Origin of the sequence: Pseudofulvimonas gallinarii (genome assembly GCF_004343305.1) — a bacterium.
GTDB lineage: Bacteria > Pseudomonadota > Gammaproteobacteria > Xanthomonadales > UBA2363 > Pseudofulvimonas > Pseudofulvimonas gallinarii.
This window is the reverse complement of sequence record NZ_SMAF01000008.1, coordinates 1-57,671: the sequence shown is the minus strand read 5'-3', so window position 1 is coordinate 57,671 and position 57,671 is coordinate 1. Positions and strand designations below refer to the sequence as shown.

Annotated in this window: 44 protein-coding genes and 1 riboswitch (1 of these 45 running past the window's edge); of the genes, 23 read left to right on the top strand and 21 right to left on the bottom strand. The window is 67.9% G+C overall.

The window, feature by feature from the left end:
- The 3 genes from EDC25_RS07270 to EDC25_RS07260 form a co-directional block, all read left to right on the top strand.
- On the top strand, positions 1 to 1,522 hold the 3' portion of the coding sequence (locus EDC25_RS07270) for an AAA family ATPase (protein WP_132577376.1). Its footprint begins 590 nt before the window's first position; the window shows 1,522 of its 2,112 coding nt (coding positions 591–2,112); its start codon lies beyond the left edge, outside the window; it ends in the stop codon at positions 1,520 to 1,522.
- Between the two features lie 104 nt (positions 1,523 to 1,626).
- Positions 1,627 to 3,570 carry a glycosyl hydrolase family 18 protein gene (locus EDC25_RS07265; RefSeq protein WP_164483834.1) on the top strand — a complete coding sequence of 648 codons (1,944 nt, stop codon included), beginning with the start codon at positions 1,627 to 1,629 and terminating at the stop codon, positions 3,568 to 3,570.
- A gap of 338 nt (positions 3,571 to 3,908) precedes the next feature.
- Positions 3,909 to 4,712 (top strand): ABC transporter substrate-binding protein, encoded by an 804-nt coding sequence (locus tag EDC25_RS07260; RefSeq protein WP_123520588.1) that lies wholly within the window; start codon positions 3,909 to 3,911, stop codon positions 4,710 to 4,712.
- 4 nt (positions 4,713 to 4,716) lie between these two features.
- On the opposite strand, the gene EDC25_RS07255 is transcribed toward EDC25_RS07260, so the two are convergent.
- Genes EDC25_RS07255 through proC form a run of 4 tightly spaced genes read right to left on the bottom strand, consistent with a single transcriptional unit; the run spans position 4,717 to position 7,408 of the window.
- Complete coding sequence (locus tag EDC25_RS07255) at positions 4,717 to 5,496, bottom strand: class I SAM-dependent methyltransferase (protein WP_123520587.1); 780 nt, start codon at positions 5,494 to 5,496, stop codon at positions 4,717 to 4,719.
- Positions 5,493 to 5,951: a DUF4426 domain-containing protein gene (locus EDC25_RS07250; RefSeq protein WP_123520586.1), complete on the bottom strand. Its 459-nt coding sequence runs from the start codon at positions 5,949 to 5,951 to the stop codon at positions 5,493 to 5,495. The genes EDC25_RS07255 and EDC25_RS07250 overlap by 4 nt, the downstream gene beginning before the upstream one ends.
- 30 nt (positions 5,952 to 5,981) lie before the next feature.
- On the bottom strand, positions 5,982 to 6,560 hold the full coding sequence (locus tag EDC25_RS07245) for a YggT family protein (protein ID WP_123520585.1): 579 nt from the start codon (positions 6,558 to 6,560) through the stop codon (positions 5,982 to 5,984).
- The gene (gene proC / locus EDC25_RS07240) at positions 6,557 to 7,408 is read right to left on the bottom strand and encodes a pyrroline-5-carboxylate reductase (protein WP_123520584.1); all 852 of its coding nucleotides are present in this window, start codon (positions 7,406 to 7,408) and stop codon (positions 6,557 to 6,559) included. The genes EDC25_RS07245 and proC overlap by 4 nt, the downstream gene beginning before the upstream one ends.
- Positions 7,409 to 7,603: 195 nt before the next feature.
- On the opposite strand from proC, the gene EDC25_RS07235 reads away from it, so the two are divergent.
- Positions 7,604 to 9,100, top strand: coding sequence for a S10 family peptidase (locus EDC25_RS07235; protein ID WP_123520583.1), 1,497 nt, complete (start codon positions 7,604 to 7,606; stop codon positions 9,098 to 9,100).
- Positions 9,101 to 9,194: 94 nt separating this feature from the next.
- A complete protein-coding gene (locus tag EDC25_RS07230) occupies positions 9,195 to 10,628 on the top strand; it encodes a hypothetical protein (RefSeq protein ID WP_132577375.1) in 1,434 nt (477 codons plus the stop codon).
- A 57-nt stretch (positions 10,629 to 10,685) separates the two neighbouring features.
- Here EDC25_RS07230 and EDC25_RS07225 read toward each other — a convergent pair whose 3' ends face one another.
- Together EDC25_RS07225 and EDC25_RS07220 are read right to left on the bottom strand one after the other, a co-directional pair.
- Positions 10,686 to 12,440: a phosphoenolpyruvate carboxykinase (GTP) gene (locus tag EDC25_RS07225; RefSeq protein ID WP_123520581.1), complete on the bottom strand. Its 1,755-nt coding sequence runs from the start codon at positions 12,438 to 12,440 to the stop codon at positions 10,686 to 10,688.
- A 156-nt stretch (positions 12,441 to 12,596) separates the two neighbouring features.
- Entirely contained in the window at positions 12,597 to 13,193 is a 597-nt protein-coding gene (locus EDC25_RS07220) for a TetR/AcrR family transcriptional regulator (protein ID WP_123520580.1), read from the bottom strand.
- A 56-nt stretch (positions 13,194 to 13,249) separates the two neighbouring features.
- Here EDC25_RS07220 and EDC25_RS07215 point away from each other — a divergent pair, with 56 nt between their 5' ends.
- From EDC25_RS07215 to EDC25_RS07205, 3 genes are all read left to right on the top strand, one after another.
- A complete protein-coding gene (locus EDC25_RS07215) occupies positions 13,250 to 14,155 on the top strand; it encodes an alpha/beta fold hydrolase (protein WP_132577374.1) in 906 nt (301 codons plus the stop codon).
- Positions 14,156 to 14,237: 82 nt separating this feature from the next.
- A complete protein-coding gene (locus tag EDC25_RS07210; RefSeq protein ID WP_123522489.1) occupies positions 14,238 to 16,709 on the top strand; it encodes an acyl-CoA dehydrogenase in 2,472 nt (823 codons plus the stop codon).
- Entirely contained in the window at positions 16,636 to 17,475 is an 840-nt protein-coding gene (locus EDC25_RS07205) for a hypothetical protein (RefSeq protein ID WP_123522484.1), read from the top strand. The genes EDC25_RS07210 and EDC25_RS07205 overlap by 74 nt, the downstream gene beginning before the upstream one ends.
- A gap of 335 nt (positions 17,476 to 17,810) precedes the next feature.
- Here EDC25_RS07205 and EDC25_RS07200 read toward each other — a convergent pair whose 3' ends face one another.
- The 5 genes from EDC25_RS07200 to EDC25_RS07180 form a co-directional block, all read right to left on the bottom strand.
- Entirely contained in the window at positions 17,811 to 18,269 is a 459-nt protein-coding gene (locus EDC25_RS07200; RefSeq protein ID WP_123522483.1) for a bacteriohemerythrin, read from the bottom strand.
- A gap of 187 nt (positions 18,270 to 18,456) precedes the next feature.
- Positions 18,457 to 19,857, bottom strand: coding sequence for a TolC family outer membrane protein (locus EDC25_RS07195; RefSeq protein WP_123522482.1), 1,401 nt, complete (start codon positions 19,855 to 19,857; stop codon positions 18,457 to 18,459).
- A gap of 58 nt (positions 19,858 to 19,915) precedes the next feature.
- Positions 19,916 to 20,572 carry a protein-L-isoaspartate O-methyltransferase family protein gene (locus EDC25_RS07190; protein ID WP_132577373.1) on the bottom strand — a complete coding sequence of 219 codons (657 nt, stop codon included), beginning with the start codon at positions 20,570 to 20,572 and terminating at the stop codon, positions 19,916 to 19,918.
- Positions 20,573 to 20,702: 130 nt separating this feature from the next.
- Entirely contained in the window at positions 20,703 to 23,789 is a 3,087-nt protein-coding gene (locus EDC25_RS07185; RefSeq protein ID WP_123522481.1) for an efflux RND transporter permease subunit, read from the bottom strand.
- Positions 23,790 to 23,810: 21 nt separating this feature from the next.
- Positions 23,811 to 24,926, bottom strand: a complete 1,116-nt coding sequence (locus tag EDC25_RS07180; RefSeq protein ID WP_123522480.1) for an efflux RND transporter periplasmic adaptor subunit — start codon at positions 24,924 to 24,926, stop codon at positions 23,811 to 23,813.
- A 90-nt stretch (positions 24,927 to 25,016) separates the two neighbouring features.
- On the opposite strand from EDC25_RS07180, the gene EDC25_RS07175 reads away from it, so the two are divergent.
- The 3 genes from EDC25_RS07175 to thiC all read left to right on the top strand — a co-directional run bounded on the left by EDC25_RS07175 (position 25,017) and on the right by thiC (position 30,402).
- On the top strand, positions 25,017 to 25,670 hold the full coding sequence (locus tag EDC25_RS07175) for a TetR/AcrR family transcriptional regulator (RefSeq protein WP_123522479.1): 654 nt from the start codon (positions 25,017 to 25,019) through the stop codon (positions 25,668 to 25,670).
- A gap of 285 nt (positions 25,671 to 25,955) precedes the next feature.
- Positions 25,956 to 27,566, top strand: coding sequence for a Na/Pi cotransporter family protein (locus tag EDC25_RS07170; RefSeq protein ID WP_123522478.1), 1,611 nt, complete (start codon positions 25,956 to 25,958; stop codon positions 27,564 to 27,566).
- Positions 27,567 to 28,303: 737 nt separating this feature from the next.
- Positions 28,304 to 28,402: riboswitch (TPP riboswitch) on the top strand.
- 110 nt (positions 28,403 to 28,512) lie between these two features.
- A complete protein-coding gene (gene thiC, locus EDC25_RS07165) occupies positions 28,513 to 30,402 on the top strand; it encodes a phosphomethylpyrimidine synthase ThiC (protein WP_132577372.1) in 1,890 nt (629 codons plus the stop codon).
- Positions 30,403 to 30,459: 57 nt separating this feature from the next.
- On the opposite strand, the gene EDC25_RS07160 is transcribed toward thiC, so the two are convergent.
- The 3 genes from EDC25_RS07160 to EDC25_RS07150 form a co-directional block, all read right to left on the bottom strand.
- The gene (locus EDC25_RS07160) at positions 30,460 to 33,153 is read right to left on the bottom strand and encodes a serine/threonine-protein kinase (RefSeq protein WP_123522477.1); all 2,694 of its coding nucleotides are present in this window, start codon (positions 33,151 to 33,153) and stop codon (positions 30,460 to 30,462) included.
- Positions 33,140 to 33,697 (bottom strand): ECF-type sigma factor, encoded by a 558-nt coding sequence (locus tag EDC25_RS07155; protein WP_164484090.1) that lies wholly within the window; start codon positions 33,695 to 33,697, stop codon positions 33,140 to 33,142. The genes EDC25_RS07160 and EDC25_RS07155 overlap by 14 nt, the downstream gene beginning before the upstream one ends.
- 66 nt (positions 33,698 to 33,763) lie before the next feature.
- Complete coding sequence (locus tag EDC25_RS07150) at positions 33,764 to 34,714, bottom strand: peptidoglycan DD-metalloendopeptidase family protein (protein ID WP_164484089.1); 951 nt, start codon at positions 34,712 to 34,714, stop codon at positions 33,764 to 33,766.
- 72 nt (positions 34,715 to 34,786) lie between these two features.
- Here EDC25_RS07150 and EDC25_RS07145 point away from each other — a divergent pair, with 72 nt between their 5' ends.
- The 5 genes from EDC25_RS07145 to EDC25_RS07125 are packed head-to-tail and all read left to right on the top strand — an operon-like array spanning position 34,787 to position 39,341.
- A complete protein-coding gene (locus EDC25_RS07145; RefSeq protein ID WP_164484088.1) occupies positions 34,787 to 36,274 on the top strand; it encodes a GTPase in 1,488 nt (495 codons plus the stop codon).
- The gene (locus EDC25_RS07140; protein WP_123522474.1) at positions 36,271 to 36,888 is read left to right on the top strand and encodes a YceI family protein; all 618 of its coding nucleotides are present in this window, start codon (positions 36,271 to 36,273) and stop codon (positions 36,886 to 36,888) included. Before EDC25_RS07145 ends, EDC25_RS07140 begins: the two co-directional genes overlap by 4 nt.
- Positions 36,885 to 37,448, top strand: a complete 564-nt coding sequence (locus EDC25_RS07135; RefSeq protein WP_132577369.1) for a cytochrome b — start codon at positions 36,885 to 36,887, stop codon at positions 37,446 to 37,448. Before EDC25_RS07140 ends, EDC25_RS07135 begins: the two co-directional genes overlap by 4 nt.
- Positions 37,445 to 37,990 carry a YceI family protein gene (locus EDC25_RS07130; protein ID WP_123522472.1) on the top strand — a complete coding sequence of 182 codons (546 nt, stop codon included), beginning with the start codon at positions 37,445 to 37,447 and terminating at the stop codon, positions 37,988 to 37,990. The genes EDC25_RS07135 and EDC25_RS07130 overlap by 4 nt, the downstream gene beginning before the upstream one ends.
- A gap of 16 nt (positions 37,991 to 38,006) precedes the next feature.
- Positions 38,007 to 39,341 (top strand): GTP-binding protein, encoded by a 1,335-nt coding sequence (locus EDC25_RS07125; protein ID WP_338108957.1) that lies wholly within the window; start codon positions 38,007 to 38,009, stop codon positions 39,339 to 39,341.
- A gap of 48 nt (positions 39,342 to 39,389) precedes the next feature.
- On the opposite strand, the gene EDC25_RS07120 is transcribed toward EDC25_RS07125, so the two are convergent.
- Entirely contained in the window at positions 39,390 to 39,998 is a 609-nt protein-coding gene (locus EDC25_RS07120) for an SPOR domain-containing protein (protein ID WP_123522470.1), read from the bottom strand.
- 13 nt (positions 39,999 to 40,011) lie between these two features.
- The gene (argS, locus tag EDC25_RS07115; RefSeq protein WP_123522488.1) at positions 40,012 to 41,769 is read right to left on the bottom strand and encodes an arginine--tRNA ligase; all 1,758 of its coding nucleotides are present in this window, start codon (positions 41,767 to 41,769) and stop codon (positions 40,012 to 40,014) included.
- Between the two features lie 253 nt (positions 41,770 to 42,022).
- Between argS and EDC25_RS07110 the strand changes: the two genes are divergently transcribed.
- Together EDC25_RS07110 and EDC25_RS07105 are read left to right on the top strand one after the other, a co-directional pair.
- Entirely contained in the window at positions 42,023 to 44,917 is a 2,895-nt protein-coding gene (locus tag EDC25_RS07110) for a TonB-dependent receptor (RefSeq protein ID WP_164484086.1), read from the top strand.
- Between the two features lie 203 nt (positions 44,918 to 45,120).
- On the top strand, positions 45,121 to 46,785 hold the full coding sequence (locus tag EDC25_RS07105; protein ID WP_123522468.1) for a hypothetical protein: 1,665 nt from the start codon (positions 45,121 to 45,123) through the stop codon (positions 46,783 to 46,785).
- Positions 46,786 to 47,008: 223 nt separating this feature from the next.
- Here the strand turns inward: EDC25_RS07105 and radC are convergent, their stop codons facing one another.
- Positions 47,009 to 47,683, bottom strand: coding sequence for a RadC family protein (radC, locus tag EDC25_RS07100; RefSeq protein WP_123522487.1), 675 nt, complete (start codon positions 47,681 to 47,683; stop codon positions 47,009 to 47,011).
- A 96-nt stretch (positions 47,684 to 47,779) separates the two neighbouring features.
- Here radC and coaBC point away from each other — a divergent pair, with 96 nt between their 5' ends.
- The 3 genes from coaBC to EDC25_RS07085 are packed head-to-tail and all read left to right on the top strand — an operon-like array spanning position 47,780 to position 50,852.
- Positions 47,780 to 48,988, top strand: coding sequence for a bifunctional phosphopantothenoylcysteine decarboxylase/phosphopantothenate--cysteine ligase CoaBC (gene coaBC / locus EDC25_RS07095; RefSeq protein ID WP_123522467.1), 1,209 nt, complete (start codon positions 47,780 to 47,782; stop codon positions 48,986 to 48,988).
- Positions 48,985 to 49,440 carry a dUTP diphosphatase gene (gene dut / locus EDC25_RS07090; protein ID WP_123522466.1) on the top strand — a complete coding sequence of 152 codons (456 nt, stop codon included), beginning with the start codon at positions 48,985 to 48,987 and terminating at the stop codon, positions 49,438 to 49,440. Before coaBC ends, dut begins: the two co-directional genes overlap by 4 nt.
- A 38-nt stretch (positions 49,441 to 49,478) precedes the next feature.
- Positions 49,479 to 50,852 carry a phosphomannomutase/phosphoglucomutase gene (locus EDC25_RS07085; protein WP_123522465.1) on the top strand — a complete coding sequence of 458 codons (1,374 nt, stop codon included), beginning with the start codon at positions 49,479 to 49,481 and terminating at the stop codon, positions 50,850 to 50,852.
- A gap of 329 nt (positions 50,853 to 51,181) precedes the next feature.
- Here EDC25_RS07085 and EDC25_RS07080 read toward each other — a convergent pair whose 3' ends face one another.
- Positions 51,182 to 51,766 (bottom strand): DUF4124 domain-containing protein, encoded by a 585-nt coding sequence (locus tag EDC25_RS07080; protein WP_164484085.1) that lies wholly within the window; start codon positions 51,764 to 51,766, stop codon positions 51,182 to 51,184.
- A 63-nt stretch (positions 51,767 to 51,829) separates the two neighbouring features.
- Positions 51,830 to 52,471 carry an orotate phosphoribosyltransferase gene (pyrE, locus tag EDC25_RS07075; protein ID WP_123522463.1) on the bottom strand — a complete coding sequence of 214 codons (642 nt, stop codon included), beginning with the start codon at positions 52,469 to 52,471 and terminating at the stop codon, positions 51,830 to 51,832.
- Between the two features lie 133 nt (positions 52,472 to 52,604).
- Here pyrE and EDC25_RS07070 point away from each other — a divergent pair, with 133 nt between their 5' ends.
- Together EDC25_RS07070 and EDC25_RS07065 are read left to right on the top strand one after the other, a co-directional pair.
- On the top strand, positions 52,605 to 53,402 hold the full coding sequence (locus EDC25_RS07070; RefSeq protein WP_123522462.1) for an exodeoxyribonuclease III: 798 nt from the start codon (positions 52,605 to 52,607) through the stop codon (positions 53,400 to 53,402).
- Positions 53,399 to 54,727 (top strand): AmpG family muropeptide MFS transporter, encoded by a 1,329-nt coding sequence (locus EDC25_RS07065; protein WP_240639671.1) that lies wholly within the window; start codon positions 53,399 to 53,401, stop codon positions 54,725 to 54,727. The genes EDC25_RS07070 and EDC25_RS07065 overlap by 4 nt, the downstream gene beginning before the upstream one ends.
- Here EDC25_RS07065 and EDC25_RS07060 read toward each other — a convergent pair.
- On the bottom strand, positions 54,715 to 55,830 hold the full coding sequence (locus EDC25_RS07060; RefSeq protein ID WP_123522461.1) for an anhydro-N-acetylmuramic acid kinase: 1,116 nt from the start codon (positions 55,828 to 55,830) through the stop codon (positions 54,715 to 54,717). The genes EDC25_RS07065 and EDC25_RS07060 overlap by 13 nt on opposite strands.
- A gap of 82 nt (positions 55,831 to 55,912) precedes the next feature.
- Positions 55,913 to 57,244, bottom strand: coding sequence for a M23 family metallopeptidase (locus EDC25_RS07055; protein WP_164484084.1), 1,332 nt, complete (start codon positions 57,242 to 57,244; stop codon positions 55,913 to 55,915).
- Positions 57,245 to 57,671 lie beyond the last annotated feature (427 nt).

Genomic DNA, 57,671 nt, shown 5'->3' with positions numbered 1-57,671 from the left:
CAACTTCGAGCCCATGCGGCTGGTCGCGCACAAGGTGCGGCAGGCCAGTGCCGGCAATCTGGCGCTCGAGGATTTCAGCCACCTGTCAGACCTGGACCGGTTGATGCGGCATGTCCGCATCAGTGTCGAACGCGGCGCCGCCGGTGTGAACGTACTGGTGTATGGACCACCCGGGACCGGCAAGACCCAGCTGGTGAAAAGCATCGCGGCCGAACTGGGATGCCAGCTGTGGGAGGTGCCCTCCGCCGACGAGGACGGTGACGTGCGCGACGGCAACGGCCGCGCCAACACCTATGCGCTGGTGCAGCGCCTGTTGCAGCGTGATGGCCGCAGCCTGGTGATGTTCGACGAGGTCGAGGACGTGTTCGGCCGCGGCCACGGCCTGCTCGACCTCTTTGGCGGGCACCGCTCCGCTCGCAACAGCAAGGGCTGGATCAACGAGCAGCTGGAAGGAAATCCCGTGCCCACCTTCTGGCTCTGCAATGACATCGGCGCCATGGATCCCGCCCATATCCGCCGGTTCGACGAGGTGCTCGAGTTGCGCGCGCCCAATCGCGCCGTCCGTGCACGCATCGTCGCCCGCCACCTGCCCGGCGACCTGGTGTCCGAGGACTGCCGCCGTCGCATCACCGCGATCGAGAACCTGCCTCCCGCACAGGTCGAGCGCGCCGGGCGCGTCGTCGCCGCGCTTGCCGACGCCAGCCAGGCCGAGCGGGACCAGGCCGTGCTGCGGGTGCTGGAGAATTCCCTGCGTGCCATGGGGATGATGGCGCGGCTGCCTCCACCCGTACTGCCCGGCCACTACGATCCCGGTGTGCTCAATGCGGATGCCGACCTGGAGGAAATCGTGCAACTGCTGTCCAGCGGCGAAGGTGCACGGCTGCTGCTGTATGGTCCTTCCGGGACCGGAAAGACCGCATTCGCGCACTACCTGGGCGAACGGCTGGACCGGCCCGTGCTGGTTCGCCGCCTGTCCGATCTGCTCGACATGTTCGTCGGCGGTACCGAACGCAATATCGCCGAAGCCTTCGCCAGCGCACGCAACGAAGGCGCCATCCTGCTGATCGACGAGGCCGACGGACTGCTGCGCGAGCGCGAGGGAGCACGGGCCAGCTGGGAGGTCACCCAGGTCAACGAGATGCTCACCCAGATGGAGAGTTTCGACGGGGTATTCATCGCCTCCACCAACCTGGTCGGCCAGCTCGATGCGGCCAGCCTGCGCCGCTTCGACTTCAAGCTGCGCTTTGACGGACTGCGCCGTGATCAGCGCGAAGCCATGTTCCGGCGCCTGTGGGCCGATCTTGCCGGCGGTGAGGCCAGCGCCACCGATCCTGATCCAGCCAGCCTGGAGCGCGTCGCCGCGCTGGATGGCCTCACACCCGGCGATTTCGCCACCGTTCGCCGCCAGCTTGAACGGGGCCGCGCCCGCGTGAGTGCCGCTACCATCGCCGGACGGCTGGCCGCCGAGGTGGCGCTGAAGCCCGGCGCCCGCCGACATCCCATCGGCTTCCAGCCCGCCTGAGGCCTGCCGGCAAGGGCAGGGCATCGCCGGCACGGCGAACGCCGTGTCGGCTCCGGTTCTTTTCCTGCGTATCGCCGAAGGTGGGTACCAATATGGAGATGGCGATGGACATGCGTGCGGGACTCGTTGCGCTGGCGACAGTGCTGGCGGTGGCGTGGGCCGTGGAAGCCGGCGCGCAGTTCGTCAGCGAGTCGCGCAACCTGGATGTGGACGGCACGAACCGCAGTTACCTGCTCGCCCGGCCGGAGCCGATGCCGGCGCAGCCGTTGCCGCTGGTGATCTCCCTGCATGGCGACGGCGGCAACAGTGCCGGCATGCGCGCGGCGTTGCCCCTGGAAATGGCGGCTTCGAACGCCGGCCAGGCGGCCGTGTTCGTCTATCCGAAATCCGCCGCGGGCGCCTTCGAATACTGGAGCGAAGCCGCCCGCGCGCACGAAGGACGGTTCGTGCAGCAGCTCATCTCCACCTTGCAGGCGGAACTGGGCATCGACAGCGGACACGTCTACCTGTCCGGTTTCAGCGGCGGCGCGACCATGGCCAATGCGCTGGGATGCCGGCTGGGCCGGGATGTCATCCGCGGCCTGGGCATCCATTCCGGATCGCTGTATCCGGTCGGCGGCGACTTCGGTTACACGCCGGGTGGTGGCGTGGATTGCGCGCTGCCACCGGCGATCCTCGTGTGGGGCATGACCGACGCCACGCCGGGTGTTGATTACGCGACCGGACAGGCGATCCGGAACAACTATCTCGCGACTCATGGCTGCGCCGCGACCTCGACGCCATCGGCGCCTTCACCCTGCGTCGCCTACGATGCCTGCACGCATGCGGTGAACTGGTGCGCGATCCCGGGACTGGGACATTCGGTGTGGGGCGGCGGCAGCGCCGCAGGGCAGAGTGCAGCCACCGCGATCTGGAACTTCATCGCCGGCAGCGTGCCTGACCTCATCTTCGCCAACGGCTTCGATCCGTCCGCGCCATCGGGTGATCGATGGGTGATGGGTTACTACGTGGGCTACGAACGCAACCTGCAGGCGCCGGCGCAGATCGACTTCTCCGGTTTGACGCACCTGATGGTCGGGCGGGTGATTCCGAACGCCGACGCGACCATCACGGCGCACTTCGATATCGACTTCGTCAACGGCCCGGCCTGGGCGCAGCAGGCGGTGGATGCCGCGCATGCCGCGCAACGCAAGGCGATCCTGATGGTCGGCGGCGCCGGCGAGATCGACGGCTGGCGCGCGGCCGCGACGCCGGCGAACCGTCCTGCATTCGTCGCCAACCTGCTCGCCGCCATGGACCAGTTCGGCGCCGACGGCATCGACCTGGACTGGGAACCGATCGATACCCAGGACCACGCCAACCTGCTGGCGCTTGCGCAAGCGCTGCGCGCTGCACGCCCTGCGATGCTGTTGACGCTGCCGGTGGGCTGGGTGAACACCAACATGCAGTGGAACCCGCGACCACCGGGCGAGGAGGCGTTCCTGCAGGCGATCGCGCCCGTGCTCGACCGCATCAATGTGATGTCCTACGAGATGGCGGCGGACTATTCCGGCTGGCACAGCTGGTTCGCGTCGCCCCTTCACGGCCACGGCGCGAACACGCCGAGCTCGGTGTCGTCGAGCATCGACTACTACCTCGACAGTGGCGTGCCGGCGGCAAAGCTGGGCGTCGGTTTCGGCTTCTACGGCAACTGTTTCCGCAACGTCACGCAGCCGCGCGTGCCAGTGTCGCCGGGCGATTTCGTCACCAGTGACGGCGCCATGAGCTATCGCAACATCGTCGCGCAGTTCCTGCCGGCGATGACGGCGAATTACGACAACGTCGCGCAGGCGCCGTGGCTGGGGTCCGGCGCGCCCGTGGGCGCGCCGGGCTGCAACCTGGTGACCTACGAGGACCCGCAGTCGGTGGCCGCCAAGGCGCAGTACGCGCGCGCCGCGCAGTTGGGCGGCGCCATCATCTGGACGATCAGCCAGGGCCATCTGCCGGGTAATCCTGTCGGCCAGCGCGATCCGCTGCTGGCTGTGCTGCGCCAGGACTACCTGGATTGAGGTGAGGGCTGTGCGGCTTCGCCGCGGGAAACAGGATGCCCGCAGGCCGCCGCCAGTCTGCGCCACTCGACACGGCGGGACCGTTGCCGACGCCGTCGGAGTCGACGATGCAGGGAGGTGTTCCCGCGCCGGTGGCGGCCGCCGTCGAGGGCCAGATTGGCCTGGCTGGCACGGATTCGCCGAACCACGGGCGAGGGCAGGCCTTGCGTCGCGCCGGTATGGCCTGGCCGCGCGCACCCGGCACCCGGTCGCCTGGCCGCATCGGGGTTGGCAACGGGGATCCCCAATCCCGTCGCGCGTGGTGCCACGGCGGCGTGCGCACGCGCTATCGTGGGGCGATGACTGACCCGTTTCCGCAACGCATTGTCTGCCTCACCGAGGAAAGCACCGAGACGCTGTACCTGCTGGGCGAACAGGACCGCATCGTCGGCATCTCCGGCTTCACCGTGCGACCACCGCGGGCGCGCAAGGAGAAGCCCAAGGTCTCGGCCTTCACCAGCGCCAAGGTGCACGAAATCGAACGGCTTGAACCGGATCTGGTCATCGGGTTTTCCGACATCCAGGCCGACATCGCCGCCGCACTGATCCGGCGTGGCATCGAAGTCTGGGTCAGCAACCACCGTTCGGTGGCCGGCATCCTCGCCTACATGCGACGGCTCGGCGCGATGGTTGGCGCGGACGACCGCGCGCGCGACCTGTGCCGGCGCGCGCAGGCGCACCTCGACCTCGTGGCGGCGCAGGCGGCGCGGCTGCCCAGACGGCCGCGCGTTTACTTCGAGGAATGGGACGAGCCCAACATCAGCGGCATCCGCTGGGTGTCCGAACTGCTCGCCATCGCCGGCGGTGATGACGTGTTCCCTGAGCTGGCCCGGGAATCGCTGGCGAAGGGCCGCATCCTCGCCGATCCGCTCGAGCCGGCGCGGCGCGACCCGGACATCGTCATCGGGTCGTGGTGCGGCAAGAAGTTCCGGCCCGACCATGTCGCCGCGCGACCGGGCTGGGCCGATGTCGCCGCGGTGCGCGACGGCGAACTGCATGAAGTGAAGTCGGCGCTGATCCTGCAACCCGGTCCGGCCGCGCTGTTCGACGGCATCGATGCGCTGTCGGCGATCATCCAGCGCTGGGCAGCGCGCCGGGGCTGATCGATCAGAAGCCCAGGCGCTTCTCGGCGACGATCCACAGGGTCGCGCTGAGGCGGTTGACCGGCCACAGGCGTTCGAGCACCCGGTTCAGCGGCTGCAAGCCGTTGAACAGCCGCGCCAGGCCGGGCCGGGCCGCCGGATCCGGCGGCGCGACCGGCAGCACCTGGTGCCAGCCACCGCGAAGCGGCATGAAACCGTGCTGCAGCAGGCGCGCCTGCATCGACGACAAACGATAGCGGCGCGCATGCGCGTGCGCCGGCCAGCGCCAGCGTGCCAGCCACTCGCTCAGTGAACCGGCATTGGGCAGGTGCGTGATGACCAGCCGGCCGCCGGGACGCAGCACGCGCCACAACTCGTCCAGCGCATGGCCGTCATTGGCGACATGTTCCAGCGTGCCCCCGGCGAGGACGACATCGAAGCTGTAGGCGGCGTAGGGCAGGGGCGTCGAGAAGCCGACCTGCGCGTACTGCAGGCCGAGCCTCGCATGGACGGCGGCATAGGATTCCGCCGGCACCACATCGCAGCCCCACAGCCCGAGCCCATCACCAAGCTCATGGCGCGCCAGCCAGCCGAAGACGCCATCGCGACAGCCCCAGTCGAGCACGGTGGTGGCGCCGTCGAGCGCGAAGCGTACCTTCGACCAGGCATGGGCGAGTTCCTGGCTGGCCGCCCCGGCGGCGCGCTTGCGCTCCAGATAGGCATCGCCATCCGTCGTCGCGCCGGCGTAGAACGCCGCGAGTGCGGCCGCGGTGGCCTGGTTGTCGTGGCGCGAAGTCGCGCTCATTCGCCGATGAGCAGATGTTCGAAGCGCACGGGAATGCTGCGACGGGCACCGTCGGGCGTGACTTCCAGTTCGAAGCGCAGGTTCTCCTCGCCGCGGATGCGGAATTCGCCGATGTAGTAGATGGCATCCTGGTCCCGCAATTCGCGCATCTGGATGGTGTTGCGCTGTCCGGTCAGGCTGCGCACCTGCGCCTCCACCCTTGCGGCGACGGCCCTGGGTTGCGCCTCGCCTTCGACCTGGCGCAGGACCGCGACGTTGATCAGCGCCAGCGTGCCCGAGCGCGTGATGCCGTAGCCGCGTGCCACCGATGCGTCAAGCGCGGTGGTGGGAATCACGTTGTAGTGCACGATGTATTCGCCGTCCCGGTGCGCGCGTTCCGCCATTGCCGGCAACGCGAACAGCACTGTCGCGATTGCGAAAACAGCGGCGGCGATCCTGGAAGTCGCGGATGTCATGATGTCCTCCGGTGGCCGGTGCGTGGCGCCTCAGGCTCCGCCCAGAAGGCGTGCGGCGAGGTCGAACAGCGGCTGCACGATCAGGATGCGCAGCACCTGCACCAGCAGCAGTGCCAGCATCGCCGACAGGTCGAGGCCGCCCATCGGCGGCACCAGCCGGCGGATCGGCGCCAGCAGGGGCTCGGTGATCTGGTAGATCAGTGGCACGGCCGGGTTGCGGTTGTCGACCGGCACCCAGCTGAGGATGACGCCGATCAGCAGCGTCCAGAACCAGATCCACAGCAGCATGGAAATCACGTCGGCCAGTGCCGCGACGGCCGCCGCGGCGAAGGGCAGGGTCGCACCAACCAGCGCCACCGTCGCGTAGATCTTCAGCACGGCGATCAGCCAGACGACGAGAACGCCAGCCAGTTCGACGCGGCCGAGGGGTGGAATGACGCGGCGCAACGGTCCGATGACCGGTTGCGTCGCCTTGTGCAGCAGTTGGCAGATCGGATTGTAGAAATTCGCGCCGGAGGCCTGCAGCATCACCCGCAGCAGGAACACCACCATGGCAAGGGTGAAGATCGCACTGACGACCAGTTGTCCGGCGTTGCCGAGGTAACTCATGGGTTGGAATCTGCGGGTCGGGACAGTTCAGCGCCGCGCCGGGTGGCGGCATCGATGGCCTGTTCGACGCCGGCATTGAAGCCGCTGTCGTCGAAGGCGGCCATGGCGGCGGCGGTGGTACCGCCGGGCGAAGTGACACGCTGGCGCAAGGTGGTCGCGTCCTCGCCGGTTTCAAGGGCCATGCGCGCGGCGCCGAACACGGTGTGCAGCACCAGCGTGCGCGCACTGTCGGCCGGCAGGCCCTGCGCGACTGCCGCCGCCTGCATCGCCTCGATCAGCCGGAACACGTAGGCCGGCCCGGAGCCGGAGACGGCGGTAACCGCGTCCATCAGGTCCTCGTCGTCGATCCACACGGTGACGCCGACGGCATCCATCAGGTGCTGCGCCAGCGCGCGCTGGCGGTCGGTGCAGAGGCGGTTGCCGAACAGCCCTGTCGCACCGGCCTGCAGCAGGGCCGGCGTGTTCGGCATGGCGCGGATGACGGCGCGCTGGCCGCCCAGCCAGGCGTCGATCTGCCCGCTGCGGATGCCGGCGGCGATCGAGACCACGGGAATGCCGGTCGGAAGGTAGGGGGCCAGTCCGGTGCAGACGTCGGCCATGACCTGAGGCTTCACGGCCAGCAGCACCAGGTCGGCGCCGGTGACCGCCTCGGCATTGTCGCGGGCGATGGTGACGCCGAAATCCTTCGCCAGGGCGGCGGTGGCCGCGGCGCTGGGATCGGCGACGCGCAGTGCCTGAGCGCGATGGCCCTGGGCACGCAGGCCGGCGATCAGGCTGCGCGCCATGTTGCCGCCGCCGATGAAGGCGAGGACCGGCGCGCGGTCCGGATTGAGGTCGGGCGAGGTCATGCGTCGATGCGTGGGCCGGAGATCAACGGAGTCGCAGAGGATAGCAGCCGCTGACGGCGGCACCTACGGCGGGCGGCAGTCCGCATCGCTTCGTCGAAGGGCGGTGGCAGCCGGGCGAAAACGTCGGGCCGCCGCTTGTTGGCGGGAACCGCTCGACCTATAACGGGCCTTTACGCATTGTCGAGGTATAGACGCATGTCACTGCGAGCCTGTGTGCTGGCCCTGGCCACGTTGTTGAGTTCGCCGCTGGTGTCCGCTGCCGAGGCGCGCGCCGCCGAGCCGGGCACCGCCAGGGACGTCCAGGACCGCCTGGTCGAATCGCGGCACAGCATCGGCATCGATGGCAGCCGCATCAACTACCGCGCGGTGGCGGGAACAACCGTGCTGCACGACCGCCAGGGCAAGCCACGCGCCGAAGTGTTTTCCGTCGCCTACCTGCGCGAAGGTGTCAGCGATGTTTCGCGTCGGCCCGTCACTTACGTCTTCAACGGCGGACCGGGCTCCTCCTCGGTCTGGCTGCACCTGGGGATCATCGGTCCACGCCGCGTCGATTTCGCCGACGCCGTGCAGCCGCAGCCGGCGCCGTACCGCCTGGTGGACAACGCGCATGGTCTGCTCGAAGTCAGCGACCTGGTGTTCATCGATCCGGTCGGGACCGGTTACAGCCGCGCGCTGGGCGACGCGAAGGATGCCGATTTCCACGGCGTGAAGGAGGACATCGAATCGGTGGGCCAGTTCATCCGCCTGTGGACGCAGCGCAACGGACGCTGGAACAGCCCGAAGTACCTGGCCGGCGAAAGCTACGGCACCACGCGTGCCGCCGGACTGGTCAACCACCTGCAGAACAACGAGGGCATGTTCTTCAACGGCGTGATGCTGATCTCGTCGATCCTGAACTTCCAGACGGCGCGCTTCGCGCCGGGCAACGACCTGCCCTACATCCTGTTCCTGCCCACCTACGCCGCCACCGCCTGGTACCACGGCCGCATCCAGCCGCGCACCGACCTGGCGGCCTTCCTTGCCGAAGTGCGCGCGTTCGCCGGTGGCGACTATGCCGCCGCGTTGATGCTGGGTGACCGCCTGCCCGAAGAACAGGCCCAGGCGATTGCCGGGCGCGTCGCCGCCTACACCGGCACGACGCCGGCCTTCGTGCGCAACAACAACCTGCGCGTGCCCATCTTCCGCTTCACCAAGGAGCTGCTGCGCGACCAGCGTCGCAGCGTCGGACGCCTCGACAGCCGCTATGTCGGCATCGACCGCGACGCCGCCGACGACCGCTTTGATGCCGATCCCTCGTACACCGCCATCCTCGGACCCTATACCGCGGTACTGGGCGACTACCTGCGCAGCGCGCTGAAGTTCGAGGACGACCGCAAGTACGAAATCCTCAGCGGCGAACCCGGCCGCAACTGGAAGTGGGGCAGCGGATTCGTCAACACCGGCGAGGATCTGCGCGAGGCGATCAGCCGCAATCCGCACCTGCGCGTCTATGTCGCCAACGGCTACTACGACCTGGCGACGCCGTTCTACGCTACCGAATACACCTTCGACCACCTCGGCCTGGAGCCGGCGCTGCGTGGCAATGTGTCGATGAGCTATTTCGAGTCCGGCCACATGATGTACCAGCACCCCGAGTCGCTCGCCCGCCTGGGCCGCGAACTGCGCGCCTTCATCGGCGCCACCGCGCCGTAAGCCGATCCCGTTGTAGCGCCCACCCCCGCGAATGCGGGGTGGGCAGGTCCGTCCGGTGCGGACAGACTGCGCCCCGACACCAGCGGGGGCTGTCATGCGACACCGGATCATCCTCCTTTTCTTCCTGACCCTGGCTGCCCTCGCCGGTCAGGCGCACGCCAATCCCCTGCAGTTCGGCTGGATGGTGCCGCCGATGTGGTCCGGTACCGACTGGAACCTGCAGCTCAGTCTCGCCAATAGCAGCGGCGCCAACGTCGCCGGGCCATTCGTCGTGCGCGTGTACCTGCCCGGACACGTCGAGTTCCGCGGCAACAATGCCGGCCAGTGGACCTGCAGCACGCAGCCGGGCAACGCGCAGCAGGTGAACTGCAGTTGGCCCGGCACGCTCACGCCGGCGAACTGGTCGGCGCCCCACCTGGGCGTGTACGCCCGCACCAGTCCGGCCATTCCCCCCACCACGCACACGCTGCGTGCCACGGTGGAAACGCCGACGGTGCCGGCACCGGATCCGGCGCTGTGCACGGGCACGCCCAGCAGCAGCGGCTGCCTGGTCGCGCAGATCCAGGCGCAGGCTTCCCGGCTGGACCTGACCGACTGGGGGTACACCAGCGACATGGTCACCGCACCCGGGCCGGTCGCCGAAGTCCTCCAGCCCTTCGAGGCCGGCGTCGAGCGGCGCGTCCTCGTCGGCTTCCAGCCCAGTGGCTATGGCGTCGGCAACATCCCGATGACCGCCCGTTTCCATCTGCCGGCGGGCCTGACTTTCCAGGGGCTGTCCAACGGCATCCCGACCTTCACCTGCCGCAGCCAGCCCGATGGGGGTGGCCAGCTCGTCACCTGCAGCACGCCCTACGTGGTGCAGCCGGGGTTCGTGAACATCCGCGTGCTGGCGGTGGCCAACATCGACATCCCCGGTCCGCTGTACATCCATGCGCGACTGGAAAACGATTCGCAGCAGGTGTCGCTGGCGGAATGCATCGCCGATCCGGTGGGAATGGGCTGCGGCCGGCTGGCGGTGCACACGCGCCTGCCGCGCGCGCCACGCCTGGAGCTGGGTACGCCTGGTGTACTTCCGGCGGAATTCCGTCGCGGCCAGCAGGGCCACCTGGACCTGCCGTATCGCAATGCCGGCGATGGCATGGCATCGGCTTCGCGACTGGTACTGCAGCTGCCGCCGGGTGTGTCCTGGAACCGGACCACGGCGGTGTCGATGACCTGCATGGCCAGCGGTGATCCCGCAATCGTCGGACAAGTGGTCGGCTGCGCCGGCCCGGCGGTGCTCGAGAACCTCCAGCTGGCGCCGCATTTCGTGCTGGACGTGCTCTACAACGCCGCCGACACCTTGCCGGTGCTCATCGGCGTGGACATGGGGGAGGGCAGTGACCAGTCCCTGCTTGATGACTGTGCCGCCGATCCGCTCCAGGCGCATTGCGCACTGCTGGAAGTTCCCGTGGCCTGGCGGTGTGCCGACCCGTTCGGCGCCGACGGCATCCACTGCGACGGTTTCGAGTTGCCGCCCACACTCTAGTCCCCGCTGGGTGTGGCAATGGCCGGGCGCGGATCACGGATGATCCGCGCCCGTTTTTTACGAAGCGGCGAGGGCGGCGGCGATGCGCTGCTGCTCCTGCTTGAGGGCCGCGGGGACGCGCGGTTCGTACTCGGCCAGATGCGCGGCCACCGCCTCGGCTTCCTCGCGCCACGCGGCGACATCGATGTCGATCAGCGCGTCCAGGTCGTCCGCCGGCAGCTCCAGTCCGTCGAGGTCGAGATCCTCGCGGCGGGGCAGCGTGCCGATGGCGGTCTCGCGTCCTTCGACGCGGTTCTCGCAGCGGTCGAGGATCCACTCCAGCACGCGCAGGTTGTCGCCGAATCCAGGCCACAGGAAGTGGCCGTCATCGCCGCGACGGAACCAGTTGACCTGGAAGATCTTCGGCAGCTTCGTGCCGGGGCGGTCGAAGCTCAGCCAGTGCGCCCAGTAGTCGCCGAAGTGGTAGCCGCAGAACGGCTTCATCGCCATCGGGTCGCGGCGCACGACGCCGACCTGGCCGGTGGCGGCGGCGGTGGTTTCCGAGGCCATCGCTGCGCCCATCAACACGCCGTGCGTCCAGTCGCGCGCCTCGGTGACCAGCGGCACCAGCGAGCGCCGGCGGCCGCCGAAAATGATCGCCGAGATCGGCACGCCCCTGGGGTTTTCCGCCTCCGGCGTGTAGCTGGGGCAGTTGTGCATCGATACCGTGAAGCGCGAGTTCGGGTGCGCCGCCGGTCCCTGCGCTGGATCGTAGGGGCGCCCCTGCCAGTCCAGTGCCGGCTCGCCGTCGCCGATGCCTTCCCACCACGGCTGGTTGTCGGCGGTCACGGCGACATTGGTGAAGATCGCGTCGTGGTTGAGCATGGCCAGCGCGTTGGCGTTGGTCCTCGCGCCGGTGCCCGGTCCGACGCCGAAGAAGCCGGCCTCGGGATTGATGGCCCACAGGCGGCCATCGGCGCCGGGCTGCATCCAGCAGATGTCGTCCCCGACCGTCCACACCTTCCAGCCCTTGTCGCGGAAGGCGGCGGGCGGGATCAGCATGGCCAGGTTGGTCTTGCCGCAGGCGGAGGGGAAAGCGGCAGCGACGTAACGCACTTCACCCTGCGGGTTCTCGATGCCGACGATCAGCATGTGCTCGGCCAGCCAGCCTTCCTGGCGCGCCTGCCAGGAGGCGATGCGCAACGCGTGGCATTTCTTGCCCAGCAGCGCGTTGCCACCGTAGCCGGAGCCGTAGGACTTGATCGTCAGCTCTTCCGGGAAATGCATGATGAAACGGCGATCCGGATCCAGCTCGCCCGTCGAATGCAGGCCCTTCACGAAGCTGCCTTCGTGTTCGATGCGCGCCAGTGCGGCGGCGCCCATGCGCGTCATCCTGCGCATGTTGGCCACGACGTAGGGACTGTCGGTGATCTCGACGCCGCAGCGCGACAGCGGCGAATCGATCGGGCCCATGCAGTAGGGCACCACGTACATCGTGCGGCCCTGCATGCAGCCGTCGAACAGCGCGTCGATCTTCGCGTGCGCTTCGTCGGGCGCCATCCAGTGGTTGTTCGGGCCGGCATCCTCGCGATCGCGCGTGCATACGAACGTGAGGTGCTCGACGCGCGCGACATCCGACGGGTGCGAGCGATGCAGGTGGCAATGCGGATGCGTATCCGGGTTCAGGGCGATCAGATCACCGCTTTCCAGCATGTGCGCGGTGAGCGCCTGGTCTTCGGCATCGCTGCCATCGCACCAGTGGATATGTTCGGGACGAGTGAGGCGCGCGACCTGGGCAACCCAGTCGTTGAGGGCGGCTAGCTGGCTGGACATGAGGGGACGGGCAGGGAAAAGTCCCCCGACATTATCCGGCCCGCTCGCGAACCTGCAACCTGCACTGCGCCACGGCGCCGGAAAATCAGGGGTTTGCGTGTGCGATGCGTGCCCGGGAAGCCGGGCACGGCGAAAAACAATGGCGCCCGGGTCCCGTTACAGCGGGGGAATCAGCGTCGCGATCGTATGGTCGATGAAGGCTTCCAGCTCGTCATGGTCGGCGAAGCGTGGGTAGCCCAGTTGCAGCGAGGTCTGCAGGAAACCGGCATAGACGCTGTAACAGAGCAGGGCGCGATGCTGCGCCTGCTGCCGGTCCAGTCCGGTCTGGCGGAAGGCGCGGGCGAGGAAATCCAGACGCTTCTTGACGACCCGCGTCATCGCCGGCTTGACCAGGTCATGGTCGAGCGCCTTCAGCAGTTCGCCGTAGATGATGTGCGTGCGCAGCTCCTCGCTGACACGCATGAACAGGCGGCGCAGGCGCTCGTGTGCGTCGGCGATCGGCTCGACGACATCGATCAGCGTTTCCTGTTCCTGGCGCTCCCAAAGTTCGATGGCACCCTTCAGGAGTGCGTCCCGGTTTTCGAAGTGCCAGTAGAAACTGCCCTTGGTCACGCCCAGGCGGCGGGCCAGCGGTTCCACGGCCAGCGCGTGCACGCCATGGGCGGCGATCTCGTCGAGGGCGGCGTTGAGCCAGTCGTCGGCACTCAGACGGTTGCGGCTGGCCGAGGGAAGGGTCTGGGGCTGCGCGTTCATTGCCCGGATGGTAACGGCATTGGCGGTTGACCGCTGCCGGCGATGATTCCATACTGATGCGTATGGACCTGCCGAATTCCGGACCCGTCAGCACCGTCCGGCTCGACGCCGATGGCGTCGTGCTGGCTGCCGAGCGTTTCGGCGACGGCAAGGGCCCCGGCCTGCTGTTCACCCACGGCCTCGGCCAGACCGGCAGCGCCTGGCGGCACGTGGCGCGGCGTTTCGCCGCAGCCGGCTGGACGGCGCTGGCCGCCGATGCCCGCGGCCACGGTGCCAGCGGCCGCAACCCGCCCGGCCTGCCGTATTCGCCCGGGCTGCTGGTCGAGGACCTGCGCCGCTGGGCGGCGACGTTCAGGGAGCGGCCCGTGCTGGTCGGCGCCTCGATGGGCGGCCTGACCGGCATGGTCGCGCAGGCGCTGCACCGCAGTTTCAGTGCCCTGGTGCTGGTCGACATCACGCCGCGCTGGGAACCGGAAGGCGTCGCCCGTATCCTCCAGTTCATGCGCGCGCATGGCGATGGATTCGGCAGCATCGAGGCGGCGATCGACGCCATCGCCGCCTACATGCCGCATCGTCCGCGCAAGACCGCGCAGGCGCTGTCCTCGCTGCTGGTCCGGGACGACGACGGCCGCTGGCGCTGGCACTGGGATCCGCGCCTGGTCGACGACATGAATCGCGATGTCGATCGCCAGCAGCGCGCACTGGCGGACGCGGCTTCCCGCATCGACGTGCCGACGCTGCTGTTGACCGGGGGTGCCAGCGACGTGGTGTCCAGTGACACCATCGACGAGTTCCTGGCCCTGGTGCCACACGCCGAGCATCACGTCGTGGCCGATGCCCGCCATCTGGTCGCCGGCGACGACAATGACGCTTTCGCCGCTGCGGTCGCGGCGTTCCTGGCGCGACTGCATCCGTCGCCGGGGCACGCGTCCGCGCCTGCCGTCGACGAGGTGACGCCATGACGTCGCGCCCGTTTCCGCGTACCGGCCCTTTGCATGGCCGTACGTCCTCCCTCCCGTTCCGATCCTTCCGAGAGTGTTCGCCATGATCAACGCGTTGCCCTACGTGACCCTGCTGCTGGTGGCCGGCATTGCCGCCTACCACCGGTGGAAGCTCATCAACTGGGCCATCGTCAGCGCCGTGGCACTGGCATTGGTGACCTTCGCGACCGAGGTGCACTGGATCGCCTCGCTCATCGCCTGGGTGCTGTTCGCGGTGGTCGCCGTGCCGCTGAACCTGCTGCCGTTCCGCCAGCAGTTCCTGACCCGTCCGGTGCTGCGCCTGTACCAGAAGATGCTGCCGTCGCTGTCTGAAACCGAGCAGGTGGCGCTGGAAGCCGGCACCGTCGGGTTCGAAGGCGAACTGTTCACCGGCCGCCCGGACTGGCAGGTGCTGCTCAAGCAGCCGGCCCCACGCCTGAGCGCCGACGAGCAGGCCTTCATGGACGGCCCGGTCGAAGAAGTCTGCGCGATGATCAACGACTGGCAGATCTGCCACGAGTTGGCGGACATGCCGCCGGAGATCTGGGACTTCCTGAAGAAGCACCGCTTCTTCGGCATGATCATTCCCAAGGAATACGGCGGCCTCGGTTTCTCCGCCTACGGCCACCATCGCGTGCTGGTGAAGCTGGCCTCGATGTCCGGCGTCGTGTCCTCGACCGTGGCCGTGCCCAACTCGCTCGGCCCGGCCGAGCTGCTGCTGCATTACGGCACCGACGAACAGAAGCAGCGCTACCTGCCGAAGCTGGCGGTCGGCGAAGAGATCCCGTGCTTCGGCCTGACCAGCCCGACCGCCGGCTCCGACGCCACCTCGATCAGCGATTACGGCATCGTCGAGAAGCGCGTGGTCGATGGCAGGGAAGTGCTCGGCATCCGCCTGACCTTCGACAAGCGCTACATCACACTGGCGCCGGTGGCCACCGTCATCGGCCTGGCCTTCAGGCTCTACGATCCGGACCACCTGATCGGCGAAAGCGAGGACGTCGGCATTTCGCTGGCGCTGCTGCCGCGTGAAACGCCGGGCATCGAGATCGGCCGTCGCCACCTGCCACTGAACGTGCCGTTCCAGAACGGACCGATCCACGGCAAGGATGTGTTCGTGCCGATCGATACGCTGATCGGTGGTCCCGCCTATGCCGGCCAGGGCTGGCGCATGCTGGTCGAGTGCCTGTCGGTGGGCCGCGCGATTTCGCTGCCCTCGAACGCCACCGGTGGCACGCAGATGGCGTCGCTGGCGACCACGGCGTATGCGCGCCTGCGCAAGCAGTTCAACATGGCGGTCGGCCATTTCGAAGGCGTGCAGGAAGCCTTGTCGCGCATTCTTGGCCAGACCTACGCAATCACCGCGCTGTCGCGTTCCACCGCCGCCGCCGTCGACCGCGGCGAGCGTCCGGCTGTCCCTTCGGCGATCGCCAAGTACCACGCCACCGAACTGGGTCGCGAAGTCATCCGCGACGCCATGGACATCCATGGCGGCAAGGGCGTGATCCTGGGGCCGAAGAACTACCTGGGACGTTCGTGGATGGGTTCGCCAATCGCGATCACCGTCGAAGGCGCGAACATCATGACACGCAGCCTGATGATCTTCGGCCAGGGCGCGATCCGCTGCCATCCGCTGGTGTTGAAAGAGATGCAGGCGCTGCAGCAGCCGGATCCCGGTCAGCGCCTGAAGCTGTTCGACGGCCTGCTGTTCGCCCATATCGGCCTGGCGATTTCGAACGCGGTACGCTCGTTCTGGCTCGGCCTCATCCACGCCCGCATCGGCCGCACGCCGGCGCATTCGGATACCGCCAAGTACTTCCGCAAGCTCGACCGATACGCCGCCGCGCTGGGCCTGTGCTCCGACATCGCGATGCTGGCGCTGGGCGGCAAGCTGAAGATGAAGGAGCGCCTGTCGGCGCGCCTGGGTGACGTGCTCAGCGAGCTGTACATCGCCTCGGCGGTGCTCAAGCGCTACGAGGACCAGGGCCGTCCCGACGCCGACAAACTGCTGCTGGCCTGGTCGCTGCATGATCGCGTGCATCGCATCCAGACCGCGCTCGCCGGCTTCATCGACAACTTCCCGGTGCGCTGGCTGGCCTGGCTGATGTCGTTCCTGATCTTCCCCATCGGCCGCCGCGAGCGCGCGCCGTCGGACCGCCTCGGCCGTCGCCTGTGCACGCAGCTGCTGGCGCCGTCGGATACGCGCGACCGTCTCTGTGAAGGCGTGTATCGCGGAGCCACGGCCAACAATCCGATCGGCCGCATGGACGCCATTCTGCCGCTGGTCATCCAGGCCGAGCCGGTGGAGCGCAAGTTCATCAAGGCGATGCGCGCGAAGTCGATCCAGGCGCTGGACTACGACAAGCAGGTCGCCGAAGCGGTGGCCGAAGGCGTGATCTCCGACGCCGAGGGCGAGCTGCTGCTCAAGGCGCGCGCCGCGGCCATGGAGTTCATCCACGTCGATGACTTCGATCCGGCCGACCTGCGTTCGGCCAAGGGCGCGCGCGCTGCGGAAGGATTGCGCGCCGTCGCCTGAGCATCGCGGTCGCTCGCGGCGGTGTTGCCGGCATCCCGATCCTGGTCGGGATGCTGGCCTACCCGCCTACGCTGGTGGCCATGGACACCGCCACGCAAGTACGTTTCCGGTCCGTCGTCGAAAATTCAACGCCGAAGAGCTGGACCGCCGTCGCGACGACTACGCCTACCTGAAGCAACAGCGTCGCGCCGGGGCGACACTGCAGGATCATCTGGATCGCCCTGCCAGTTTCGCCCGCTTCGGCGATGCGGCCGACGAGGCACTCATCGAGTCGGTCCGCGACCTCTCGGCGATCCCGTTCCCGCCGGACGTTCCCGGCTTCTTACGGCAACACGGTTCGTTCAAGGGCGACGACGCGCTGAAGGCGCTGTCAGTCTGGCCGCTGGGCGAAATGCAACGGCTTTCCGCTGACGACACCGCGCAATGGCAGCGGGTCCGTTCGCGGGGCCTGGTCGATGCCATCCGCTGGACCTGGGGCAATGACCGCCCGGATCTGGAGCCGGGCCGTGCCCACGCCGTCATCAGTGTCGAGCAGGCGGGCAGCCTCGACAGCCGCTACACCGTGATCGGCCGCTGGACCTGTCCCCGCCTGGAAGGCAGCGGCCACCTGTACTTCGACGGCGAAGGCCGTTCCGGCATCTTCCATTACCACCAGGATGAATCGCCCGTGCATCGCCTGTCGGGCGACAGCCCGGCGCGCATGAACTGGGACAAGTTGATGAACGCTGCGCTGACCGAAGTGCTCGACCCGGACGGATACGACTGACCGGCCGGCGCACACCAGATCTGTTCCACACACGCCGGGACTGCTACGTTCCGACGCATTCGCGCCGGCCTGCCGGCACCCTCGGAGGCAATGCGCTTGAGCGGCTTTCGCTGCTTCAAGCCGCTGCATGGCCGCCGCCTGTCATGGCACCGGCTGCGGATGTGATCGCGGCATGCTGCGCGCCGGTCCGCAGCCTGCACGGAAAGGAAAAAAGGGCTGCGCCGGAGGGAGCGATAACCGGCGCAGGTTTGCCAGACGGCAGCAGCGCAGGCCTCCCCGCACGCTGCACCCTCATGCCGGAAAACCCCTGACCCGGCATCGGCCTTGCGAAAGAGTCAGCCGCCGAACAGTCGCGCGTACCAGGGCTTGCGGGGCTTGGCGTGCCAGCTGGTATTGCGTTCGAGATGACGGCGCACCGTGCGCGCGTAGGCCTTGTCGTCACCCTTGATGTGATTGAACAGCCAGCGCGAGAGCATGTCGCGCAGGGCGTCGGTGACATCCTCGCCGGCGTTGAAGCGCATCTGGTACTCGCTGACGCGCGCCGTGAAGATGTCGTGCACGCGCTTGTGCGCCTTGCTGAAGGGATAGCCGGCTTCCTCCATCAGCTCTTCCTCGAAGACGAAGTGCGACAGCGTGTAGTCGACCAGCTCGGCCAGCACCTCGCCGACGTTGCCCTCGATCTTGCCCTTGGCCACGAGCGTGAGCCGGTTGATCAGCTCGACGATGCGTTTGTGCTGCTCGTCGATGACATCGATGCCTGTTTCCAGGTCTTCGTTCCAGATGAGAAGGGCCACCGCCGGGGTCTCCAGAAATCCTGGTGCCCACGATAGGGACAGCGCTTTTCCGACACCTTGATCGAAGTCATTGAGTCGACACGAATGGATACGCCGGCCATGAAAAAGCCCGGAGGGCTTACGCCGTCCGGGCCGGGGTCACGCTGCTGCGGACCGGTGGAAACCGGCCGCGCAGTGATCGGGTGCGTCAGCGGTTGCCGCTGTCGTTCGCCTCGGCGGCGACGCGCGCGCCGATCTCTTCCGGCGACAGGCGCTCGCTGGTCAGCAGCGCGTTGACGCCGGCGAGGTCGTCGTAGTCGATCACGCCGGCGGTGTGCTTGAGGCGCAGGCCGCTGAGGATGAACTGGTGGCGGGCGTTGGAATAGTCGCGCTGCGCCTGGAACAGCAGCTGCTGCGACAGCAGCACGTCGACGATGGTACGGGTGCCGACCTCGAAACCGGCCTGCGTCGCTTCCAGCGCGCTCTGCGCCGACAGCAGCGCCTGGCGGCGGGCTTCGACCGAGCTGATGCCGGCGCCAATGGCGCGGAAGTCGTTGCGGGTCTGCCGCTGCAGCAGGCGGCGCTGGGCTTCCAGAAGGTCCTCGGCGGCGTCGCGCTGGTAGATGGCCTGGCGCACGCGGGCCTGGGTGGCGAAGCCGGCGAAGATCGGCACGTTCAGCGACAGGCCGATGACGGTGTCACGGCCGTCGATCACGGTGTTGGACGTGATCGGCACCGAACCGGACATGCGGTGGGTATCGCCGTAGGTGACGGTGGCACCCAGGCTGGGCAGGTGTCCGGAGCGGGCGGTGCCGATGTTCTTCTGCGCGGCTTCCAGGGCGAAGCGGCGCGACGCCAGCGCGGGACTGGCCTGTACGGCGGCTTCTTCCCATTCCTGCAGGGAATCCGGCTGCGGGCCTTCCAGCGGGATGTTCAGGCGCAGCCCCTTGAGTTCGCCGTGGGCGACGCCGGTGATCTCCGACAGCGCCTCGCGGGCATCGTCCAGGGCGAAGCGGGCATTGATCACGGCGGCGCGCGCGCTGTCGTGGCGGGCGCGGGCTTCGTGCACGTCGGTGACCGCGGTCAACCCGACTTCGAAACGCTGCTCGGCCTGCTCCAGCTGGCGGCCGACCGCGCGTTCCTCCGCCTCGGCGAACGCCAGCGCGTCTTCGGCGGTCAGTACCGCGAAGTAGGTCTCGGAGACCCGCAGCAGCAGGCCGTCGACGGCGGCCTCGTAATCGGCCTGGGCCTGCGCGCGCTGCGCGCGGGCGGCGCCGAGGTTGGTGTAGTTGCCCCAGTCGAAAATGCTCTGGTCGAGGCGCAGGTTCCAGGTCCGTGAACGGCCATCGGTGGAATCGTGGCTGCCGTCGCCGTAATCCGACGAATTGCGGCGCTCGGTCACGCCGACGCTGCCGCCGATCTGCGGCAGCAGGGCCGAGCGCGCGATCGGCACGACCTGGCCGAGGGCGAGGCTCTGCGCCTCGGCAGCGGCCAGGCTCGGGTCGTTCTGTCGCGCCAGGTCATAGACTTCGATCAGATCCGCGGCGCTGGCGGCACCGGCCACGGACAGGGCGAGTGCGGCGATCAGGGGCTTGTATCGAAATCTCATGGTGTCGGCTCTTGTCTGCTTGGGCGCTGGGCCCGCGGGTGTGAAGGGAATTCGGGGTTCAGAGTGCGAAAACCGGCTTGGGTTCGGCACCGCGCAGATAGCCCAGTTCGGTTTCGAACAGGCTGTCGGTGCGATGGCTGCCGCCGTCGACGCGGGTGACCAGCACGGCTTCCATTGCCGGCGACTGCCCGCGCACAGCGAACAGGCGACCGGCCGGCGCCAGCCAGTCCAGGAACAGTTTCGGAATCGCCGCCACCGCGCCGGTGACGACGATGGCGTCGAAGCGCTGCTCGGGCTTGAAGCCGGCCAAGGCGTCAGCCAGCAGCACGGTGACGGAATCGGCGCGGTTCGCCAGCCGCTCGCGGGCGGCGTTGAACAGCCGTTCGTTGATCTCGACACTCGTCACCCTGCCCGCCAGCGTCGCCAGGCAGGCGGTGAGGTAGCCGGAGCCGGTGCCGATTTCCAGCACGTTCTCGCTGCCGGCCAGGTCCAGCGCCTGCAGCACGCGGCCCTCGACCACCGGCTTCATCATGTGCTCGCCATCGCCCAGGGGAATCGCCACGTCGCTGTAGGCGACATCGCGGTACGCCTCGGGAACGAAGCGGTCGCGCGGCACGGCGCGGAAACTGTCGAGCACGCGCGGATCCAGCACCTCCCAGGGGCGGATCTGCTGTTCGATCATGTTTTCGCGGGCGAGGTTCAGGTCGATGGTCATGATGGGCAGGATAAGGGTGAAAAGTGGCCGGAAATGGTAAGCCCCGGCACTTTCCACGGCAAACCGCAGACTGCCGCAGGCGTTCAGGCTGGCGCAGTGCCGGAAGTCACCGTCGGGGATCCACCCGGTGTCAGGATTCATCCTCGACCGCCCTTGGCGGCTCGTTTTCATGGACGCCGAACCACGCAGCGTACAGCGCCGGCAGGAATACCAGGGTCAGCGCCGTGCCGACGATCAGGCCACCCATGATCGCGACCGCCATGGGGCCATAGAAGTCGCTGCGCGACAACGGGATCATCGCCAGGACGGCGGTCATGGCCGTCAGGACGATGGGCCGGAAGCGGCGGACGCTGGCGTCGACGATGGCCTGCCAGCGGCCATGGCCGGCGGCGATGTCCTGCTCGATCTGGTCGACCAGGATCACCGAGTTGCGCATGATCATGCCGAACAGGGCGATCGTGCCGAGCATGGCGACGAAGCCGAACGGCACCCGGAACAACAGCAGGAAGGCGACCACGCCGATCAGGCCCAGCGGCGCCGTCAGCACCACCAGGAGGGTGCGCTGGAAGCTGCCGAGCTGGAACATCAGCACGGTCAGCACGACCAGGATGAACAGCGGCATCCCGGCGTTGACCGAGGCCTGGCCCTTGCTGCTGGCCTCCACCGAGCCACCGATCTCGATGCGGTAGCCGACCGGCAGTTCCGCGCGCAGCGCATCCATCTGGCTGTCGACGCGGGCCGTCACGGTGGCCGGCTGTATGCCATCGGCGATGTCGGCACGGACGGTGATGGTCGGCAGCCGGTCGCGGCGCCAGATGATGCCTTCCTCGAGCGCGTAGTCGAAGCGCGCGACCTGTGACAGCGACACCGTCTGGCCGTGGCTGGTCGGCATTGCCAGGCTGTCCAGCGAGGACAGGCGCAGGCGCGCTTTCTCGTCGCCGCGAAGGACGATGTCGATCAGCTCGTTGTCCTCGCGATAGACGCTGATCGGCGCACCGGTCAGGGCGCTTTGCAGGAATGTCGCGACCTGCTGCGAACTGACGCCGACGGCGCGCGCGCGGTCCTGGTCGATGACCAGGCGGACGACCTTGCTGGGTTCCTCCCAGTCCAGGTGGACCTCGCGCAGCGCCGGATCGGCGCGCATCAGGCCGGCCATGCGATGGGCGAACTGGCGCGAAAGGCCGATGTCCTCGCCGGACACGCGGAACTGCACCGGGTAACCCACGGGCGGTCCGTTCTCCAGTCGCAGCACGCGCGTGCGCGCTTCGGTGAAGTCTTCGTTGAACAGCGCCATGAGCCGACTGCGGACGCGCTCGCGCGCCTCGAGGTCGCGCGCCAGCAGCACGAACTGCGCGAACGACGCCTGCGGCAACTGCTGGTCCAGCGGCAGGTAGAAGCGCGGTGCACCGGCACCGACGAAGGCGACGTAATTGACCAGATCCTCGTCGCCGGCGAGATGGCTTTCCAGCTTTTCGACCTGGGCGCGCGTCGCTTTCAGCGAAGCGCCTTCAGGCAGCTTGATGTCCACCAGCAGTTCCGGACGCGTCGACGACGGGAAGAACTGCTGCTCGACCAGGCCGAATCCGAGCACTGAACCGGCGAACAGCGCCACGGTGCCGGCGATCACCAGCCAGCGGTGGCGCAGCGCGCCCTGCAGCAGGCTGCGGTAGCGCTGGTAGAAACGGCGCTGGTAGGGATCGGCGTGGTGGCCCTTCGCCTGCGCCTGTGCGGCCAGGTCCGGCAGCAGGCGATGACCCAGCCAGGGCACGAAGACCACGGCCACGACCCAGGACAGCAGCAGCGCGATCGTGACCACCTGGAACAGCGAGCGGGTGTATTCGCCAGTGTTCGAGGCCGCGGTCGCGATCGGCAGGAAGCCGGCGGCGGTGATCAGCGTGCCGGTCAGCATCGGGAACGCCGTGCTGGTGTAGGCGAACGCGGCCGCCTTCAGGCGCGCCATGCCCTGTTCCATCTTGATCGCCATCATCTCGACCGCAATGATCGCGTCGTCGACCAGCAGGCCCAGCGCCAGGACGAGCGCGCCGAGCGAGATCTTGTGCAGGTCGATGCCGAACCAGGCCATGGCGCCGAAGGTCATCGCCAGCACCAGCGGAATGGAGATCGCCACCACCAGGCCGGTGCGGAAGCCCAGCGAGAAGAAGCTCACCAGCAGCACCACGAACACCGCTTCGGCAAGCACGCGCAGGAACTCGCCGACCGACGCGCGCACCGAAGCAGGCTGGTCGGCGACTTTTTCCAGTTCCAGGCCCACGGGCAGCATCGACTGCAGGCGCGGCAGGACGTCGTCGAGCTGGCGGCCCAGTTCGAGGATATTGCCGCGGTCGACCATCGACACGGCCAGACCGAGCGCATCCCTGCCCAGGTAGCGCATGCGCGACGCGGGCGGATCGGCATAGCCGCGGCGGACCGTGGCGACGTCGCCGAGGCGGAACAGCTGGCCATCGGCGCGTACCAGCATTTCGCGCACGGACTCGACGGAATCGAAGCTGCCGGTGGCGCGCAGGTAGATGCGTTCGTGTTCACCTTCGAAAAAGCCCGCCGGCGCGATGGCGTTCTGGGCCGCCAGCGTCGCCTGCACCTGTTCGAAGCTGACACCCAGCGTCGCCAGCTTGCTGTTGTCCAGCTCGATGAAGATTTTCTCGTCCTGCAGGCCGACGAGGTCGACCTTGGCGACGCCGGGCAGGCGCAGCAGTTCCAGTTTGAGGCGGCGCGCCCAGTCCTTCAGGGCGGCATCGTCAAAGCCGTCGCCGGTCAGGGCGAAGATGTTGCCGAAAGTGTCGCCGAACTCGTCATTGAAGAACGGACCGATCGCCTCCGCCGGCAGCGTGTGGCGGATGTCGGCGATTTTCTTGCGGATCTGGTAGAACGCCTGCGGCACGTCACGGCGTGGCAGGCGCTCGGCCAGTTCGACGAACACCATCGATTCGCCGGGCCGCGAATAACTGCGGATGCTCTCGATCTCGGAGAGCTCCTGGAGCTTTTCCTCGATGCGATCGGTGACCTGGCGCGTCACTTCCTCGGCGCTGGCGCCCGGCCACATCGTCCGGACGACCATCACCTTGAAGGTGAAGGGCGGGTCCTCGGACTGGCCGAGCGAACGGAACGACAGCGTCCCGATAACGGCCACGAGGATCATGAAATACAGGACGAGGCCGCGATGGCGCAGCGCCCATTCGGAGAGGTTGAACCGGCTCATGGCGGAATCGTCCGTGCCGGGTCAGAAGCCGACGGGGCGGTTGTCGCGGTCGATCGGGCGCACGACCTGGCCTTCGGCCAGCTTGTGCACGCCGGCGACGACGACCCAGTCGTTTTCCGATACCCCAGTGACCTCGACGCTGTCCTCGCGGTAGGCGCCGACCTCGACCGGGCGCAGGCCGACGGCTCGCGTCGCCGGGTCCAGGACCCAGACCGCAGGCTCGGCGTCCTTGACGTGCAGGGCGGCCAGCGGCAGCGCCCAGTGCGGCGTGCCATCCTGGCGGCCGGTGTCGAAGCGGACGCGCGCGGTCTGGCCTAGGTTCACGCTGCCGTCGTCGTCCTGCAGGGTGACGCGTGCGCGCCAGGTCCTGCTGGCGCTGTCGGCATCGGGCGCGACTTCCCGCAGCGTGCCGTTCAGGACCCGGCCGGGATCCGACCACAGGGCCACGCGGGCGGCGGTGCCGACGGGATAGCGGTCCACGCCGGCCTCGGGCAGTGCGATGACGACCTCGCGCTCGCCGTCCTCGGCGAGTACGGCCACGACCTGCCCGGGCGCGACGACCTGGCCGGTTTCGGCCTGGATGGAGGTGAGGACGCCGGCCCGGTCGGCGACCAGTCGAGCGTACTGGACCTGGTTGCGGGCGACGTCGAGCTGGGCACGAGCCTGCGCCAGTCGCGCCTCGGCGGCGGCCAGCCCGGTGTCCTGGGCATCGAACTGTGACTGGCTGATCAGCTTGCGCTCAAGCAGCGTGGCGTAGCGGTCGCGCTCGGAGCGGGCCAGCCCGGTGTCGGCGGTGGCCGAGGCGACAGCCGCTTCGGCGGCCGCCAGCTGGAGGCGGAAGTCGGCGGGATCCAGCGTCACCAGCACATCGCCGGCATCGACACGCGCGCCGACATCCACCAGGCGCCGCTCGATCTTGCCGCCGACCCGGAAGGCGAGCTGGCTTTCGTGGCGGGCGCGGATCTCGCCGCTGAAGTAGGTGGGCGCGTGATCGCTGGCGCGCACCGGTTGTGACACGATGGCCGGGCGTTCCGGGACCACCGTCTCCGGCGCCTTGCTGCAACCGGCCAGGCACATGACCACGATCAAGGCGGCACCGGCGAGGATGGGTAGGATTGGACGAGGATGGACGCGCATGACTGGCATCGGCGGCTGTCGTTGGGCTAAGGTTATTGAACGCGCCGGTATAGTAAGAATACCAAACTGAACTGTCCAGTATTTATTTCAATGAATGCACCCGCCATCAAGCTCCCTGCCGGACCCGGCCGTCCCAAGGATCTGGAGAAGCGCGCCGCGATCCTCGAGGCGGCGAAAAAGCTGTTTCCGATCAGTGGGTTCGACGGCGTCAGCATGGACGCCATCGCCGCCGAGGCCGGTGTGTCCAAGCTGACGGTGTACAGCCACTTCCGTGACAAGGAGACGCTGTTCGTCGCCGCCATCGAGGCCAAGTGCAGTGAACTGCTGCCGGACGAGCTGTTCCCGCAGGTGCCGCCGGGCGCGATCCGCGACGTGCTGCTGCGGATCGCCCGCAGCTTCTTCGCGCTGGTGTCCAGCGAGGTGTCGATCAGCCTGCACCGCATGATCCTGGCCGACCAGCGCAATGGCCCGCAGCTGGGCCAGATGTTCTGGCAGGCAGGGCCGGCAAGGATTACCGAGAGCTTCGAGCGTTTCCTGGCCAACGCGGTGGCCGCAGGCAAGCTGGACATCCCGGACACCTCCGTGGCCGCCGGCCACTTCCTCTGCCTGCTCAAGGGCGCCGTGAACATGCGCATGCTCTGTTCGGACGCGGTCGGCGCGGCCTCGCCGGAAGCCGACGAGGCGCACGTGCAGTCGGTGGTCGAGTTCTTCCTGCGCGCCTATTCGCCCCGCGGGCAGGCGTAGTCGTACCCATTCCCGGTATCGGGGGTCCCTGGTCTCTTCCGGGCACCGGGTACGTGAGGCTGCCGCTTCGGTGGTCGGGTCGCCCTCCCTTTGGCGTAGGGGCCCAATGTGCCGGATCATGGGTGGAGGAGCCGGAACGGTGCCAACGGCAGCGCTGCCCAGCATCCGCAGCGCCCGCGCGCAGCACAGTCGAATCCACCCTCGCCACCCTGACCGGAGTGCGAATTCGCCGCAGGCGCTAAAGTCCGCCGGTCCGGTGGACGGGAGTGACCAGCAGGTGGGCGCGTGACGGCAACGTATCCGGCAATCCTCGGCGGCGTCGGGCTGTTCCTGCTCGGCATGATCCTGATGACCGACGGCCTGAAGGCGATTGCCGGCGACGCGCTGCGTCGCCTGCTGGCCCGATTCACCGGCAACCGCCTGAGCGCGGTCGCGACAGGCGCGGGCATCACCCTGGTCGTTCAGTCCTCCACCGCCACGACGTTGGCCACCATCGGCTTCGTCTCCGCGGGGCTGCTCGCCTTCGAAAACTCGATCGGCGTGATCATCGGCGCCAACCTGGGCACGACCAGCACCGGCTGGATCGTCTCGCTGCTGGGCATGAAGTTCTCGATGGGCCCGTTCGCAATGCCGCTCGTGGGCATTGGCGCTGTCATGCGGCTGCTCGGTCGCGACCGCCTGGCTGAAACCGGCAACGTCCTGGCCGGCTTCGGCCTGATCTTCGTCGGAATCGATGCCCTGCAGGCGGGTATGTCCGGACTGTCCGACCGTTTCGACCTGGCCGCCTACGGGGGCGCCGGAATCGGCGTGCGCCTGCTGCTTGTCGGCATCGGGATCGTCATGACGGTGATCATGCAATCCTCCAGTGCGGCGGTCGCGACCACGCTCACGGCGGCGGCGAGTGGAACCATCGGACTGGACCAGGCCGCCGCCCTGGTGATCGGCCAGCACATCGGCACGACGTTCACGGCGGTGCTGGCGGCCGTGGGCGCAAGTGTGGCGGCCCGGCGAACCGCCTGTGTCCATGTCATCTTCAATGCCGTCGTCGCCGTGGTGGTGTTCTTCTTCCTGCCCTGGCTGATCCCGTCCCTGGAATCGTTGCTGGGTACGCGCGCCACCGGCGCCGACCACGCGCTGGTGATCGCGGCCTTCCATACCGCCTTCAGCCTGTTCGGCGCCATTCTTTTCATTCCGCTGGTGCCGCAGCTGGCCCGCTTCGTCCGCTGGCTGCTGCCCGAACAGCGCAGTGCGCTGACGCGGCACCTGGATCCGGCTCTTCGCGAGGTTCCCGCGCTCGCCATCGCTGCGTCCGTGTCCACGCTGCGCGGCGCTCTCGGACAGGCACTGGCAGCCTCTGGCCGGGGCCTGGTTGCGCGCGAGCATGCGCCGTACGAGCAGTACACGCAGTGGCAGTTGGCGGCCAGACAGGCGGGCGAACTCGTGGAGCGCCTGCCCACCGCTGATGCCCGTACAGTCGCGAGGCTCGCCGACACCCTTCACCTGCTGGACCATGTGCGCCAGTTCGTACGGGTCGCCAGCCTCGCTGGGCGCGATGTCGATCTCGAGGTGATGCCGGCATTGCACGACTACGCGGTCGTACTCGGCCAGGGTCTTCTGGACAGTGCCCGCGAACTCGAGCGTGAGGGCGGCCGGCCCTCGCCGGCACTGCTCACCGATGCGCGGCTCGACACGCTGGCGTTACTGCGCACCTCGATCATGGATGCGGCTGCCACCGGCCGCATGGAGACGGACGCGGCGATGCGCGCCCTCAATGCGCAGCGTTGGCTGGAACAGATCGTCCACCATGTCCGCCGGGCATTGCATTACCTCAAGAAGCTCGACGACGGGCGGACGTTGTCCGTCCATGAAACTGTCGACACTGGAATTTCGGGGTGAACCGCAAACCGGCGCCTCCAAGGTGTTCGCTGACGCTGCCGTCGGCGTCGTCGGCGCTGCATCCGTGTCATCACTGTGACCGGTCTGGGCGCCAGGCACGACAACGGCCAGGTTGCCGGCACGGGTAAGGCGGCCGCGCCGGATGGAAGGCGCGCCGTGTCGTCCTCCGGCGCCACGTCGACATGGACGAGTGTGGTGCCCGTTGGTCCGGCGATGGCGCGGAATTCCAGCAGCCTCGGCCGGCCCGCGGCGGCAAGAATCCCGAAGCCGGCAATGCATGCAAAAACACCGCCGCCGTCGAGGGTCGGGCCAGGAATGTACCCGTACACGTTACCGTCCTGTTTCGGTGGTGGCCGCTGTATTGCGCATGCGTCAGGACCGCCCGGCGCGAAGAGACGGTTCGGCAGTGCGTTGGCGGTACCGGTGTGGCGGCTGTACTGGTCGGTACGTTCGCGCGCGGCGCCAGCGGCGCGTCGAGAGCGAAGGCCAGGCGTCCCCGTGTGCCGGGCGGCAGCGCCGCCGCGTCGACTCCAAGTACCTCCATCGACAAGGCCAATTCCATCGGCACGGATGAAGAAACGAGCACTTCTGAGCGCCCGGATATAAAAGCGGCCGACAGCGACTATGCGCACCCCAGAGCTTCGCAGGCCCGGATCACGTCTGATCGGACGGCCCTTGTCCATGCCGTTCCGCTGGCGTATGGTGCCGCCGTCGGCCCGCGGCGGTATCACGGGCCGGATGTTCGCCGGGGGTGCCGGTCTTCGTGGCCGGCTGAGAGAGTCTCCTGGAACCTGATCCGGTTTGCACCGGCGTAGGGAAGGCGAAGGCATTGCCCGTACGACTGCAGGCGTCGCGCTGTGCGTGGCGCGTGCCGGCCCGGCGCCGGCATCCCTGCAGCACGGGCAACGTGCGTCCGTTTTCCCGCGCCACCACGAGGGGAAACGCCATGAACGCCGTCGCCACCGAACTGCTCCTCAAGGCCGCCGAACTGTCGGCCGATGTCCGCCAGCCGCTGCCGGGCAGCCGCCGGATCTATGTCGAAGGCAGCGACGGCGTGCGTGTGCCGATGCGTGAAATCACGCTGTCGCCCACACGCACGCAATCTGGCCTGGAGCCGAATGCGCCGGTTACCGTGTACGACACATCCGGGCCCTACACCGATCCGGACGCGAAGATCGACCTGCTTGCCGGCCTCGCGCCGCTGCGTTCGGCGTGGATCGCCGAGCGAGGGGATTCCGAATCGCTGCCCGACCTGAGCAGCGAGTTCGGCCGCCGCCGTGCCGCCGACGAGCGCACCGCCCACCTGCGTTTCCAGCACCGGCGGGCGCCACGGCGCGCACTTGCCGGTGCCAACGTCAGCCAGATGCACTACGCGCGCCGCGGCCTCATCACGCCGGAGATGGCGTTCATCGCCATCCGCGAGAACGCCCGCCTGCAGGAACTCAGGGAGAGCTATGAGAAGGCGGGCTACCTGCGACGCATGCACGCCGGCCAGCCCTTCGGGGCCCTGCTGCCCGCCGAGGTGACTCCGGAATTCGTCCGCGCCGAGGTGGCCGCCGGGCGTGCCATCATTCCGGCCAACATCAACCATCCGGAACTGGAGCCGATGATCATCGGCCGCAATTTCCGGGTGAAGATCAACGCCAACATCGGCAACAGCGCCGTCACCAGCTCCATCGCCGAAGAGGTGGAAAAGATGGTCTGGGCGACGCGCTGGGGCGCCGACACGGTCATGGACCTGTCGACCGGCAAGCACATCCACGAGACGCGGGAATGGATCCTGCGCAACTCGCCGGTGCCCATTGGCACGGTGCCCATCTACCAGGCACTGGAAAAGGTCGGCGGCAAGGCCGAGGAGCTGACCTGGGAAATCTTCCGCGACACGCTGATCGAGCAGGCCGAGCAGGGCGTGGACTACTTCACCATCCACGCCGGCGTGCGCCTGGCCTACATCCCCCTCACAGCCGATCGCGTCACCGGCATCGTCAGCCGTGGCGGCTCGATCATGGCCAAGTGGTGCCTGGCGCATCACCGCGAGAGCTTCCTCTACGAACACTTCGAGGAAATCTGCGAGATCATGAAGGCCTACGACGTCAGCTTCTCGCTGGGCGACGGTCTGCGCCCGGGCAGCATCGCCGACGCCAACGACGCGGCGCAGTTCGCCGAGCTGCGCACGCTGGGCGAGCTGACACAGCTCGCATGGAAGCACGACGTGCAGGTGATGATCGAAGGCCCCGGCCACGTGCCCATGCATCTCATCAGGGAGAACATGGAGGAGGAGCTGCGCCACTGCTACGAGGCGCCGTTCTACACCCTGGGGCCACTGACCACCGACATCGCGCCAGGCTATGACCACATCACCAGCGCGATCGGCGCGGCACAGATCGGCTGGCATGGCTGCGCCATGCTCTGCTATGTCACGCCGAAGGAACATCTGGGCCTGCCCGACAAGCAGGACGTGCGCGACGGCATCATCACCTACAAGCTGGCCGCGCACGCTGCCGACCTGGCGAAGGGGCTGCCCGGCGCGCAGGTGCGGGACAACGCCCTGTCCAGGGCGCGCTTCGAGTTCCGCTGGGAAGACCAGTTCAACCTGTCGCTGGATCCCGAGAAGGCACGAGAATTCCACGACCAGACGCTGCCGCAGGAAGGCGCCAAGCTGGCGCACTTCTGCTCCATGTGCGGCCCGCACTTCTGTTCGATGAAGATCACCCAGGACGTGCGCGACTACGCGGCCAGCATCGGTGCCGACGAGACGGCCGCCCTGGAGGCCGGCATGGCCGAGAAGGCGGCGCAGTTCCGTGCCGAAGGCGCGGAGGTCTACCGGCAAACCTGAGCGCGGCTTCCTCGGAGGCCGTTGCCGGACCACGCCAGCGGCACCCGCTGGATGATGTCAGTCCGGCAGGACCGCGGTTCCGCTGAGGTCATCGGCTTCGAGGCCGCCGGCGCGTAGCAGGGCCGCGGCGTCGGCGCGGTGCCGACGCGCGGCGTCGCCGTCACCCTCGCGGTCGCAGTGCTCCGCCCAGACGAGAAGGATGTGGCGATGGGCGGCCCAGTCGGCGTGATGCGCGTGGTCGACATCGGCAAGGGCCTCCTGGAACAACTGTTGTGCGGCGGCAGCGTCGCCATGCAGTGCCGTGGCGATGGCTGGCAGCCCGCGCTGCCATGCGCGCGCACGCGGGTTGGCCAGCAAAGGGCTGGCCTCGGCCGCGACGAGACGGGTGATCTCGCCCGCAAGCCGTTCTGTCTCGGCGGCGTCCTTGCGTGATGCGGCAATGAGTGCGCCGGACACCCACATGTCGTGCCGGTCAAGGGCGCTCGCGGAGTCCGGCAACAGCCGCAGGGCGTCCTGCCATTCCGTCGCGGCAATAAAGGCATCCCCGCTGAACGCCCGTGCCAGGGCCAGATTGCGTTGCGCATGGATACGCCGGATATCGGCGTCCCCGAAATGTTCCCGGGCCAGCGCGGTGGCCTGTTCAAGCAGGGGCAGTGCAGCCTGCGGATGGCCGATGTCCCGGAGCAGGACACCCAGATTGTGCAGCGCGGCGGCATAGGCCGGCGAGCGTTCGTCCCCGAGCTGACGGTACAGGTCCAGCGAAAAGCGGTGGGCCGCAACCGCCTCTCCAAGTGAAAAGGCGTGCGACGCGGCATTGCCAAGATTGTTGCGGGCCCGCGCACGCCGGATTGTCGCACCCGGGTGCGCGCGGTCGGTCAGGTGGGAGGCCTCGCGGGCCCAAGGCAGCGCCTCGGCCGGCTGTCGCAATGCCAGATGGGCCGACGCCATTCCGTGCGCGAGTACGATGCGGTCGGTCAAGGACGGTCTGAGCTTCCTGTACGCATCATCGATGCGCCTGAGCAGCGCGAGGCGATCCGGTGGGTTGCGCGTGACCGACTGCAGCGCGACCAGCAGGGCGACGTGGGCATCGGAATCCGGTGGCGCGTACGAGGCGGTGGCGAGAACTTCCTCGAGATGGTGCCTGGCTTCGTCGCCCCGGCCGGTGTTGTCCATGGCATAGGCCCAGCCGTCCAGCGCAGCGGGAACCAGCGCGGCCTTGCGTTCGTCCGGCACGCCCCGTGCGGCGGCCAATGCATCTTCGAAGTGGGAAATCGCTGCGGCGGGATCGCCGCGCGTGTTTGCGAGTACGCCACGTCGCACCGACAACCCGGCGACGAGCGCGGGATTGTCCAATACCGACAACTGTTTACCCGAGGCGTCGAAAAGCCGCATCGCACTGTCATACTGGCCAACGATCGTCTCCAGCTCGCCCAGCATCATGGCCATTTCCGCATGCAGCTCCGGATCCTCGGGAGGCTGGTCCTGCAGCGCGAGTACGCCACGCTGGATGACCTGCGATACCGGGACATCCGCGTCATTGCCGTGTGTCCGGTCGCCGGCGTGGACTATGGAAAAAAGGAAGTCCCGGCTGGCCTCGGCGCGCGCGGCCTGACGGCGTGCCTCCATGGCTTCCTGCGCCGCCCGATGTGCCTGCCAGAGGGCCACGCTCAGGCCGGCCACCAGCGATGCGACCACGAGCACGCCAGCCACCACGGCGCCGCGGCGACGCCGCAGTAGAACGCTCAGGCGGTAGGCCCAGCTGTCAGGCGTGGCCTCGACGGGACGCTGCTGGAGCAGATTGTCGAGGTCCTCGCCCAGTGCGCGTGCATCCGGATACCGCCGATCCGGCTCGCCGCGGGTCGCCTTGGCAATGATGTTGCGCAGATCGACGGGAATCGACGGGATGCGATCACACAGGTTGCGCAGCACGATGCCCAGCGCGTACACATCCGTCGCCGTGGTTACGATATCGGCATTCAACTGCTCCGGTGCGGCGTATGCGGGCGTGAGCGCGCGCATCCCGGTGCGTGTGTGGTCCGTATCGACATCGAGCAGCTTCGCGATACCGAAGTCCAGCAGTATCGGCAATCCTTCCCGGGTAACCAGGATGTTGGATGGCTTGATGTCCCGATGGACCAGCAGGTTGCGATGGGCATAGGCGACGGCGTCGCAGACCATGCGGACGAGCCGGACCCGGTGGCGCCAGTCGAGCTTGAACGTGTCGCAGTACGTGGCGAGGTCGAGACCCTCGACCAGCGCCATCGCCAGATACGGCGTGCCGTCGTCGGCGATGCCGCCGTCGATCAGCGTTGCGATGTGCGGATGCCTCAGCCGGGCAAGCACGGCGCGTTCGTGTTCGAACCTGGAAGTGCCGTCCGACCCCAGTGCGGCAAGGCCGAGCAGCTTTATGGCGGCGAATTGATCGAAGCCGCCGTCACGACGGGCACGGTAGACGACGGACATGCCGCCCCGACCGAGTTCGTCCAGCAGTGTCCAGTCCCCGATTCGGCGGCCGGACAGTGCGTTGCGGACAGGTACCGCAGACGGGACGGCAGCGATCGTCCCGGCGAAGCCCAGCGTCGCGCCATCATCGGCGGCATGGCGCGCGACGAGCTGTCGCAGCAGCGTGGCCACATCCTCGTCCGCGCGCAGCGATGCAAGCCAGTCGTGACGGGCGGCTTCTTCAAGCGCCAGCCACTCGGCAAAAAGCCGGTTGGCTTCCCGCCAGCGGTTCAGTTCACCGGATTGCATCGGCGTCGAGTCGCATCTGCAGCAGCGTCCGTGCGCGTTCCCAGTCGCGCGCGGCGGTGCGCAGGGAAATGCCGCGCAGCTCGGCGATTACCGCGAGCGAGAGGCCGGCGAAATAGCGTAGTTCGACCAGCTCCCGCAGGTCGGGGTCGATCTGTTCAAGATCGTCCAGGGCGCGGTCGAGATCCAGGAGTGCCGGGGTTGCCGCTTCGGCGTCACAGCGCGACAGGGTGATGCGCTCGAAGTCGGCGCCGCGCTTCGCCGCCAGTGCGCCGCGGTTGCGGTCGATCAGGATCTGCCGCATGGCGCGTGCGGCACAGGCGAAGAAATGCTTGCGCGAGGAGAGCGACAGCTGGTCGGCGGCGATGAGCTTTAGATAAGCCTCGTGCACCAGTCCGGTGGCAGACAGCGTGTCGCGCTGGCCAAGTTCCGCGACCCGGGCGATCGCGATCCGCTTGAGTTCGTCATACAGCTGGTCGAACACCGCGCCCAGATCGGGCCTGCCATCTTCGCGGGTGCCGGACAGCAACAAGGTGATATCAGCCACGGCGGGTCCGCCTCGAAAAACGGGAGGATGGATTCTATCCCCGATTATCGCTACGGGTTTTACGGCTCAGGGTACGCGCAGCCAGCCGCGGCTTCTTTCCGGTGTATACGGTGCGCCGTCTGCCTCGGAAAACCTGAACGGGATCGAGACCAGCCGCATGCCGGCATTGCGCTGGACGACGAAATGCAGATGCGGGCCGGTCGCAAATCCGGTCGCACCCGCCGAGCCTATGCGTTGTCCGGCCAGGACAACGCTGCCCGGCGTCACCAGCGTGCTTTCGTAGGCCAGGTGTGCGTAGACGGCCATGGTGCCGTCCTCGTGCAGGACGCGGACCATGTTCGCGCGTGCGGCAAGGCGGCTGCGGTCGGCGCCGGATTCATAGAAGTCGCGCTCCACTTCGACCACCAGTCCATCGCGCGCGGCGAGAATCGGCGTGCCTTCGGCCACGCCGAGGTCGACGGCATGGAAGTTCTGTTCGTCGGTGTGGCTGTATCCACCGCCGAAGCCCTGGCTGACCAGATAGCGCGTGCCGGCCGGAAAGGGCAGCCGGTAATGCACCAGCGGATCGGGTTGCGAACGGGGATCGCCGGGCACCGCATTCACCGAGACCTGGAAGGCGGCATCCTTGCTGCGGTCGCGTGTCGAGACCACGGCCAGCGCGTGTTCGCCGGCATGGCCAAGCACGAAACGGCGCGGGAGCGGGGGATCGGCGTCGACATTGACGGCCTCGCGCAGTTCCACATCCACTTCGACCGGTCCGGCGCTGAGGTTGTGCACGATGATGCGGCCGGACCGGCCGTCGACGTCGCGGGTTTCCAGGCGGACCAGCGGCTTGTTGTCGACCTGGATGCGCGTCGCCTTGACCGGCGCGTCGGTCTGCGGCGGCGTATCGGTGAAATGCCGGATGCCATTGGCATCGACGTATTCGTACAGCTGCTTCGCCGACAGGGGCGCCGACAAACCCAGCGCCAGCATTGCGACCAGCGCGGATCTCGGCAGGGTAAGGGCAGCGGTCATGGCCCGGGAAACCTTAGTGGCGGTATCGCAGCCGTTCAAGACGCGTCCGGCGGCAGCGGCTACCATGCCGGCGTGCCTCCCGTTTCCACGCTGATCCGCTGGTTGCTTTTCGCGCTGCTTGCCGCGGCGGTGGGCGGTGCGCTGCTCCTGGCGCTGCTGACCGTCGATACCGCCCTGTCGGTCTGGCAGCGCCTGCAGGCTTTGCCCGCCGGGTTCCGTTACCTGTACATCTCGCTACTGTCGCTGGCGGCCGTGGTGATCGCCGGGCTCGGCTGGCGACTCCTGCGGCGGCGACGCACCCGGGCGACGCCGCGGGCTGTCGAACCGGTCACGCGCGAACGCATCCAGCAGCGGGCCGCGCGCCTGCTGGAGCTGGAGACCGCGGTGCCGGCGGTGGATGATGAACTGACCGACCTCGACGCGCGTGCCGCCAGTGGCGAGCTGCACGTCGCGGTCTTCGGCGCCATCAACGCTGGCAAGAGCGCGCTGATCCGTGCGCTGGTGCCCGGCGCCGATACGGCCAGCGACGTCATCGGTGGCACCACGCAGGTCGTCCATCATTACCGCGGGACGCTGCCGGATGGTCGCGAGCTGGTGCTGGCGGATGTGCCCGGCAGCCAGGAAGACGCCGGGCGCGAAGCGCTGGCCCGCGCTGAAGTCCTGCGTGCGCACTGGGTGCTGTACCTGTGCAGCGGCGACCTCGGCCGCAGCGAAGCCGCTGAAGTCGACTGGCTGCGGGCCTTCGGCAAGCCCGTCCTGCTGGTGCTGAACCAGGCTGACCGCTACAGCGCCGACGAAACCCGGCGGTTGCTTGGGCGCCTGGCCGAACGCAGCGGCTGCGAGGTGGTCGCCGTCAGCGCGGGCGGCGAGGAAGAGGTGGAAGTGGAAACCGCCGCGGGCATCGTCGTGCAGCGCCGGCCGCGGCCGCCGCATGTCAAGCCGCTGACGGGCGTGCTGTCGCGCCGCCTGGCAGCGGGCGCCGGCGCCTTCGAAGCAGCGCGCCAGCATGCCGTCCTCAAGGGCCTGGACCAGCAACTGGGCGAAGTCGAGACGCGCCGACGCAGCGAACTGGCCGAGGCGGTGGTGGCGAAATACACGCGGCGTGCGGTGGTGGGCGCGCTGGCAGCGGTGGCGCCGGGCAGCGACCTGGTCATCCAGGGCGCGCTGGGCACGGGTCTGGTCCGCGAACTGGCGTCCCTTTACGAGACAACGGTGCGGCAGATCGACATCGATGCGCTGATCGATCGCGCCGGCCGCACGTTGCGCACGACGACGGCCGTCGTGCTGGCCATCGCCGGCAATGCCGCCAAGGCGTTTCCCGGCCTGGGCACGCTGGGCGGCGGCCTCGCGCATGCGGTGGCCTATGGCATGATCTTCGACAGCCTCGGCAAGGCCGTCGCACAGACGCTCGCCGAGGCCGGCCGGCTCGACGGCGAAGCGGCGGCGCAGGCGTTCGCCGATCGCCTGCGCCAGGTGCCGGCGCCGCGTGTGCTCGGCGTGCTGCGCGACGTGGTCGTGGAGACCGTCCGTCCGTCGCGCGATCCGAAGGGCCCGGCATGATCCGTATCGTTGCGGTGGCCCTGCTGCTGTCTGCGTCGCCGACCTTGCAGGCCGCGCCGGAATGGTTCGCGATCGATCCGTTGCATACCCGGGTGCTGTTCTTCGTCGAGCATGCGCGCTTCTCGCGCAGCCTCGGCCAGTTCCGGCCCGTGCAGGGTGGCCTGTGGTTCGATGCCGACGACTGGCGCAACAGCCGGATCGAGATCTGCCTGCCGGTGTCTGGCCTGGACATGGGCGATGCAGACTGGACAAGGGCGCTGCAACGGCCGGCATTCTTCGACCAGCGCGCGCACCCCGAGGTCTGCCTGGTGTCGACGCGGGTCGAGGTACTCGACGGACAACATGGCCGGCTGCATGGTGACCTGACGATCCGTGGCATCAGCCGGCCGGTCGTGTTCGAGTTCACCGTCAACGACCTGCGCCGATTTTCCCTGACCATGAAGCGACGCCTCGGCGTCAGTGCGCGCGGCCAGGTGTCGCGTCACGACTTCGGCATGGATCGGTACCGGACATTGATCGGCGACCGTGTCGAGGTGATCATCGAACTGGAAGCGCAGGTGGCGGATCCGCCCGATGTGGCCTCCAGCGGACAGCAACAGGAGATTCCGAAATGAGTTGGCGCAATACGGCGCAGGACTGGAGCACCCCGATCAAGCTGCTGCACTGGCTGCTGGCGCTGGCGGTGATCGCCATGGCGGTGATGGGACTGGTGATGAAATACGGCGACTTCACGCCGGTGGAACGCATCCGCCTGTACACGCTGCACAAGTCCGTCGGCCTGACCATCCTCGTCCTGGCGCTGCTGCGCCTGCTGATCCGGCTGCTCGACCGCGGTCGGCCGCTGCTGCCGCCGATGCCGCGTTGGCAGCATCTTGCTGCGTCGTTCTCGCACGTGGCGCTGTACGTGGTGCTGATCGGAATGCCGCTGACCGGCTGGCTCTACAATTCCGCGTCCGGTTTCCCGCTGCAGTGGTTCGGCCAGTTCAAGGTGCCGGCGCTGGTGGAACGCAGTGCGGAACTCAAGGCGCTCGCCGGCGGTCTGCATTTTGCTGGACTGATCGTGCTGGTCATCGTGCTGCTCATGCACGCCGGCGCCGCCCTCCAGCATCATTTTGTCAATCGCGACAACGTGCTGCGCAGCATGTTGCCGCGCTCCAGGAGAAACCGTCGATGATCCGCCTGCTGCTTGCCTGCACCGTCCTGTTCGCATCCACCCAGGCGCTGGCCCGGGATTGGCGTGCCGGGGCCGAACGGTCGCTCACTTTTACCGGCGCCTACATGGGCGAAGCCTTCGACGGCCGCTTCGACCGTTTCGAGCCGGTGATCCGCTTCGATCCGGAGGCACTGGACAGCGCGCGGTTCGAAGTCCAGGTCGACGTCGCCAGTGCCCGCACCGGCAACGAGGAATACGACTCGACCATGCACGGCGAGGAATTCTTCGACAGTCGCGGCTTTCCGCAGGCCCTGTTCATCGCGCGCACCTTCCGCAGCACCGGGCCCGACAGCTACGAAGCGGACGGGGAACTGACGCTGCGTGGCAAGACCGTGCGCGTGCCATTTCCCTTCCGTTTCGTGATCGATGGCGACAGCGCTCGGCTGACCGCGGATGTCACGCTGAAGCGGCTGGATTTCGACGTCGGCACCGGTGACTGGGCGGACACCGACCTGATCGCCAACGCGGTCAAGGTCGCTGTCGACCTGCCGTTGACGCGTTGAGAGCCGCTGCTTGAAAGTGCCCTGGCGCCGAGGCGGCCGCAGCGCTACATCGCCGGGTGCCGCGCCGGCGGAGAGTGCGGGTGGGCGCCATGGTGCCCGGGCCCGGGACAGTCTGGCGGCGCTGCGTGACGATCCGACGATCCCCGCGGCGATCCGCGCACAGCTGGCCGCGGACTTCGCTGAAGTCGAACGCCTGCTCGGCAAGCTTGAGCGCGGCGACATCCACATCGCCGTGTTCGGGCGGGTCAGCGTCGGCAAGTCGGCGCTGCTCAACGCACTCGCCGGCCGCCCGCTTTTCGAGGTCGGCGTGCTGCATGGCACGACGCAGGTGCACAGTCTCGCCGACTGGCAGGAAGCTGGCGCCGGCAAGGTTGTCCTGATCGATACGCCCGGCATCGACGAACTCGACGGCGATGCGCGCGAACGACTGGCGTACGAAGTGGCGGGTCGCGCCGACCTGGTGATCTTCGTGGTCGAAGGCGACCCGGTGCGCGCCGAGCGTGAAGCGCTGCAGCGACTCGCGGCCGAGCAGCGCCCGATGCTGCTGGTGCTCAACAAGGCCGATCGCTACAGCGCCGACGAACAGGCGCGCCTGCTCGGGCAGCTGCGTGGCTACGTACAGGGACGCATCGTGCCCGAGAACGTGCTCGCGGTCGCGGCGCAGCCGCCGGCAAGAGCGCGCGTGCGCATCGACCCGCGAGGTGAGGAAGTGCGCACGCGGGTTGCGGCGGAGCCGCAGATCGCCGCGCTGCAGGCGCGCCTGCTCGACATCCTCGACCGTGAAGGGCGCACGCTGGCGGCCCTGAATGCGGGACTGTTCGCCGGGCGGCTTACCGACCAGGTGTCGGCGCGCATCCTCTCACTGCGCCGCGAGCAGGCGGCCAAGGTGATCCGGGGCTACTGCATCGCCAAGGGCGTTGCGGTGGCGCTGAATCCGGTGCCCGTGGCCGACCTGGTCGCGGCGGCCGGCCTCGACGTTGCGCTCGTGGTCCATCTTGGCCGTGTATATGGCCTGCCGCTGAGCCGCCGCGAAGCGGCGCGTCTGATCGCGACGGTCGCGGCACAGGTGGCTGCGCTGATGGCCGGCATCTGGGGCATCCACGTCGCGGCGTCGGCGTTGAAGGTCGTCAGCGCCGGGCTGTCGACCGTGGTGACTGGCGGTGCGCAGGGTGCGCTCGCGTGGTACGCGACACTGATCACCGGGCGCGTCGTGGAACATTACCTGCGGCAGGGCAAGAGCTGGGGCGCGCAGGGTCCAAAGCAGGTCGTGCGCGACATCGTCGCGCAACTCGATCGCCAGTCCGTGCTGCGCGAGGCGCGCAGCGAAATCCTTTCACGGCTGCGGCGTTGAGAAGTCTTTCAGCGCGGCGACATCACGCGGCACTGATGCCGCGTGAGCTCAGGGCGAAGCTTCCTTGACGGTGATCGCCTGAACGCCGTTGTCGGCCAGCTGCTGCTTGACGCGTTCGACTTCGGCGGCGCTGTTGAAGGGGCCGACATAGATACGGTGGTAGGTCGCGCCGTTGACGTTGACCGACTGCACCGTCGCCGTGATGCCCAGCAGTGCCAGGCGGGCCTTGGCTTCCTCGGCCGGACGCGGATCGCGGTACGAACCGGCCTGCAGGCGGTAGCGGACGGCGGTGACGGTCTCGGGCGGAGCAACCGGGGCAACCGCGGCGGTTCCGGTGGCCGGCGTTTCGGCGCGCACCTGTTCGCGCAGTTCCGAATCCGGGATCAGCACTTCCATTTCCGGCAGCACGGTATAGAAATCGTAACGCGGCTTGCCGGTGCCGGTGGGCGGCGCCTCGGCGGCATCTCCGGCCGGTGCACGGCTGGCGGCAGCCGGCTGCGGCATGTCGGGCGACTGCCTCAGGCTGGGTGCGATGCCGCCGTAGATCGCCGCCAGGGCGAGGCCGAGGCCGAGTGCGATGCCGGCGACCAGCCAGAGCCAGGCGGGAATGCCATTGCCGGATTTGCCACGGCGGGCGTGGGAGGTGCGTCGTGCCATGGTGTCGATCCTGTTACATCGAGTCCGGCGCGCTCACGCCGAGCAGCGCCAGGCCGTTGGCCAGTACCTGCTTGACGGCTGCGCTCAGCGCAAGGCGCGCATCGCGCAGCGGTGAATCCGCGGCAAGGATGGGTTCGGCGTTGTAGAAGGCATGGAAGGCCATGGCCAGTTCACGCAGGCCGTTGGCCACCAGCTGCGGCGCGCGCTGTTCGGCGGCCGCCGCGATCCATTCCGGATAGCGCGACAGCGCCGTCATGACGGCGGCTTCTGTGCCGGTGGACAGCTGGTCCAGCGCCGCCAGGCCGGCGTTGCGGTTCCATTGCACGCCCTTGCCTTGCGCCTGCCGGAACAGGCTGGCGATGCGCGCGTGCGCATACTGCAGGTAGTAGACCGGGTTGTTGCTCGACTGCTCGCGCGCCAGCGCCAGGTCGAAATCCAGGTGCTGGTCGTTGCCGCGCATGACATAGAAGAAGCGCGCGGCATCGTTGCCGACATCGCGGCGCAGGTCGCGCAGGGTCACGAACTGGCCCGAGCGCGTCGACATCTGGATCTTCTCGCCGTTTTCATAGAGCACGGCGAACTGCACCAGGCGGATCTCGATGCGCTCCGGATCGTGGCCCAGCCCCTGCGCGGCCGCCTTCAGGCGCGCGATGTAGCCATGGTGGTCGGCGCCGAACAGGTAAAGGGCGCGCGTGTAGCCGCGCTCGAACTTGTTGTTGAGGTAGCCCAGGTCGGAGGCGAAATAGGTCAGCGCGCCGTTCTCGCGGCGCACGACGCGATCCTTCTCGTCGCCGAAGGTGGTCGCGCGGAACCACAGCGCGCCATCCTTCTCGTACAGGTGGCCACCGTCGTCGAGTTGCTTCAGGGCGCGATCGATGGCACCGGAATACACCAGCGAGCGTTCCGAGAACCAGTTGTCGAAGGTAACGCCGAATCCGGCCAGGTCCTCGCGGATGTCGGCCAGGATGGTCTCCAGCGCGGCGTCGAAGAACACGCCGTAGCCTTCCGGGCCCAGTAGCGCCTTGGCGCGGGCGACGATGGCGTCGATATGCGCTTCCTTGTCGCCGCCCTGGCCCTCATCGGCCGGCAAGCCCTCGGCCACGGTCGCCCAGGGCTGGCGGAAACGCTCGCCGGCGCGTTCGACCAGGTCGCTGGCGATGGCGTTGATGTAGTCGCCGCGGTAGCCATTGTCGGGGAAACGCAAGGGCTCGCCGAGCTGTTCCAGGTAACGCAGCCAGGTCGAGGTGCCGAGGATGTCCATCTGCCGGCCGGCGTCGTTGACGTAATACTCGCGCTGCACATCGTGGCCGGCGGCGGCCAGCAGGTTGCCCAGCGTCGCGCCATAGGCGGCGCCGCGGCCGTGGCCGACATGCAGCGGGCCGGTGGGATTGGCGGAGACGAACTCCAGGGTGATCTTCTCGCCGCGGCCCGGCGCGACCCGGCCGTAGGCGTCGCCGCGCTCCAGCACCTGCGCGACCACGGCGTGGCGCGCGTCGGCTTTCAGGAAGATATTGATGAAGCCGGGGCCGGCGATCTCCACCCGCTCCACACCCGGATGCGCCGGCAGCGCTTCGACCAGTGCCTGTGCGATGGCGCGCGGCGGCTGCCCGAAGACCTTGGCATTGACCATGGCGGCGTTGCAGGCGAAATCGCCGTGGGCACCGTCGCGGCTGCGCTCGATGGCGAAGGGCACGGTCGCGGTGGAGATTTCGCGGGCGCTGGCCAGGCTGGCCAGGGCCTGGTCGAACAGGGCGTGCAGGCTGTCTTTCACGGGCGGGGCATTGTGTTGTGCAATGCGGTATTGTAGCTGCATCCGCCACCGGCCATCCGGGTCGGGTCATCGTGTCGCAGCCACGCCTGGCGACCAGCGCACCCCGCCGGGATCGTCCGCGTCCGGGCGACCCGTCATAAAGCCGAAACATCTCCGACATACAGTGCCGCGCATCGCTGAAGTCCGAGCGGGCGCGCCGGCCGATCCATCTTGCCGGGGCTTTGTTCGGCCCTTGTCCCGACCGAGAACGCCCATGATCCGACCCACCCTCACGGTTGCCGTGCTGGCAGCCAGCATCCGCATTGCCCTGGCCCAGGATGTCGCGGCATGGCCGGCAACGCTGGCGCAGGCCAAAGCTGTCACGGCGATGATGCAGACCGCCGAGGCGTCGCCGGTCTGGCTGGTCGGCCAGGTCACGGCGGCCGACGGCACGCCGCTGTCCTTCACGGAAGTGCTGGTGGAGGGCACCGACCACTTCGCCCTGACCGGCGAAGACGGCCGCTACACCATCGAGCTGCTGCCGGGTGACTACACGCTGCTGGTGCGCGCCGATGGGTTGGCCGAGCAGCGCTTCGCCGATGTGCCGGTCGCCGCCGGTGAAGTCACCACTCGGGACATCGTTCTTGCCGACGCTGCGGCAACGCTGGCCGGGGTCGTCGATGAAGCCGAAGAGCAGCACCTGGACACCATCGAGGTCGAGGAACAGGTGGTGCGCGAAGGCAGTTCCGCCGCCGTCGCCCTGGATCGCCGCTATTCGGCGCAGGTGGTGGATTCCATCAGCGCCGAACAGATCTCGCGCGCCGGCGACAGCGATGCCGCGGCCGCACTCAAGCGCGTCACCGGCCTGACCCTGGTCGATGGCAAGTTCATCTACGTGCGCGGCCTGGGAGAGCGCTATTCGGCCGTCACCTTGAATGGCGCCCAGGTGCCATCGCCGGATCCGACCCGCCGCGTGGTGCCCATCGACCTGTTCCCGACCGATGTGCTGGACAGCGTCGAGGTGCAGAAGACCTATTCGGCGCACATGCCCGGCGAGTTCGGTGGCGGCACGGTGCAGCTGCGCACGCGCTCTTATCCGGACAGTTTCCGGCTGCGTGCATCGACCTCGCTGGGTTATGCCGAGGGCACGACAGGCCATGACGGCCTGGGTTACCGCGGTGGCGACCGCGACTGGAGCGGCCGCGACGATGGCAGCCGCGACATGCCGGCGGCGCTGTTGGGCGGGCGTCTTTCGGACCTGTCGCCCGCCGAGCGCGAGCGCGCCGCAGAGGCGCTGGCAGCGCAGGGTTACACGCCTCGCGACCGGAACCTGGGGCCGAACGGCACGCTCGCCTTGAGTATTGGTGACTCCTTCGGCGACGACATCCGCTTCGGCTACAGCGCCGCGCTGCGCCACGCGCAAAGCTGGGACAACCGCGAGGAGACACTGCGCAAGTATCCGGTCATCGACGGCGTGGTCAGCCCGACGCCGACCGAGGCCTTCGAGCGCGAACGCACCGAGCGCGCCATCGACAGCTCGGCACTGGTTACCGCCGGTGTCGACTTCGGCGGCAACCACCGCATCGACTCTGCCTTCATGCTGCTGCGGCAGACCACCGACGATGTGCGCATCGACGAAGGCTACGACACCGAGCCCAGCGACCGGATCCAGAACCACCAGCTGGAATGGCTGGAGAACGAGTTGCTGGTCAAGCAGTTCAGCGGCCAACACGAGTTTCCGTCGCTGAGCTACTTCAGCGCCAACTGGGCCTACACGCGCTCGGATGCCTCGCGCATCGAACCCAACACCCGCGAATACCGCAACGCCTGGCGCGCCGACACCTCCAGCTGGCGGCTGGTGCGTGGCAGCCAGGGCAACCGCCAGCGCAGCGCGCGCCTGGACGACAGTGCCGAGGAGCTGGCCATCGGCCTGTCGTTGCCGCTGCAGCTGACCGACGATCTGGCCCTGACCATCGATGCCGGCGCCGGCCGCCTGGAGCGCGATCGCGATTCGTGGATCCGCCGCTACCTGTTCCGCACCGGTGCCAGTCCGCTGATTGCCGGCATCGACCATATCGAAGACCTGCTGACACCCGGGTTCATCGGCATCGATCCGGCGCTGGTGGTGCTCGAGGATGCCTTTCAGCCTACCGACGTCTATGCCGCAGCCCAGGAACTGGACAGCCGCTACCTCAGCGTCGACATCGCCTTTGCCGACCGCTACCGCCTCAACCTGGGCGTGCGCCGCGAGGACAACCGGCAGGAGGTCACCACCTTCCAGCCGTTCGCGCCGGATACGCCGCCGGAGGTGGCGCTGATCGACCACGGCGACACCTTGCCGGCCGGCACCTTCACCTGGTCGTACAGCGACAATGCGCAAGTGCGACTTGGCTACAGCGAAACGCTGTCGCGTCCGGATTTCCGCGAGTTGACCCGCTCGCCGTACACCGATCCGGTCACTGACGCGACCATGCAGGGCAATCCGAACCTGCAACCGGCGTACCTGAAGAACTACGACCTGCGCTGGGAATACTACTTCTCCGAAGGCGAGGCGCTGTCGGTCGCCGGTTTCCTCAAGGAGTTCGAGAATCCCATCGAAATCGTCCGCGTGCCCGGCACCGGCGACCTGCGCGAGCCACGCAACGCCAGGGAAGCGACCAATTACGGGATCGAGCTGGACTACGTGCGCAGCCTGGGCGCGCTCAGGCGCTGGTCGGCGTTCGAGTCCGGCTGGCTGGGCGGTATTCCCTGGGACGATCTGTACCTGGCCTTCAACTACACCTGGATCGATTCGGAAATCGAACTGGGCAAGGACGTGCTGGGCAATCAGACCACCGACAATCGCCCGTTGCAGGGCCAGTCGCGCTACGTCACCAACGTGCAGCTGGGCTGGCGCAAACCCGATGGCCGCGCCGAGGCGACGTTGCTCTACAACGTATTCGGTGAACGCATTGCCGGCGTCGGCACGCGTGGCCTGCCGGACATCTACGAGCAACCGCTCCACCAGCTCGACTTCGTCTGGCGGCAGCGTCTGGGCGAGCACTGGCGCTGGTCGCTGCGCCTGCGCAACCTGCTCGGCGAGCCGGTGGAGTACACGCAGGGCGGCCTGCCGTATCGCGTCTACGACAAGGGTCGTGATGTCACCTTGTCGGTGGAATGGAGCTGGTAAGCGCGTTGTCGCAATGTTTGCTTCGCCGCTTCAGCCCGGCAGGACGAGGCGTGTGCAGGCTGCGTTCGGACGAGCGTCTGCAGCGCTGTCGCAATACAGACATACGCATGCAACCGGACCGAAACATCCGGCCGATACCTTGGCGAAGTCCCCATGCGGCCTGTTACAGGCCGCGCAGTCCTGAAACCAACGAGGTATTCGTAATGGCGAGCAACCTGCGCAAATCCCTGCCGGTCGCGTTGTCCCTGGGCTTTCTGGCCAGTGGTGCGAACGCGGCGGTCCTGTTGTCCAATGAACTGGACGGTCATTGGTGGAATCCGGACGAAGCCGGCCGCGGCGCGCTGGTCGACTACGTGCCGACGTCGGAAATTGGCAAGGGCGTGATGTTCCTGTCGCTGTACACCTTCAACGCCGGTGAGCCGGAGTGGCTGATCGTGCAGTCCGGCGTGATCGACGAAACCACCAACACCATCCAGGCGCAGTTCGGCCGCTCCTCGGGTGGCAGCTTCGGCAACGACCACAATCCGGCGGCGGTGCTGACCGAAGTGCTGGGCAATGCGACGATCACCGTCAACGGCTGTTCCAGCATGTCCGTGGCCCTGCAGCCCAACGCCGGCAGCGGCATGAGCCCGGTGACGTATGCGTTGCAGCCCTACACCGGCAACGGTGGCGCCTGCGAAACGCTGGTGACGCAGTGCCCGGCCGGGACCACCGCACAGGGCAGCGATTGTGCGCTGCCGGCGTCGATCACCGGCACGCTCAGCCTGCGTCCGGGCAAGCGGTACCGGATCAACGGCCAGGTCACCGTGGAAGACGGTGGCGTGCTGAACATCGCGCCGGGCACGATCCTGGTCGGTGGCGGTACCCCGGTGCCGGATTTCCTGGCGGTCAAGGCCGGCGGCAAGATCTTCGCCGAAGGCACGCGCAGCCAGCCGATCACCTTCACGGGTCCGGAAGCCGTGCCGGGTTCGTGGGCGGGTGTGGTGCTCAACGGCAAGTCCTACTGCAACGAATCCGACCAGCCGCTGGGCTGCGCCTTCGAGGCGGTGCCGGAGCTGACCTTCGGCGGTACCGACGTCAACGACAGCAGCGGCGTCATGCGTTACGTGCGCATCCTCTGGGCCGGTGAGCAGATCCGCACCGACGAGGAACTCAACAGCCTGACGCTGAACGGTGTCGGCGCCGGCACCACCATCGAATACGTGCAGGTCCATGGTGGCCTGGACGATGGCTTCGAGTGGTTCGGTGGCACCGTCAACGGCCGCTATCTCGTGGCCTCGCAGGTCGGCGACGATGCTTTCGACTGCGACGACGGCTTCCAGGGCAAGGTGCAGTTCGGCCTAGTCTGGCAGGGTTCGGAGAACGGCGACCAGGGCAGCGACAGCAACGGAATCGAGTGCGACAACGACAGTTCTTCACCGAACGTGCTGCCGCGGACAATTCCGACCTTCTCCAACCTGACCCTGATCGGCTCGCCCAACGGCAATGAAGGCGCGCGCATCCGTCGCGGCTCCGGCGGTCACTACAGCAATGTCGTCATCACCGGTTTCCGCGACAACTGCCTGAACGTGCCGGACGAGCCGACTGCGGCGCTGATCGGCAGCGACCTGACCTTCAACAACTCGTTCATCGGCAGCTGCGACGGTGGTGCGACCGAGAACCACGGCACCGCACTGTGGAATGCCGGCAACGGCAACCGCAGCGGCGATCCGCAGCTCAACGGTTACATGCCGCGTGCGGGTTCGCCGCTGCTCAGCGGTGGCGCATCGCCGGATGATCCGTTCTTCATCCCGACCACCTATGTCGGTGCCTTCGACGGCGCCAACGACTGGGTGAAGGGCTGGACCTACGGCCTGGGCGCGCAGTAAGCAAAGCGTTGCCGGCCGCCGGACGCGGCCGGACCGGGCCAGGAGCCTGCGCGGTAGAAACGTTCGAGGCTTTGCAGGCCGGACGGCTTCTGCCGCGCAGGCTCCCAGGGATGGTCCACCCATTACTCTCCAGCGTCAGCGATGGGGCCCGGCATGTCCGGGCCTTGTCGTGTCCAGGTGCCGGATGCGCGGGCAGACGGTGTGGCATGCGTCGATGCGTCGATCAGACCCAGCCGCGCGCCGCCAGTGACACCGGCGTGCCGTCACCGATCACCAGATGATCCAGCACCCGTACCTCGACCAGCGCCAGCGCCTCCTGCAGGCGCCGGGTGATGAGCCGGTCCGCCTCGCTGGGTTCGGCCACGCCGGAGGGATGGTTGTGGGCGAAGATGACGGCGGCGGCGTTGTGCACCAGGGCGCGACGGACCACCTCGCGTGGATGCACGGTGGCGCCGTCGATGCTGCCGCGGAACAGTTCCTCGCAGGCGATCGGCCTGTGCCGGGTGTCGAGGTAAAGGACCGCGAAGACTTCGTAGGGATAGTCGCGCAGGCGCGCCTTCAGGTAGCTGGCGCTGTCGGCGGGATTGAGCAGCGCCGGACCACGCTGCAGGTCCTCGGCCAGGTGGCGGCGGGCCAGTTCGATGCAGGCCAGCAGCTGGCAGGCCTTGCCGTTGCCGATCCCGGGTGCGGAAAGCAGCGCTTTCGGGTCGGCTGCGAACAGCCCGCGCAGGCCGCCGAAACGGGCGATCAACTGCCGCGCCAGCGCGACGGCATCAAGTCCGCGCATGCCGGTGCGCAGAAGGATCGCCAGCAGTTCGGCGTCGCCGAGCTGCGCGGCACCGCGGGCGAGCAGTTTCTCGCGCGGGCGTTCGGTTTCGGGCCAGTCCTGGATCGTCATGGCGACATCGTCCCCCTGCGGTCGGCAGGCGGTCATCAGCGACTGTCACGCATCGGCTAAGCTAACCGCCCGCATCCGCATGGGAATTTTCCGTCCGTGAGCCCCTTGGCCGACCAACGCATCCTGCTGGGCGTCTGCGGCGGCATTGCCGCCTACAAGGCCGCCGAACTGGTGCGTCGCCTGCGCGAACGCGCCGCCGAAGTGCAGGTGGTGCTGACCGGAAGCGCCGGTCATTTCGTCGGAGAGGCGACCTTCCAGGCCCTGTCCGGACGGCCGGTGCGCAGTTCGTTGTGGGATGCACAGGCGGAAGCCGCGATGGGGCACATCGAGCTGGCACGCTGGGCCACGGCGGTCGTCGTCGCGCCGGCCAGCGCCAATACGCTGGCGAAACTGGCCAACGGCCTGGCCGACGACCTGCTCGGCACCCTCGTGCTGGCCAGCCGGGCGCCGCTGTGGCTGGCACCGGCGATGAACCAGGCGATGTGGGCACACCCGGCGACGCAGGCGAACATCGAGCGGCTGCGGCAACGCGGTGCGCAGGTGATCGGCCCCGGGGTGGGCGACCAGGCCTGCGGTGACGTCGGCGCCGGACGCATGTCGGAACCGATGGAGATCGTCGCGGCGCTGGAAACGCCGGGATCCGGGCGACTGGCTGGACGCCACGTTCTGGTCAGTGCCGGTCCCACCTACGAGGATCTCGATCCGGTGCGCTATCTGGGCAACCGCAGTTCCGGCCGCATGGGATTCGCGATAGCCGGCCGTGCGGCCGCCCTGGGCGCATCGGTCACACTGGTCGCGGGACCGGTGGCGTTGCCGACGCCCGCCGGGGTCCGCCGCACCGACGTGAGAAGTGCCGCGCAGATGCGCGACGCGGTGCTGGCGGCAGCCGGCTCCGCGGACGTCTATATCGGTGCCGCCGCCGTTGCCGACTACCGGCCGCGCCTGCTTGCGGCCGACAAGATCAAGAAGACCCAGGATTCGTTGACGCTGGAACTGGAACGGACGCCGGACATCCTCGGCGAGCTGGGGTCGCGTCGGCAGCGGCCAATGCTGGTCGGATTCGCCGCCGAGACGGGCGATGTCGAGTCCTACGCGCGCGACAAGCTGGCGCGCAAGAACCTCGACCTGATCGCCGCCAATCATGTCGGCGAAGGCAAGGGTTTCGAGGTGGCGGACAACGCGCTGGTTGTCTACGCCGCCGACGGTGCCGTCATCGATCTGGGCGAGGCCGACAAGACCGAACTCGCCGCGCGCCTGCTCGATGTGGTGGTCGACCGGCTGGTGGAAAAGGACGGCAGGGCATGAAGCAGATCGAGCTGAAGATCCTCGATTCCCGCATCGGTTACCGCTTCGAACTGCCGGCGTATGCCACCGAAGCCAGCGCGGGCATGGACCTGCGTGCGTGCATCGACGCGCCGTTGACGCTGGCCCCGGGCGCCAGCGTGCTGGTACCCACCGGCCTGGCGATCCACATCGGTGATCCCGGCCTGTGCGCCGTGATCCTGCCGCGTTCGGGACTGGGCCATCGCCACGGCATTGTGCTGGGCAACCTGACGGGCCTGATCGACGCCGATTACCAGGGACCGTTGATGGTTTCGCTCTGGAATCGCGGCAACGACCCCTACGAGGTGCAGCCCGGCGAGCGCATTGCGCAGCTGGTCTTCCTGCCGGTCACGCGCGCGACGTTCCGCGTGGTCGAAGCGTTCACCCCGAGCGAGCGCGGCGAGGGCGGTTTCGGCCACACCGGCCGCGGCTGAGCTGCATACTTTCCTACTGTTCCGGACCGACACACACCATGACCCTCGACAGCAGCATCTTCCGCGCCTATGACATCCGCGGCGTGGTTGGCGACTCACTGACCGAAGACACCGCCTATCACATCGGCCGCGCGCTCGGCTCGCAGGCGCGCGAAGCCGGCCTCAAGCGCTTCTGCGTCGGACGTGATGGACGGCTGTCCGGGCCGATGCTCTCGGCCGCGGTGATCCGGGGCCTGGAGGAATGCGGCCTTGAGGTCGTCGACATCGGCGCGGCGCCGACGCCGGTCCTGTACTACGCGGCGCACGAACATGGCGACGGCACCGGCGTCATGGTGACCGGGTCCCACAACCCGCCGGACTACAACGGCTTCAAGGTCATGATCGGCGGCGAAACGCTGTCCGGCGACGCCATCCAGGCCGTTCGTGAGCGCATCCAGGCCCGGCGCTATGTAGACGGGCAGGGCACTGTCCGCCAGCTGGACGTGCTGCCGGCCTATGTCACGCGCATCACCGGCGACATCCGGCTCGCGCGACCGATGAAGATCGTCGCCGATGCCGGCAACGGCATTGCCGGCATCGTGGCGCAGCAGCTGTACGAAGGCTTGGGCGCTGAGGTGGTGCCCCTGTACTGCGACGTCGACGGCACCTTTCCGAATCACCATCCGGATCCGGGCGATCCGCACAACCTGGAAGACCTGGTCAGGGCAGTGGCCGACACCGGCGCCGACCTGGGCCTGGCCTTCGATGGCGACGGCGACCGCCTGGGCGTGGTCACCCGCGATGGCGAGGTGATCTATCCGGACCGCCTCCTGATGCTGTTCGCGCGTGACGTGCTGGCCCGCGTGCCGGGCGCGACCATCATCTATGACGTCAAGTGCACCGGCCACCTGGCCACCGAGGTGGAGCGCGCTGGCGGCCGGCCCCTGATGTGGCGCACCGGCCATTCGCTGATCAAGGCGAAGATGAAGGCTGAATCCGCGCCCTTGGCCGGCGAGATGAGCGGCCACTTCTTTTTCAAGGAGCGCTGGTACGGCTTTGACGACGGCCTGTATGCGGGCGCCCGCCTGCTGGAAATCCTGGCCGCGCAGGACGGGACCCCGGAAGCGGTGTTTGCCGGTCTGCCGAAGGGCGTCAGTACGCCGGAGCTGAAGATCAACATGCGCGAAGGCGAGCATTACGCCTTCATCGAGCGGTTCAGCGCCCAGGCACGATTTGACGGCGCCGCGATCAGCACCATCGACGGCATCCGCGCCGACTGGCCCGACGGCTGGGGCCTGGTGCGCTGCTCGAATACGACGCCCTGCCTCGTCCTGCGCTTCGATGCCGATGACGAGGCGGCGCTGGCGCGCATCCAGTCGGCGTTCCGGGCCCGGTTGCATGAGCTGGACGGCGGGTTGACGCTGCCGTTCTGATCGCCGCGGCGCGGCGGTACACCAGGGCTGTACAGTCCCCAACCCCAGGGCGCGATCCGTTATCCGGAGAAGAAGCGGGCGCCCGGCGCGGTCGTGGCGATGCCGCGTCTGCCGGCGGCGGGAACGGGGTTAAGTCGAGCCGGACCGGTTGTGCCCGGCCAGCCAGCAATGAGGGCCAGGGCATCCGTGCCCTGGGACCCCCGACCCTCCGCCGCTTGGAAGCGTCGGGTCGATGAACGCACGCATCCTCCGTGCGTGTCCGCGATGCCTCCCAACATCGCGAAACCTGTTCCTGTCTGGTGCAGCAGTATCTGGATGGCCGGTGCCACTCAGCGCGTGCCGGCCAGCTCCCGATATCGTTCGATCTCGGCGCGGTGCTCCAGCAGCGTTTCGTTGTAGCGCTGCTCCAGCTTGGCGGTTTCCGCCTCCTGCTCGGCCAGCATCTGGCGCACACGCTCCAGGTTGATCCGGATGGGGGCGGGCACCGATTTGCCTTCGCTGATATAGGCGTTCGCGTCGCCCTCGTGCTGGGCCAACGACGCCTGGATGCGCTCGATATTGGCGCGGGCGCTGGTCAGCCCGCTGCGCAGGACCGCAATTCGCTCGTCCTGGACCCGGCGGAGGGCATCTTCGTTCTCGAAGGTGACCGCCAGTGCCGTATCACGTTGGGCGTTCCTGAGCAGTTCCTGACGCTGAGCGGCAGCCATGGGCGTCAACTGCGGGGTGTCCAGTGTGTTGATGCGGACACCATTGGCGTTCAGCACCTCACGGTTCTGGGCCGTGCGGTCGCTGGGCAGGCGGTCGCTGTAATGGACATTTCCGTGCTCGTCCTGCCACTTGTACACGCGCGTGCTCTGCGCGGTCGCGGGCAGGATCAGCAGGGCCAGAAGGGTAAACAGCAGGGCGAGGCGCACGGCACGACTCCTGTGGGACTGCCCCACTACCAGCAACGGCCGTGCCAAGTGCGCTGGATTGGATCAGCAGCCGAATCTTGACCGGTAATCCGCGACGGCCGCGCGCTGGGCGGCGAGGTCCTCGCGAACATCCATAAAGGCGAGGAGATCGTCCAGACCCGCGACCGCCACGACCGGCAAGCCCAGTGAGCGGCGCACCTCGTCCGCGGCGGACAGGTCGCCCTGGCCGCGTTCCTGGCGATCCAGCGCGATGACGACGCCGCAAGGCTCGCCGCCCGCCTGGCGGATCAGCGCGACCGACTCGCGGATGGCGGTGCCGGCAGTGATCACATCGTCGACGATCAGGACGCGGCCGTTCGGCGGTGCGCCGATCAGCGTGCCGCCTTCGCCGTGGTCCTTGGCTTCCTTGCGATTGAATGCAACGGGGACATCGCGGCCCTGGTCGCGCCAGAGGGCGACCGACAGCGCCGTGGCCAGCGGCAGGCCCTTGTAGGCGGGTCCGAAAAGCATGTCGAAGGCGAGGCCATCCTCGGCCAGGGCGGCGGCGTAGCAGCGGCCGATCGTGTCCAGCGCGCAGCCATGGTCGAACCGTCCGGCGTTGAAGAAATAGGGGCTGGTGCGACCCGACTTGAGGGTGAACTCGCCGAAGCGGAGCGCCTCGCAGGTCAGGGCGGCTTCAAGGAACTGGCGCTGGTAGGGCTTCATCGGCTGGGCTCAACTGTGACCGTTGGTGTCAAAGTATGGCGCGCGCGGTCACCTCTTGGGCAGGCGGACTGTCGCGTGGGCCGCAAAACCGACATCATGGCGACTGTCTCCGCAGCAGATCGTCCACGATTCCATGCGCATCACCAGCTTCAACGCCAACGGCATCCGTTCCGCCACCAACAAAGGCTTCTTCGACTGGTTCGCCGGCCAGGACATCGACATCCTGTGCGTGCAGGAGACCAAGGCCCAGGAGGACCAGCTGGCGGGTTCGGCCTGCCTGCACGCCGGCTACCACTGCCACTTCCATGATGCGCGCACGAAAAAGGGATACAGCGGCGTGGCCATCTACAGCCGCGAGAAACCGGACGAGGTGCGGCGTTCGCTGGGCTGGGCGCCGTTCGACGACGAGGGCCGTTACATCGAGGCGCGCTTCGGCAACCTCAGCGTGGTGTCCTTCTATATCCCGTCGGGCACGTCGGGCGACGAACGGCAGGGCTACAAGTACCAGGTGATGGACTGGCTGCGGCCGATCCTGGACGAGTGGCTGGCCAGCGGCCGAGACTATGTTCTATGCGGCGACTGGAACATCGTGCGCGCTCGCAATGACATCAAGAACTGGACGAGCAACCAGAAGAACTCCGGTTGCCTGCCGTCGGAACGCGCGTGGCTGAACGGCCTGATCGCTGACACGCATGGCGACGGGTCGCCGCAACCCGCGCACGGCTGGAAGGACAGCTTCCGCGAACTGCGCCCCGACGGTGTCGAATACACATGGTGGAGCAATCGCGGCGGCGCGCGCGCCAACAACGTCGGCTGGCGCATCGATTACCAGCTGGTCACACCGGCGCTAGCGACCCGCTTGCGTGATTGCGGCGTGCAGCGCGAGCCGCGATTTTCCGACCACGCACCCTACACGGTCGATTTCGCGTGAGTGCCGCTGCCACCTGGCGCGACCGGCTGCCCGCCGGCCTGCGTCCGTACACGGAGCGTGAGCCGCTGGCGGCCCTGATGCTGGGCATTTCGTCCGGTTTTCCCTTCGCCATGATCGGCGCGACGCTGACCACGCGTCTGGCCCAGGACGGCATCGACAAGAAGAGCGTCACGGCGTTCTCGCTGGCGTTCCTGGTCTACAACTTCAAGTTCCTGTGGGCGCCGTTGGTCGATTCGTTGCGCCTGCCGCTGCTCGGCAGGCTCGGCCAGCGCGTCTCCTGGCTGCTTCTTGCCGGGACGATGGTGATCGCGGCCGTCACCTGGCTGGCGGTACTGGATCCCAGGGACAGCCTGTTCATGACAGCGGTGGCCGCGGTGGCTGTCGGTTTCGCTGGCGCGACCTACGACATCGTCATCGACGCCTATCGCATCGAGCTGCTGCGGCCGGAGCAACTGGGCACGGGTTCCGGCATGTCGCAGTACGGCTGGCGCATCGGCGCGGTGGCGGCCGGTTCGCTGGCACTGCTGGTCGCCACCCGCTTCGGCTGGACGGCGGCCTACATGCTGTGCGGCATGTTCGCCTTGCCCGCGATGCTGACCGGCATCGTGGTCGGCGAACCGGCCCGGCATGTGCTGGTCGCCGTCCGCCGCGGCTGGCGGCAGGCCTGGCACGCGGTGGCCGGCCCGCTGGCGGAATTCCTGCGCCGGCGCGGCGCGTTGCTGGTCCTGCTGTTCGTGCTGCTGCACAAGATCGGCGACACGCTGGCCAACCTCACGCTGAGGCTGCTTCTCAATGATCTGGGGTTCACCAACGACGAGATCGCGACCTGGGACGTCGGCGTCGGATTCATAGCCATGCTGGCGGGCATTTTCATCGGCGGCGTCCTCTATGCGCAGATCGGCATGAAGCGGTCGGTGCTGCTGGCGTTGATCCTGATGGCGGTCTCCAACCTCAGCTTTGCGTGGCTGGCCTGGGTCGGGCATTCGAATGCGCTGCTGGCATTCACCATCGGCTTCGAGAACCTTGCCAGCGGCATCGGTGGCGTTGTCGTCGTCGCCTATCTTTCGGCGCTGTGCAATCTCGCCTTCACGGCAACACAGTTCGCCCTGCTGTCGGCGGCGGCGAGCATCGTCGGGCGCCTGCTCACAGGGACGACCGCCGGCGGTCTGATCGACTCGCTTGGCTACGTGCAGTTCTACGTGCTGACGACGCTGGTGGCGCTGCCGGGGGTATTCCTCTACCTGTTCATGCTGCGGGCTGGCCTGATCGACCGCTCGTTGGGTGACGCAGGTCGCGAGGCGGCGCCGGATGGTCAGGCCGGGTAGATCGCGCCGAGAATCCGCGGTCCGGCTGCGCCGGTCACCGCCGGCAGGTTGCCGGGGCGTCCGGTGATCGTCTCGCGCGCCAGCCAGGCGAAGCCCATGGCTTCGACGTAATCCGGGTCGATGCCGAGCGCACCGGTGGTGACCAGCGATGTCGGCGCCAGGGCACGCGCCAGTGCGGCCATCAGCGCAGGATTGTGAACGCCGCCGCCACAGGCGAATACCCGTGCGGCGTCCGGCATTTCCCGCTTCAGCGCCGCGGCGACCGTGCGCGCGGTCAGCTCCAGCAGCGTCGCCTGGACATCGGCGCACCCGATCGAGCGCCCCGCGAGCTGGCGCTCCAGCCAGCCAAGATTGAAGACCTCTCGGCCCGTGCTCTTCGGCGCCGGCAGGCTGAAGTACGGCTCCGCCAGCAGCGCTTCCAGAAGACCCGCATTGCATCGGCCCTGCGTGGCGAACAGGCCGTCGCGGTCGAACGGTGCGCCCCGATGCCGCAGCGCCCATGCGTCGAGCAGGCAACTGGCGGGACCAGTGTCGAATCCCCGCACGGGCGTGCCGCGTCCGGCCGGAAGCAGGGTCAGGTTGGCGATGCCGCCCAGGTTGAGTACGGCGCGAGGCTCGTTGCCGGCCGCGATCATCGCCGCGTGGAAGGCCGGCATGAGCGGGGCGCCCTGTCCGCCGGCGGCCATATCGCGTCGCCGGAAGTCGGCGACGACGGTACAGCCGGTGGCCTCGGCAATCCGGGTGGGATCGCCGATCTGGAGGGTGAACGGATAGGCCGCACCGGGTCGGTGCCAGATCGTCTGGCCATGCGAGCCAATGGCGGCGATCGCCGGGCGGTCCACGCCGGCTTCGATGATCACCCGGTTGGCAGCCTCGGCAAAACACATCGCTACCTGTGCGTCGAGCTCGCCGAGCCGGTCCAGCGTTGTCAGGCCGTCCCCCTGCGCCAGATCCAGCAGGGCGTGGCGCAGCGGGGTGGGGTAGGGAACCGCGCTGGCAGCCACGAGCCGCGCACGCCCGGTGGCGAAATCCACCAGCACGGCGTCAATGGCATCGACACTGGTTCCGGAAATCAGTCCGACATACAGCTGACCGGTGGGCATGTCAGGTCACGCCTGTCTGGGCGTGGTTCCGCATCCGGCGATGCGGAACCGTGAAATATGCGTGGTGCGCGCGTCGCCGGGATCAGTTTCCGGCCAGCGAACGGTAGCTTTCGAGCAGTTCCAGCTGGGCGGCAACAGCCGTTGTGTCCTGGCGGAACCGTTCCAGGGCGCGGCCCTTCAGCGGTTCCGGCTTGGGCAGCGTCACCGTCAGCGGGTCGCGGTGCACGCCCTTGATGCGGAATTCGTAATGAAGGTGGGGACCGCTGGCCAGGCCTGTCATGCCGACATAACCGATGACGTCGCCCTGCTGCACGCGATGACCGGCGCGTGCGTTGTTGTTGAAGCGGGAAAGGTGGGCGTACAGCGTCGTGTGACCCTGGCCATGGTCGATGATCACCGTGTTGCCATAGCCATTCTGGCGTCCGCGGAACTGCACTCGGCCCGCGCCGGCGGCGTAGACCGGCGTGCCGGTCGGCGCGGCATAGTCGACGCCGCGGTGGGCGCGCACGCGGTTGAGGATCGGGTGCCGGCGGCCCAGGTTGAAGCGCGAGCTGATGCGGGTGAAGTCGACCGGCGTCCGCAGGAAGTCCTTGCGGAGCGGGCGACCGTCCTGGTCGTAGTATTCGATCTTGCCGTCCGCATGCACATGGCGCAGGGCGACGTATCGATTGCCACGATTGATGAAGCTGACCGCCAGCACGTCACCGTCGCGGATCTTTTCACCGTTGTCATAGACCTGTTCGTAGACGACGTGGAAACGGTCGCCGATGCGCAGGTCCTGGGCGAAGTCGATGTCGTAGCCGAGCACGCGGGCGATCTTCAGCACCATGACATTGGAAAGGCCGGCCTGCTCCGCTGCGCCGAACAGGGAGTTTTCGATTTCGCCGGTGGCACGCTCGACGCGGTACTGGAGTTGGCGCTCGAGGATCTCTTCACGCACACCTGTCGTCTCGTCGAGATGGACCAGAACGCGGGAGAGGTCGGAATTGTCGAACAGCAGCTTGTCCAAGCGGCCGGGTTCACCCGAATAGAACGCAACCCGCTTCCCAGGTCGAAGTTTGCTGGCGATTTCCTGGACCTGGCGCGCTTCGAGCGCCCGGTTCAGGTCTCGGGCACTGAAGCCCAGTCGGGCGAACAGGCCGCCCAGCGTGTCGCCCGATTCCACCGTGGCGCTCTGCCAGCCGTCCGCCTCGCCCTGCATCGCCAGGTTCATCACTTCGTCGGCGGTGAGCGTCGCGACTTCCAGGTCGGCCCGTTCGGGCGCCGGAGGCAGGGCGAGATTGGCGCTGACCAGCGACACGGCCGCCTCGTCGCGCTTGGCGATGGCCAGCTCCGGCAGGACGCCCAGTACACAGATGGCGAGGGTCGCGGTAATGCCGACCGCCAGCCAGTGGCGACGGCGCCAGGACGCCATGGATCGAAGGAGGTGCTTCAAGGAAATGGGTAACGCGCGCATCCCTGCTCCAGCAGTGACAGCCGGCCGCTGGCGGCCAGACGGTGGTGATGTGACACGGATGGCTTGTGCGCGAACTTCGGGTGCGCGACTGGACCACCGCTGCCAAACCCCTCGCATCACGCACGTCGCTCCGCAAGACCGGGCAACCTTAGAGGCCCAAAGTTGGCGGCGTCAAACGATTTCTCGTTCAGAATCCGTGATTTAACCTAACTTTAACGTCACCAGCACAGCAGCTCCGTTCAGCTGGCCGGGGAGTTCGTTCACGATGGGGCTTGCAGTCCCTCCCTGCTCTACGTAAGATTCGCGCCCCGCTGATCTGGTGCCTGTTGAGGCCGGGTCGGACCAGGCGGAAAGGTCGGCGAACAAAACGCTTGACGGATTCGAA

Bases quoted from the DNA above. Each gene is read 5' to 3' on its own strand.
- EDC25_RS07215 (WP_132577374.1), top strand. From the start codon at position 13,250: ATGCGTATGGACCTGCCGAATTCCGGACCCGTCAGCACCGTCCGGCTC.
- EDC25_RS07205 (WP_123522484.1), top strand. From the start codon at position 16,636: ATGACTTCGATCCGGCCGACCTGCGTTCGGCCAAGGGCGCGCGCGCTG.
- EDC25_RS07220 (WP_123520580.1), bottom strand. From the start codon at position 13,193: ATGAACGCGCAGCCCCAGACCCTTCCCTCGGCCAGCCGCAACCGTCTG.
- EDC25_RS07210 (WP_123522489.1), top strand. From the start codon at position 14,238: ATGATCAACGCGTTGCCCTACGTGACCCTGCTGCTGGTGGCCGGCATT.
- thiC (WP_132577372.1), top strand. From the start codon at position 28,513: ATGAACGCCGTCGCCACCGAACTGCTCCTCAAGGCCGCCGAACTGTCG.
- radC (WP_123522487.1), bottom strand. From the start codon at position 47,683: ATGACGATCCAGGACTGGCCCGAAACCGAACGCCCGCGCGAGAAACTG.
- EDC25_RS07105 (WP_123522468.1), top strand. From the start codon at position 45,121: ATGGCGAGCAACCTGCGCAAATCCCTGCCGGTCGCGTTGTCCCTGGGC.
- EDC25_RS07225 (WP_123520581.1), bottom strand. From the start codon at position 12,440: ATGTCCAGCCAGCTAGCCGCCCTCAACGACTGGGTTGCCCAGGTCGCG.
- EDC25_RS07265 (WP_164483834.1), top strand. From the start codon at position 1,627: ATGGACATGCGTGCGGGACTCGTTGCGCTGGCGACAGTGCTGGCGGTG.
- EDC25_RS07260 (WP_123520588.1), top strand. From the start codon at position 3,909: ATGACTGACCCGTTTCCGCAACGCATTGTCTGCCTCACCGAGGAAAGC.
- EDC25_RS07195 (WP_123522482.1), bottom strand. From the start codon at position 19,857: ATGAGATTTCGATACAAGCCCCTGATCGCCGCACTCGCCCTGTCCGTG.
- EDC25_RS07150 (WP_164484089.1), bottom strand. From the start codon at position 34,714: ATGACCGCTGCCCTTACCCTGCCGAGATCCGCGCTGGTCGCAATGCTG.
- EDC25_RS07135 (WP_132577369.1), top strand. From the start codon at position 36,885: ATGAGTTGGCGCAATACGGCGCAGGACTGGAGCACCCCGATCAAGCTG.
- proC (WP_123520584.1), bottom strand. From the start codon at position 7,408: ATGACCTCGCCCGACCTCAATCCGGACCGCGCGCCGGTCCTCGCCTTC.
- EDC25_RS07060 (WP_123522461.1), bottom strand. From the start codon at position 55,830: ATGCCCACCGGTCAGCTGTATGTCGGACTGATTTCCGGAACCAGTGTC.
- EDC25_RS07175 (WP_123522479.1), top strand. From the start codon at position 25,017: ATGAATGCACCCGCCATCAAGCTCCCTGCCGGACCCGGCCGTCCCAAG.
- EDC25_RS07235 (WP_123520583.1), top strand. From the start codon at position 7,604: ATGTCACTGCGAGCCTGTGTGCTGGCCCTGGCCACGTTGTTGAGTTCG.
- EDC25_RS07130 (WP_123522472.1), top strand. From the start codon at position 37,445: ATGATCCGCCTGCTGCTTGCCTGCACCGTCCTGTTCGCATCCACCCAG.
- EDC25_RS07180 (WP_123522480.1), bottom strand. From the start codon at position 24,926: ATGCGCGTCCATCCTCGTCCAATCCTACCCATCCTCGCCGGTGCCGCC.
- EDC25_RS07055 (WP_164484084.1), bottom strand. From the start codon at position 57,244: ATGGCGTCCTGGCGCCGTCGCCACTGGCTGGCGGTCGGCATTACCGCG.
- EDC25_RS07160 (WP_123522477.1), bottom strand. From the start codon at position 33,153: ATGCAATCCGGTGAACTGAACCGCTGGCGGGAAGCCAACCGGCTTTTT.
- EDC25_RS07140 (WP_123522474.1), top strand. From the start codon at position 36,271: ATGATCCGTATCGTTGCGGTGGCCCTGCTGCTGTCTGCGTCGCCGACC.
- EDC25_RS07250 (WP_123520586.1), bottom strand. From the start codon at position 5,951: ATGACATCCGCGACTTCCAGGATCGCCGCCGCTGTTTTCGCAATCGCG.
- pyrE (WP_123522463.1), bottom strand. From the start codon at position 52,471: ATGAAGCCCTACCAGCGCCAGTTCCTTGAAGCCGCCCTGACCTGCGAG.
- EDC25_RS07190 (WP_132577373.1), bottom strand. From the start codon at position 20,572: ATGACCATCGACCTGAACCTCGCCCGCGAAAACATGATCGAACAGCAG.
- EDC25_RS07245 (WP_123520585.1), bottom strand. From the start codon at position 6,560: ATGAGTTACCTCGGCAACGCCGGACAACTGGTCGTCAGTGCGATCTTC.
- EDC25_RS07255 (WP_123520587.1), bottom strand. From the start codon at position 5,496: ATGAGCGCGACTTCGCGCCACGACAACCAGGCCACCGCGGCCGCACTC.
- EDC25_RS07110 (WP_164484086.1), top strand. From the start codon at position 42,023: ATGATCCGACCCACCCTCACGGTTGCCGTGCTGGCAGCCAGCATCCGC.
- EDC25_RS07085 (WP_123522465.1), top strand. From the start codon at position 49,479: ATGACCCTCGACAGCAGCATCTTCCGCGCCTATGACATCCGCGGCGTG.
- EDC25_RS07070 (WP_123522462.1), top strand. From the start codon at position 52,605: ATGCGCATCACCAGCTTCAACGCCAACGGCATCCGTTCCGCCACCAAC.
- EDC25_RS07185 (WP_123522481.1), bottom strand. From the start codon at position 23,789: ATGAGCCGGTTCAACCTCTCCGAATGGGCGCTGCGCCATCGCGGCCTC.
- dut (WP_123522466.1), top strand. From the start codon at position 48,985: ATGAAGCAGATCGAGCTGAAGATCCTCGATTCCCGCATCGGTTACCGC.
- EDC25_RS07120 (WP_123522470.1), bottom strand. From the start codon at position 39,998: ATGGCACGACGCACCTCCCACGCCCGCCGTGGCAAATCCGGCAATGGC.
- EDC25_RS07230 (WP_132577375.1), top strand. From the start codon at position 9,195: ATGCGACACCGGATCATCCTCCTTTTCTTCCTGACCCTGGCTGCCCTC.